This window comes from Acinetobacter sp. G11 (assembly GCF_049808495.1).
In the GTDB taxonomy this organism is placed as follows: Bacteria; Pseudomonadota; Gammaproteobacteria; order Pseudomonadales; family Moraxellaceae; genus Acinetobacter; species Acinetobacter kookii.
Genome location: NZ_JBNCAT010000016.1, coordinates 1 through 57,671, shown reverse-complemented (window position 1 = coordinate 57,671; position 57,671 = coordinate 1). Strand labels below are relative to the sequence as shown.

Sequence of the window (57,671 nt, the reverse complement as noted above, 5' to 3'; positions counted from 1 at the left end):
AGTGCCAGAGCGGTAATTTGAAAAGCGGTTTGATACGGCACCCGCACATAGGCTGAAATTGCCCCTTTCAGGTTTTTGATGAACTTTAAACAGCCCCAGATCATTAAATAGAGGATGGTACACAGCAGCACAATCGCCCCCATCACCCAGGCGGTCAGCACAAGATTTTCAGTCAGCACAATACTGAACAGTGCCAAGCTGGCTGTGCCCATCACCAACATCCAGAGCATTGACTGTACCGATTTTTCCTGCTGGCGAATGACCCGAATCGGTGGGGTATTGAGTAATTGCCACAGACTGGGAACAATGAATCCCAATAGCACCACAGCACTGGTCAGCATGGCAACCGGTAATGGTCCCAGCAGCATTTCCCCGGCAGAAAACTCCATCTGCAAATTTGGAATCAGTTGCAGCATCAGTTGCAGCAAACCATAGCCCAGTGCGATTCCAGCCAGACTGCCAATCGCTATGGCAATCATTAAGACCACAGCCAACAAGCTGAGATAGGCATTGAGAATCTGCCCTCGTGTCGCACCAATGCAAAGCATCAATGCAATATTGTCCTGATTTTGTTGTACATAACGCTGGCTGGTCAGGGCAATTGCAATCCCGCACAGCAAAATGGTCAAGATATTGCTCAGTTGCAGGAAAGTATCCAGATTGGCAATCGGCTTCATTAAACGGGTATTGCCTTCGCTGGCATTTCTTAACCTGAGGCTATTTTGATTATCAGCAGTTTGTACCTCATCGGCTGTTTTAGATGGATTACCTTGCTGAGACTTCTTGAAATTTTGCTCAAACTGTCTGGTCTGCTGAGGGTCTCCTGCCATCAACAACCGGTACTCGGCACGGCTGCCCACCTGAATGGCATTGGTTTTGGCTACGTCGCTACGGGAAATCATCACCGTTGGCGAAAAGCCGGAAAAGCCCAGTTCCTGATTGGAATCATGCTCAATTTTTGCCGTAATCTTAAACTGTGCATCGGCAATATTGACTGTATCTCCCACTTTAACCTGCAATAAATCCATGGCACGCGGACTCATCCAGACCTCGCCGGGCTGGATGGTTTGTGCCTGTGGCAGGACCCGAAGCTCCCCGCGCAAGGGAAATGCCTGATCGATGGCTTTCACATTCACCATAACAAACTGGTCCTGGGTATGTGCCATTGAACTGAATGCGGTGACTTGGGATTGTTGCAGTTTTAATTGCCTGGCCTGATTCTGCCACTTTTGTTCCAGCGGCTGATTGTCGGTCAGCACCAGGTCTGCTGCCAGCATTTCTGCGGCCTGGAGCGCCACGGCATTTTGAATCTGTTCATTGCTAAATTTCAGCGCAGTTGTGGCACTAATCGCCAGGGTCAAGGCAATGATCAGCAGATAAACACCGCTGCTTTTAAAGCTTTGCGTCAGCAGTGGCCGAAATAATCGATTCATTTCAGTCCTCTCCCGAGCCATGTTCGATCAAATGGCCATCACGCAACTCAAAATGCCGCTGGCATTGCTGGGCCAATGTTGAATCATGGGTCACCAGCACCAGCGTGGTGCCAAACTCACGATTCAGCTGAAACAGCAGCTGTTCAATTTCCTTGGCCGTTTGTGCATCCAGATTACCGGTCGGTTCATCGGCAAAAATAATTTGCGGGTCGCTAATTAAGGCACGGGCAATCGCCACCCGTTGCTGCTCGCCCCCCGACAAGACTTTCGGCGTTTGCTGGGCCTGGCGTTCTAGGCCGACTTTTTTCAGCAAGGCCAAAGCCTTTTTTTCCGCTGCAGCAAAGTTAAAATTCTGCTGTAAGCGTAGCGGCAACATCACATTTTCCACCGCCGTTAAGTGCGGTAACAGCTGAAAGGACTGAAATACAAAACCGATATTTTTTAAGCGCACCAGTGCTCGCTGTTCTTCATTCAATTGGGTAATCGATTGTCCACAGACCTGCAATTTTCCTGAACTGGCCTGATCCAGCGTCGCCAGAATACCCAGCAGGGTCGATTTACCGGAACCGGATCGTCCGGTAATTGCTACCTGTTCACCACGGTGAATATCAAAGCTTAGATTTTCAAAAATGCTGAGTTCTTTTTGGGCAAATTTGATCTTTTGGCTAAGCTGCTGTGCAGAGATAATCACTTGTGGCATGATGGAATGGTCGCTATTAACGTGGGTCATAAAATCCCTATATGCAAAATCGCAATCTGAAAACTCTTGTATTGCCTTACTTGGCCATGCTCAGTCTGGGGCTTACTCCAGTCATGGCATCTGCTAAAACCATTATGATTGTGGGTGACAGTATTAGTGCGGGTTATGGCATACAGGCACAGCAAGGCTGGGTAGCATTATTACAGAAACGTCTAGACCAACAGTATCCGAAACAGCATAAAGTGGTCAATGCCAGTGTCAGTGGTGAAACCACCAGTGGCGCCGTGGCACGCCTGCCCAAATTGCTGCAAACCTATAAGCCGCATATTGTGGTGATTGAACTGGGCGGGAATGATGGTTTACGCGGTCAGCCACCGCTCTTGATTCAAAAAAACCTGGCGACTTTAGTGCAGCACAGTCAAAAGGCAAAAGCCAAAGTCATTATATTTGGAATGAAAATTCCGCCCAATTACGGCACTGCTTATAGCAAGGCTTTTGAAAAAAATTACAAGATTGTCAGTCAGCAGCATAATGTGAAATTGCTGCCATTCTTTTTAGAAGGTGTGGCTGGCAAGAAAAACCTGATGCAAGCCGATCTGGTTCATCCCAATGCCTCTGCCCAAAGCATCTTGCTGAACAATGCTTATCCCTATATAAAAGGCGCTTTATAAAGCGCCTTTTATAAATCCTGACTTTTGACTTTTAACTTAAAAATCAAAGAAAGTGACTTCACCCGTTTCAAGCGAGTACTCTGCGCCCACTACTTTTAACTTGCCTTGGGCAATCAAATTTTCCAATACCGCAGAACCGTGACGCAACTGGTTTACGGATGCAAAAACGTTGGAACGTACGGCATGTTTGGACAGTTTATCCAAGTCATCTTTGAGTTCGGTTTGCATTAAAATTTCAACTGAAGGACGTACCCGGTTAACAATCGACATCAAGTTGGCTGATGGCGGAGCTGCTGGATTGGTCAATGCCTCAATGGTGGAATGAATGGCGCCACAATGGGTATGCCCCAAAACAATCACTACAGGACAGCCAAAACTGTCCGCCGCAAATTCAACACTACCGACTTGTGATGGCGCAACAATATTGCCGGCTACACGAATCACAAATAAGTCACCTAGCCCCTGGTCAAAAACCATTTCAGCCGGTACACGTGAGTCTGAACAGCCTAATACAATTGCAAACGGTTCCTGGCTTTCTGCCATTTCTGCACGTTGCTGGTGAGACAAAAGTTTAGAATGCGTCGTTTCACCATTTACAAAACGCTGGTTCCCTTTTTTTAAACGATCTAAAGCTTCTTCTGCTGTTAGCATGCTGGTCTTCCAATGTTTTAAGTTGGAACATTTTAATGCCATGAAAACCGAAAGTCACTTGCAAAAAATCATAGCTGTTCAGTTTCTGACTGCGTTACAAAATATTTTTATTGGGTCCAAAAAAAGACACAGTTCACATTTTAAAACTTTCCAGTTACCGGGTTCAAAAAACAATTCAGTGACATTTCTTTAATAATATTTACAATAAACTACAGACATTTAAAAAAATTAGATGCTGTCTGAAATTAGATAATTTTTATTCTTGACCTATAAATATTATCGGCATGAGTCTTCAAGGATGATCATCAATGACACAGCCCGGTTCAAATTTTTCTCGATTTGTACGCAACCTCTGTCTTGTTACAGCCTGCTGTTTTACAAGCATGGCTATGGCTCAAAGCACCAAACCGAATACAGAAAAAATAAATTTGCACAACTATCTGGTTCAGGAACGCAATGAAGCCGGGTTAAAAGCCAGAACCATTCAAGTCGGTGAGATTAGCTGGACTTACAATGAAGGAGGATCACGGCAAAAACCGACCATTCTGCTGATTCATGGTTTAGCCGGGAATCGGGACAACTGGAATCGGGTGGCTCATTTTTTAACGCCTTACTATCATGTCATCATTCCCGACTTACCCAATAATGGTGAAACCAGAACGTCTGAAAACTTTGATGCTTCTGTACCCAATGTGACAGAAAGCCTGCGCCGTTTTGTTGAAGCCATTGATGTAGAAGATAAACTGAATGTGGCCGGCCATTCCCTGGGCGGATCGATTGCCACCGTCTATGCATCACAATATCCATTTGATACGCAAAGCCTGTTTCTGCTCAATAGCGCAGGTATTTATACCCAGGCCAAGACCCGCTATTCCAAAGACCCGGTGACCCTGAAACAGCTGATTGTGTCTAAACCTGGCGATCTGGAACAGGTGATGCATCGGGTCATGCAAAATCCGCCCAGCTTATCCAACGCCTTGAAATCTGCACAAGAGAATTACCTGATCACGCAAGCAGCCAAGAATGGCAAACTGATTGATCAGCTGGTGGCGCTGAACCGTATTTATACCCCAGAATCCTTTGCCCGTCTTACCCGAACGGTAGAAGCCCCTACCCTGATTCTTTGGGGCAAGCAGGACAAAATTATTAATGTTGAAGTGGCAAATGAATTAAAATCGTTATTGAAACGCGCTGAGGCTCCTGTCATCCTTAATAATGTGGGACACATGCCGATTTTGGAAGCAGAGCAGGAAGTGGCAGCCTACTATTTACCTTTTCTTGCCAAAACCCAAAAAATGAAAAACCCGCTAGCGGATAAACTTATTCCATTAAATTAATTTTTTCGAGAAAGTATGCAAAAACATCCGATGATTGAGCAGTTGATTGAAGCTCATCTTGACTTTTTAGACCAAGAGTTTTCACATACTGCAACGATTCAAACTGAATTCCTGAATTTTTATCAGTGGTTTAGAAAACAGCCGCTGCAACAGATCTGGTCCTTTGAGCAAATCAATGCACTGTTGCAAAAGCAGGTTTTAGCCACCCCAGCGAGCAGCTTTTTAATTGAGCAGATTACGGAGCATCTGCGTTTTGCCCTGGTTCATCCGCTCAACGAGAGCACTAAAATAGCCGATGTCATTCCAGTTTTAACCATCGACAAAATTGCCCAATATGTCGCGAGCAAAAGTGCTCACCGCCAGCGCTTGATTAAAACGGTGGTCAATAATCCTGCCTTTTCCGCCATGATTAGCCAACTTATTCAGCATTCCATTCAGGACTATGTCGATAATTCAGTCATGGCGAAACGGGTGCCTGGCGTGTCCCGTTTTATGAAAATGGGCAAATCGGTTTTGGAAACCGTGACCGATTCAAATCTGGATGAAACCGTTGCACATTATTTGCAGAAGAATATTTTAAAACTGAGCCAAATGAGTGAGCATGTTTTAAATCAGCATTTTGATGACGAAAAGCTCTATCATTTTCAGGCCAACCTCTGGCATAAAATCAAGGATATGCCTTTAACGGTACTGAAAAATTATATTGAAGTTCAGGATCTCGGTAACACGGTGAATTTAGGCCATGAAATCTGGGATCATATCCGTCAGACGGATTACTTGCAACAGCAAGTCCATGATGGTGTTTATGGCTGGTACATCCGCAATCAGGAACGCCCTTTTGATCTGTTGCTACGTGACCTGAATATTGATGAAGCCTTGATTCAACATGAATTGCAGCAATTATTGGCACCTATTGTGCAAAAACTGGTCTCATCTGCATATCTGCGTGAACGTGCCATAGCCTATTTAGAGAAATTCTATTATGCTGAAACGGCACAGAAAATTTTAAACCTTGATGCCTCATAAGACCGATATATAAAAAGCCACATCATGCGTCTTTCTTGCCTCTTATAAAAAAACCTCCGTAATGGAGGTTTTTTTTATAAATCATTTGCGCTTATTTAAAATAAGCACCTTCGGTGTTACTGTGGTCAGTTTGGTCAACTACACGCATCAATTCAGGTACATGCTGTTTCAAGGTAGTTTCTACGCCCTGTTTCAAGGTCAGGTCGATAGACGAACAGCCTTGGCAACCGCCACCAAATTTCAGTACCGCAGTTAAACCGTGTTCTTCATCTTCCACCACTTCAACCAGTGCACAGTTACCACCATGGCCTGCAAGTCCCGGGTTAATTTCAGACTGAAGCACATAGGTAATGCGCTCTTCTACCGAGGCATCCGGACCTACACGCGGCACTTTAGAATTGGGTGCACGGAATGTCAGTTGACCGCCAAAACGATCTTTATTGTAGTCAATCACGGCATCCAGCAAATACGGAATAGATGGAGTATCAATAAATGCCGGAAAATCCGGGTAATCCTGTTTATAGTCAGTTGGAACAACTTCGTCAGGTGCACTATATGCCATACAACATTCAGCACGTGGCGTACCAGGATTTTCCACAAAAACACGCACCCCAATACCTGGCGTATTTTGCTTTTCTAACAAATCCTTTAAATACTCTTGAGCAGTCGGAGTAATCAATAAGTTTGGAATCTCTTCTGCAACTGCAGTGCTGGTGTTCTCAGTCGACATAACAATTTTTCCTCAAGCTGAAGTGTCCATTTTAACTGAAGATGTGGGGTAATTTCATAAATTCAACTAAAATTGTCGGATTTATTGTGAAAGTTCCACTTAAGCTGCCATTTAATGGCATTATGAACAATAGATTTTGAAATGTAGAACTTGCTTTTATGTTGGATTTACCTTTTAACCATACTGTTACCCTGATTCTTATTACCGTTATTATCTCGCTGGTTGCCTTTTCCAACCAGAAAGTCATGAGCCGACTCATTTTCTGGCCGCCAGCAATGCAGCGTGGACAATATGATCGTTTTATTACCCATGGTTTTGTGCATGCAGACGGGACTCATCTGCTGTTCAACATGATTACCCTGTTCTTTTTTGGCAGCGTGATTGAAAGTTTTTATCGGCAATATATGTACGATTTGGGCTTTGTGCTGTTTTATTTGGGTGGCCTGATTTTTGCCATTTTGCCAAGCTATCTAAAGCATCGTAATGATCATCGTTGGGCCAGTTTAGGGGCTTCCGGTGCGGTATCTGCCGTGCTGTTTGCCTATATTCTGTTTGAACCGTGGAAATTGATCTTTGTGTTCTTTATTCCTGTGCCTGCGATTATTTTTGCCATACTGTATGTGGCTTATAGCGTCTGGTCAGGCAAACGCGGCAACTCCAACATCAATCATAGTGCGCATTTATGGGGAGCGGCGTATGGGGTAATAATGACGATTATTATTGAACCCCGCCTTATTGGCCACTTTTTGAATAAACTGATGCAAGTGCCTTTTTAAAGCTATTTTTCAAAATAGAATCACCCGATATTTAGGCATTAAAACACTTCACTGGTTTTTTTCAATAAAGAACATTCGAATATTTAAAAAATTAAGGAGCTTAATGCTCCTTTTTTGCTGCGTATATTCAATAAAGATTTACATAATTTTGTCATTAAATGCTACCCCACAAATCATTTTGGCATAGATAATGTAGACATCTGTATATAAATGCGCAAAAAAAAGAGATCTTTTGCATGTCCACTTCATTAAATGGTCTTCAATTCCCCATCAATCCCCACAGCAAAAAAGCCAGTACCACCCAAACAGGCAAAGAAATTATTGCTGAAGCCCTGTCTATTGTTGATAACAAGTCATCCATGGATGCACTTGCCGAAAAAAATTGGCGCAAGCACTACCCGATTTATTTCAAGGCCTTGGTAGAACACGGTATTCGCACCATCAACAATTCCATTACCATTGCCAAACAAGGCTTGCATAAAGCCCATCATAGCTTTGACTTTTATCGTGATGGTCAACGCTATTTATTGAAAGACATCATGAAAGATGTCGATACCGCCACCTTGTATACCATTCAGCTCAAAGGCGAAAGTGATATTGCACCAGAATGGTATGTTCCCTATAAAGGACAAAAGCTAAAAGGTCAGGCTTTACTGGATCAAATCCAGATCTGGCAAGATGCGGGCATTATCGAATGCAGCCATGCAGATGCCTTGCGAACGGCACAGGCCCATCCGGAATGGTTTGATCTTTCAGACCGTACCATGGTGCTATTTGGTGCAGGGTCTGAAGCCGGTCCGCTCACCTGGCTGGCACGCTGGAAAGCCAATATTATTGCCGTAGACTTACCCAATACCCGGGTGTGGGACAGAATCCTCAACACCATTCAGCAAGGCAACGCCACACTGTATGCCCCTTGCACGGAAAAACTGGCAGAAGATACCTCAAGCAAGGTACTGAAAGAAAAATTAGGCGCAGATTTACTCACCCAAACGCCTGAAATTGCCCACTGGTTAAGCCAAAGTGAACATCAGCTTGATTTGGCGGCTATTGCCTATCTCGATGGTGAAAAACATGTTCGTGTTGCCATGGCCATGGATAGCATCATGGAATATGTCAGTGAGCAAAAATCGGACACCAGTTTAATGTTCATGTGCACGCCAACCGATGTCTATGCCATTCCAAAGGAAGTGGTCGAAGCGTCTTATGACAAGTTCCAGTGCCGTTCCAAAGTCCGTCAGCTTCTGAGTAAAGGCATTTCAACCGTTACCGCCCAGCGTTTTTTCCAGCAGAATCTACACACGCTCATTCCTTCCGACAATGGTCAGGAATATGGGATTGCGGACTGTCTGGTGGTCGAGCAAGGTCCAAACTATGCTTTGGCCAAACGAATCCAGCAGTGGCGTGCAACACTGGCGCGTCATTATGGACAACGGGTCAGTATTAATATTGCGCCGTCTACCACAACCCATTCAGTGACCAAAAATCCGTTATTAAAAGCCGCCTTCAGTGGTGCCAGCCTGTTCGACGTGGAATCGTTTAGCCCTGAAACCACCAATGCCTTAATGGCTGCTTTGTGGATTTATGACCTGCGTCATCCGGAATCGGTTGCCAATCCGGAAACCCATCTGGATCATCCGCTGGAACTGATGATGAAAGGTGCCAACCATGGCGGATTATGGCGGGTGCCGTATTTGGCCCGCACCGCTTTGCCTTTTGCCGCACTGTATGGCTTTGCCAATGAAAAGTTGCCGATTAAGAAAGTGCTACGCAAGATAAAGAAATAAGGTAAATTTATTCTCTGTTGATGAATATTTTTATCATTTTCTTTTAAGATCCCCTCTCCTTGCAGAAGATGAACATCCTCAGAATATATTCTGAGACGCCAGGGAGAGGTCATTTTTTACTGTACTAAAAGGTACATATATTAATAAAATCCTCCACCTCTTACGGAATATATTCCTTATTCCAAATGGAGGAGGAATTTCTCCCTTTTAAAAAAGATGATTAGTTTTGCTAATCCAGGAAGAGTTTATTTTTAAAACCATGTATTTCTTAAAAACAAAAAAACGCTGCAATTGCAGCGTTTTTTTGTTTCCAACAGAAGTCTTAAACGAACTGTAAGAATAACCAGTACAAACCACCAGATAAACAGATGGTCGCCGGCAAAGTGAAGATCCATGCCGATAAGATCGTACGCACCATTTGTAAATTCAAGCCTGATTTATTGGCTACCATGGTACCTGCAACGGCACTGTTCAAAACGTGTGTTGTCGATACAGGCATACCCAAACCATCAGCAGCAGCAATCGTTGTCATTGCAACAAGTTCGGCTGACATACCTTGACCATAAGTCATATGGTTTTTACCAATACGCTCACCTACAGTGACCACAATACGCTTCCAACCCACCATGGTACCCAGACCTAATGCCAGGGCAACAGCCACTTTCACCCAGGTAGGAATATACTGAAGGAATGAATCCAGGTTTTTACGATATTCTTTAACCAACTTGCTTTGATCTTTTGACATCTCAGGAAGCTGCTCAGCTTTATCTAAACGCTTAAACGCAGTCGTGCTGAGATACATATCATTGCGGATCGCAGAAACTTCAGCCTCTGAAATATTGTGAATATCACCATATTTGGCAACACGGTCACCCAAATGATCGGTCAGGCTCGCTAAAGCTGGAACCACTTCAGGGGTCACTTCTTTAGTTTGAATATATTTGGTAATGACAGCACGTGCCTGAGCATCCGCAATATTTTCATGCTGCGGATAAATAGCTGTAGCCGTTTGCTGAGACAATTGCTCAAAAGACTGAATATGTGCATTGTCTAAATTCTTGTTTAAAGAATAAGCCAATGGTACACAACCAATCAAAATCAGCATAATCAAGCCCATGCCCTTTTGACCGTCATTTGAACCATGCGCGAAACTCACACCGGTACACGTGAAAATCAAAATTGCACGGATTAAAGGTGGCGGCGGCTTGTTACCTTCAGGCGGATGAAAAAGTTCCAACTGTTTACGGAAGATTTTTTTCACCAGTAAAAACAGGACAGCAGCAAAAGCAAAACCGATCAGTGGAGAAAACAGCAGTGCTTTACCCACTTTCATCACCTGCTCCATATCTACGCCGCTTGCACCAGCGCCTGAGTGCAGGATGTAGTTCATAATACCCACACCTAAAATCGAACCGATTAAGGTATGTGAGCTTGATGCCGGAATACCCAAAAACCAGGTACCCAAATTCCAGAGAATCGCAGCGATCAGCATGGCAAAAACCATGGCAAAGCCTGCGCCTGAACCGACATTCATAATCAGTTCTACAGGTAATAAAGCAATAATGCCGTAAGCAACAGCACCACTTGCCACCATCACCCCAAGGAAATTACAAAAACCTGCCCACATTACGGCAACAGGGGCAGATAAGGCATTGGTATAAATAACAGTTGCGACTGCATTGGCCGTGTCATGAAAACCATTAACAAATTCAAAGCCTAAAGCAATTAATAAAGCAGTCGCCAAAAGAATAACGGAATATAAACTTAATGCTGGCACATGCGCCAAATCGGTCGAAAGCTGAAAACCGATATACACCAAAGTTGAAATAATAACCGTGAGAAACACCGGCATAAAAAATTTCGGTGTAGCAACATGCACATTCGTCGATTTCGCTGGTGCTGATGGCACCTGATCTTGGACGGGAGGAATACTAGAATTCATGCAGACGGTTCAAAGGGATAATAAAATCCCACATATTGTTCAATTTAATTATGACAATTATATGACAAAGCGGTGTCATATAAAGCAATTTTTCATACTTTATTTGGCACCTTCCTCGCTAAAAACCCGAGAATAACAGTCAACTTAAACAATTAAAATCATATACTTATAGTAAAACCTCAGTCATTTCTCAGGCTACTTTAGCCCTTTCCCATAATGTTACAAAGCATGAAATATAAGACCGCCGGACATGCGAATACGGCAAGCTAAGTCAGCTTGAAGCATATTCATTACAACTTGATGAAGGATTTATTACAGAACAATCAACAGGCTAGTTTAAATTTAACTCGACTATTTATTCGGCAAGCCCATCATGGCGCTTAGTAAATAAACTGAATATCAGAAAAAATGAACTGATTTCTGCTAACATATATGCCGATTTTATATTCCATCGGATTGGGGTTATTTATGTCCACGCTTGCCACCCTAAAAGAGCTGCTCGCTCAACGGATTCTGATTATCGACGGTGCGATGGGCACCATGATTCAGCGTCACAAACTCGAAGAAGCTGACTACCGTGGTGAGCGTTTTGCTGACTGGGCATCTGACCTGAAAGGCAACAATGACCTTTTGGTACTGACACAGCCGCACATTATTCAGGGTATTCACGAAGCCTATCTGGATGCGGGTGCGGACATTATTGAAACCAACAGTTTCAACGGCACCCGTGTTTCCATGTCGGACTACCATATGGAAGATCTGGTTCCCGAGATTAACCGTGAAGCGGCACGTATTGCCAAAGAAGCTTGTGTAAAATACTCAACTCCAGACAAGCCACGTTTTGTAGCCGGTGTACTTGGCCCCACATCACGTACCTGCTCAATCTCGCCGAACGTCAATGACCCGGCTTTCCGTAACATCACCTTTGATGAACTCAAAGAAAACTATATTGAAGCTGCGCATGCGCTGATTGAAGGCGGTGCAGACATTCTGCTGATTGAAACCGTATTTGATACCTTAAACTGTAAAGCGGCTATTTTTGCGGTAAAAGAGGTCTTTAACCAGATTGGTTATGAACTGCCATTGATGATTTCAGGGACCATTACCGATGCTTCAGGCCGTACTTTGACCGGTCAAACCGCAGAAGCGTTCTGGAACTCGGTGCGTCACGGTGATTTATTATCAATTGGCTTTAACTGTGCTCTTGGTGCAGATGCCATGCGTCCACACGTAAAAACCGTGTCTGACGTTGCCGATGTATTCGTGTCTGCCCATCCTAATGCCGGCTTGCCAAATGCCTTTGGCGGTTATGATGAGACTCCGGAAGAAACGGCTGCCTTCCTGAAAGAATTTGCAGAAAGCGGTTTAATCAACATTACTGGCGGTTGCTGTGGTACCACACCGGATCATATCCGTGCCATTGCCAATGCCGTTAAAGACATCAAACCACGTCAATTGCCTGAAACCAAACCGGCATGCCGCTTAAGCGGTTTAGAACCATTTAATATTACAGCCGATTCGCTGTTCGTGAACGTGGGTGAACGGACCAACGTCACCGGTTCGAAAAAATTCCTGCGTTTGATTCGTGAAGAAAACTTTGCTGAAGCACTAGAAGTCGCACAGCAACAGGTTGAAGCCGGTGCGCAAATCATCGACATCAACATGGATGAAGGCATGCTCGATTCAGAAGGCGCAATGGTGCACTTCCTGAATCTGGTCGCCTCAGAACCGGAAATTTCCCGCGTGCCGATCATGATTGACTCATCTAAATGGGAAATCATTGAAGCGGGTTTGAAATGCGTACAAGGCAAACCGGTTGTCAACTCGATATCCCTGAAAGAAGGCTATGACGAGTTCGTCCATAAAGCACGTCTATGCCGTCAGTATGGCGCTGCCGTGATTGTGATGGCCTTTGACGAAAATGGTCAGGCAGATACCGCTGAGCGTAAGAAAGAAATCTGTAAGCGTTCATACGATGTTTTGGTGAATGAAGTCGGCTTCCCGGCTGAAGATATCATTTTTGACCCGAACGTGTTTGCAGTCGCAACAGGTATTGAAGAACATAACAACTACGCGGTGGACTTCATTGAGGCGACAGGCTGGATCAAGCAGAACCTGCCGCATGCCATGATTTCAGGCGGTGTGTCCAACGTATCGTTCTCATTCCGCGGCAACGAACCTGTACGTGAAGCCATTCACTCGGTATTCCTTTACCATGCCATCAAGCAAGGCATGACTATGGGTATCGTCAACGCAGGTCAAATGGCGATTTATGATGACATCCCAGCAGAACTGAAAGCTGCGGTTGAAGATGTGATCCTGAACCAGAACCAGGGTGAAAGCGGTCAGGAAGCGACTGAAAAGCTGCTTGAAGTGGCTGAACAATATCGCGGTCAGGCAGGCGCTCAAAAAGCCGTTGAAAACCTTGAATGGCGTAACGAGTCAGTTGAAAAACGCCTTGAATATGCATTAGTGAAAGGCATCACCACATATATTGATGAAGATACTGAAGAAGCACGCTTAAAAGCCAAACGTCCGCTGGACGTGATTGAAGGTCCTTTAATGGACGGCATGAACGTGGTCGGTGACCTGTTCGGTTCAGGCAAAATGTTCCTGCCGCAAGTGGTGAAATCTGCACGTGTGATGAAACAGGCCGTGGCCTGGCTGAACCCGTATATCGAAGCAGAAAAATCGGGCGGTGAGTCTAAAGGTAAAGTGTTGATGGCGACCGTAAAAGGCGACGTACACGATATCGGCAAGAACATTGTTGGCGTGGTATTGGGCTGTAACGGCTATGACATTATCGACCTGGGTGTGATGGTGCCTGCGGAAAAAATTCTACAAACGGCAATTGACGAGAAAGTTGATATCATCGGTTTGTCAGGTCTGATTACCCCATCTTTGGATGAAATGGTATTTGTTGCCAAGGAAATGCAGCGTAAAGGCTTTAAGGTGCCGCTGATGATTGGCGGTGCAACCACGTCTAAAGCGCATACTGCGGTAAAAATTGATCCGCAATATTCAAATGATGCTGTCATCTACGTGGCCGATGCATCTCGTGCGGTCGGTGTAGCAACCACCCTGCTGTCTAAAGAGATGAAACCTGCCTTTGTGGCAGAAACCCGTGCTGAATATGAAAAAGTGCGTGAACGTATTGCCAACAAACAGCCGAAAGCTGCCAAACTGTCTTATGCAGAATCGGTTGAAAATGGCTTGAAAATTGACTTTGCAGCCAACAAGCCTGTGAAGCCAAACTTCATTGGTACGCAAACGCTGACCAATTATCCCTTGGAAACTTTGGTTGAGTATTTTGACTGGACACCATTCTTTATTTCATGGAGTCTGGCAGGCAAATTCCCAGCCATTCTGAAAGATGAAATCGTGGGTGAAGCAGCGACTGATTTGTATAACCAGGCGCAGGCAATGCTGAAAGACATCATCGAAAATAAACGTTTCGATGCACGCGCGGTATTTGGCATTTACCCTGCCAACCGTTCAGGTGCCGATACAGTTCAAGTATTTGATGAAACTGGCACGACAGTTACGCATACTTTTGAGCATATCCGTCAGCAGTCGGATAAAGTAACAGGCAAGCCAAACTTGTCATTGGCTGATTTTGTAGCCCCTAAAAGCGTGACTGAAGATTACTTAGGCGGTTTCACCGTTTCGATCTTTGGTGCAGAAGAACTGGCAAATGAGTACAAAGCCAAAGGTGATGACTACTCAGCAATTCTGGTTCAGTCGTTGGGTGACCGTTTTGCCGAAGCCTTTGCAGAGCACTTGCATGAACGTATCCGTAAAGAGTTCTGGGGCAACCAGGCATCTGAACAGTTGTCGAATGAAGAGTTGATTAAAGAGAAGTATGTCGGTATTCGTCCTGCACCGGGCTATCCGGCTTGTCCTGAGCACTCTGAAAAAGCACCATTGTTTGACTGGTTAGGTTCGACTGACAAGATTGGTACGCAATTGACTTCAAGCTTTGCAATGTGGCCGCCTTCATCAGTGAGCGGTTTCTACTATGCTAACCCTGAATCGCAGTATTTTAATGTAGGTAAAATTGCAGGCGACCAGCTGGAAGATTATGCGAAGCGAAAAGGCTGGACACTGGATGAGGCGAAACGCTGGTTAGCGCCTAATTTGGATGATTCTATTGTTTAAGTAATCGGTTCATGTAATACTAAGTTTAGATTCTCTTTAGCCTTTTTTATAAAACTGACTATCTTCAATGATGTGTTTTATAAAAGTTTAGCGATTCGCTAAACTAATGTTATTGTGAGAAATTTAGGCTTGCGTTAGATTAATTTCCGCGCACCTAAAGGAGCTTAGAAATTAATCTAACGCTATCCTGTGTAAAGAGATCCGAAAGGTGAGTTTTAACTCACCTTTCTTTATTAGAAAAAATTTATGTCTTTTGAATACTTTATACTTGAACACATTGATAATTGGGGTGCTGACAGATTTAAAATCAGTATCGATAAACCTATTATTTTTGTTTGTGGTGGGCAACTCGAATATATAGATCAATATAAAACTGAATCTGATGCATTTCCTAAAAAATTTCAAAGCTTACGTAAGTTTTTCTGCGATAATATTGTTTACGTAAATCACCCTAAAAAAGATCTTATTAGTTATAATCTTCATTTAGCTGAAGATTTTTATAATTACATTCAGGTCGGTAAATACACAAATTTATTAGACTTTGAACATGATATCGCACAGATTTCATCTCAAGTTTTAATTTTTCTTGAAAGTGAGGGTGCCTTAGTCGAACTCGGAATGTTTATTAGTAATGAACATCTTAAAAATAAGCTTATAGTTGTAGTGCCACAAGAGCATCGTCAAAGTGAATCTTTTATTAATTATGGCCCTTTAGAATACTTAAGATCTATAAATACCGAGTCTATTTTAACTTTTGATTGGTGTAATAAAAAGAAAAATTATACACAAGATATAGTCCAATCTATCACAGAGGACTTAATTTCTATGTTGCCAAAAAATAAATCCGTTACATTTAATAGTAATAATACTTCTCATCAGATTTTTCTTATATATGAACTTATTAAAATTTTTTATCCAATTACAATCATAGAGTTAATTGAAGCCCAAAAGATCTTATTAGATTTTGATAATTTTTCTAAAAATATATGTGAAAATTACATATATCTATTAAAAAGCTTAGATTACATTGACTCTTATGATTATTCTTCAAAAACTTATTTTTATCCAAAAGACCCAAATTTAATTAAAGTATTTTTAAAACGAAAAAATACTAACTCACCACCCTTTGATTATATGAAATTAAGTCTAAGTAAGATTTCTCAACTTAATAATGATCGAAAACGAAAACAAGTTTTTGAAAAAATCAAACTCAAATTAGAAGGTGAAAGTAAGTGATTGAGTTAAATTTACTAAAATCGTTAAATACTGACTTCCCCTTAGGTGAAGATAATATCTTATCTTTCGCTCGTACAGCACCCCATAGATATAAAACATATGAAATTCTGAAAAAAGATGGGATCAATAAGAGAAAAATTGCTCAACCATCTAAAGAAGTTAAATTATTACAACGTTCTGCAATTAAAGCGCTTGAGCATATTCTACCTATTCATGATGCAGCTTTTGCTTATGTAAAAAATCGGAGTATTAAGCATAATGCAGTTGTTCATCAGAACTCAAATTTTATTCTAAAAACTGATTTATCGAATTTTTTTAATTCAATAACACCTCAAATTCTTTTAGAAAAAATTACTCAAGCAAATATAAAGCTTTCAGAAAAAAATAGAGAATTAATTACTCATTTATTTTTTTGGAAAGAACAACGAAATGGTACTTTAAAATTAAGCGTTGGTGCTCCATCTTCACCTTTTTTATCAAATTTTATTATGTTTAACTTCGATGAAAAAATTTTAGAAATATGTAAACAATACAACTGCTCATATAGTCGCTATGCTGATGATATTACAATATCTTCGTTTGAAAATTTTTTTGAATTAAACTTTCCCTTAATAATTACAAAGTTATTAAAAGATGAATTTAATGAGAATATCAAATTAAATATTAAAAAAACAAAATATATTAGTAAGGCTTATCATCGTCATGTAACAGGTATTACTCTTACAAACGATCAAAATATTTCTATTGGGCAAAAACAAAAACGCCTACTTTCTGCAAAAGTACATCACTTCAAAAATAACAAAATGGATAATTTAAATGACATCCTAAAGTTAAAAGGACAGCTTTCCTTTGCATTCTATATTAATCCTAATTTAAGAACAAAATTTGAAACTAAATATGGACAGGGTACAATTATTCAAATTCTTAAGTACAAAAATAGTTAAGCAATATGAAGAATTTGTCCCCAAATTTAAGTTGGTAGCTCTTGTAGCTCAAAAATCCCTCCCCTCTTTCTTGCACTTCGTTTTAAAGCAGTGCTTTAAGTTGCAGAGTAAGAAAGGGAGATTTAGCGGGATTCATTTCAAGAATATATACGTTAAAAATCATCCCTTTGACGATTTCAAATGACTATCCATTCATCTCTAATTGGAAAATATCTGTACCTAAAGAGAATTAAAACATGTTTCATAAACTTATATCGCACAAGTACAACTTAAACAGCAGGCTTTAAGTTGAGCTCCAGATAATGCCGTACCTGATTACGTCCCTTCTGTTTAGCCAGATATAAAGCCCGGTCAGCCATACGAATGGTCTGTTCTTTTTTGGTATTTTCTTCAGAAAGTGCGACCCCAAAACTGGCACTGGTTTTTAGAATCTCCCCGGTTTCCAGTTCAAATTCTTCCTGTTCAATAATTTTTCGGCAGCGTTCTGCAATCTCGATGGCTTGCTGCAAATTTTGATCCTTTAAAATCAAGATAAATTCTTCCCCACCAAAACGCCCCACCACATCCTGTATCCTTGTTGTGGTACATAAAATGGTTGCCACACGCTGCAAAACCACATCTCCAGTTTCATGACCATAATCATCATTAATTTTTTTAAAATAGTCCAAATCCAGCAACACCACGGCATAAGTCACTTTTTTCTTATTTTCCAAAGTACTCAGCTGTTCACCAATATAACGACGATTAAAGACATTGGTCAGCGCATCGGTCTGGCTCATTTTTTTAATTTTCATTTCACGCCGGCGCCACTGCGACAGCAAAATTTCAAAAAACAAAATCGAAGTGAGCAAGATGGGAAGATAGACCTCAGCCATACTTTTGATCCAGAACGGATTAAGGTAAAACTCGCTATGCGTCAGGTTATCACTGAACACAGGCGCATAACGGATAAATCCATTAAAAGTTAAATAGCTGATAATCACGGTAAAAATAGAAGCAAACATGGCAATGCCATAGATTATTTTACGTGAATAAAATACCAGGCCAATCAGCACAATATTGACGAAACCGGCAATGGTTGCAGGGCTATACATTCCCACGGTATAGCCTGCATAAATCATCACCGTCCCAAAAAAAATCGGTGAAAAATAAGCAATAAATTGACGGAATTTTGCATTGTGTTTATATCTGTGGCTGAGCACAATCATGCCGATAAAAATGATTAAGGTGACAACGACCGTAGTAAATCGGACGAAAAAAAAGTCGTGATTAATCCAGACCCGATTGTCTTCTGAATAGTAACTCAACAGATACCATTTAATCGCGCTGACCTGGCAAAATGCTCCAAAAAAGCAGAGCAATATGCCCTTGTCAAAATTGGACCAGTTAATAATTAAATTATCGGATTCAAATAGATGAAATTTGAATCTGCCCCAATAATGAAAAATCAGCCTGGATATTTTTCTAAAAAATTTCATGTTTTTTATGAATATCTTTATAATTTATAAGTTTTTTTATTACTTTAATATTATATCCATAGTATAAAAATTAAACAATGCGTTCTTATATCCTCTCGACAAACAGTATCCCATCAAGGTGGTCCACTTCATGCTGTACAATTCGGGCAGGAAAACCGCTCAAGCTCATTTCTACCGCTACACCCTCCAAAGTAAAATAACGCAGCTGAATGGTTTGGGCGCGAGCGACTTGTCCCCGTTCATCCGGCACACTTAAACAGCCCTCTTCCCCCAAAACCGTCAGTTCAGATTTTTCTAGAATTTCAGGATTGACCATCACCAGTGCATCCATTTCAGGTGCATCGGGATAACGCGGGTTTGGACAGGAGGCCACGATAATCACCCGCTTTGACACATAAACCTGAGGTGCCGCAATTCCCACCCCGTTACGTTCCAGCATGGTGGCATGCATGGCGGCTGCTAGTTCCTTTAACCATGGGCTATTCAGCTCAGCTTGTGCAACTTCTGACGCTGTTACGGTCAAAATGCGTTCACCACGCTGTGCTACAGGTAAAATGCTGCTCATCTATTCATTCCTCACTGGGCAATCACACTCGGCTTAATTTCTTTTTTATTAAAGCATGTGTATAAATTTTAACGCTAAGCAAGCATCTTCTATATTTAGTTTTTTAGACTTGCATTGCACATTTTAGAATATGCTGCATGAGGCTCGTTCACTATATCTTTTAAGGCCATTTTAATTTGACTTGCATATCATTCACTAAATTTCTTGACCAATAAAAAATATGACAACTGCCCAACTTCTGCTCGGTGTGCTTTTTAGTTCTATAGGCTTAGGCTATTTTTTATATGGAAAAAAGCAAAAAGCCCTTGTGCCTTGGATTTGTGGCTTGGTTCTGATGATTTTCCCTTATTTTATAGAAAGTACCGGCCTATTGACCACTATCGGTATCTTGCTCTCTATTGCACCTTACTTTATCCGGCTTTAATTGAGGGACAGATCAGGTTTATGTATAAAATGAAAATGCCTTGGGTTTTGAACGTCCCGATGCATTTAATTTATAAAGCCAGCTATTCTCATGCAAAGGCCTGATTCATATGATTACAAGTTGACAGGCAAACTGTATAAGAACAGGCAATATAATTTTATAGCGTTATTTGGCTATAGATGAAGTACAAAAAAGCCTTTCGTTTGAAGTAATGCCAGTCAGTTAAGAAATTGACTGGCATTTTCTTTTTTAAATTCATGCCTGTATTTGATATGGGGGAAAGTCATCCGCAACTGTTTGAGGCAGGACTACATTAAAAAATGATTGTTTCTGCGATAAATTTGCTGGTTGATAGTAGCTGACGAGTTTTGCGGATGACAAATGCCTTTGGTTACTTTGGGCGAAACCAAAGTAACAAACGAGCTGCAAGCATTTGATTTAAAAAGGTAAGACTCCGCCATGAATTACCAAAAAATTAAAGAGTTTATTTCAAAACTCCTTAACTGATCAGCATTACTTCGTTTGAAGGGGCTTTTTATGGATTAAGCTGCTAAATTTTTCTTTAATTCATCTTCAACAATCTGGATTTCCAGCTGACTGAATTTACGAATTTCAGTTTCAGCATGTTTTTCCAGCATACCTGAAATTAAAGGAATTTTTATCTTGACCTGCCAATTCAGACTGATGTGAATTTGCTGTTCATCCCCCGTGACCAAACGTTCACAGTTTGCTTCTAAAGGCACATTTGCCCCTAATTTTATGCTTGAAGTTAAAGCGGCCAAATCTGTGATATCGGTACGCTTGACTCGAAATGCATCTTTAAAGAATTTTTTTGCTATATCCGGAATATTGATATCCAGATTATAAGCACGGCGTAAAGTGTAAATATCTCCACTCATTTTAGATTCAATAATTTCCAGTTTTTCACCCGGTATACGTCTGCATACTGCTTCATGCAAGGCCGTATTTGCCACAAGTTGCTTGAACTGATCAAGTGAAACGCCCTGAATTGTAGAATTCACAGTAAAATGATGTGCCATCTTTTATAATCCCTTATTTTTCTAGTGGTTATTTTGAATAATTTTAAACCATTCGATCATCACTGATCTAGCCTATTTTGTATAGCTGTTTATTTAATTTAATTTTCAATAGGCTGTCATTGACCATCTATACCACACTATTCCGCATAGATGCCAGAGTGAACCGTCGTTTTCTCGCCACAGGAAATACGGAGAAAATGCCCCCGATATTCAATGATGACATCAAACTGTTCGGCCCCATCATCCAGCCCTGTCGCGGTCCAGCTTGTACCTTGCGGAAAATCCTGCAACCAAGCCGCCTTATAAAAGTCAGAAACAGAATCAAAATTGATATATTTTTCCGGTTCGGCTTGAATTCGGCCCGCCAGTTCATCAAACCTGTGCAGCTGGTATTCAGCAAAGTCGATCAGCATCCCTCTCTCCTTGGTGCTTAAACCCCTTTGAACTGAGTCAAGGCCTGTTTCTTTTTCACCTGTTCCCACTGCCACCAGCCAAATGCAGCGAGTCCCACAAAAGCAGCATACAAACCGGCAGTTAAGAACAGGTCTTTATAAATGAACATGCCGACATAAACAATATCGACAAAAATCCACAGCACCCAGGTTGCAATATGTTTACGACTGGTCCAATAGGTGGCCAACAGACTGAATGCAGCCAATTGTGAATCCAGCATGGGCACAGCAGCATCGGTAAAATGCTTCAGCGTTAAACCGAAAATTAAACCGCCAGTTGCGGCCAGCAGCATCTGGAAAATCACTGTTTTTGTGGCGATCGGCTCAATCCGAATTTCATGATCTTGCTGCTTGCCTTGCAGCCAGTGATAGAAACCGTAGAAGTTCACCACGATGAAAAAGAACTGCAATACGGTTTCGCCATAGAGCTTAAATTGATAAAAAAGATAGGCATACAAAACAAAAGCAGCAAAGTTAAACCACCAGCACCACATATTGCGTTTGATGGTGAGGGTCACCCCAATCAGGCTAATAATAACCGCAACAATTTCTAAAGGTGACATGGCAATCATCAACCAGCTAAAAGGTGTTGCTATTATGAAAAAAATGGCCTTGAACGCAAGATAAATTATCCCTATTTTTCTACAGGCTTGCCCATCCCCACGGTACTTTTAGCTTTGTATTGTGCAATTGCAACAGAATTTAAAATTAGGCTGCACAGGTTTGACTGTTGTCTAACAAACACTTAAAACTTAGAAAACAGTCTATCTGGAAAAATAAGCATGTCACAACAACAAGGAAAAGTCAGCCGGGAAATCCGCGGGGCTCTGTTCCTGATTGGCCTGGACCGGGCTGCCAAAAGAAATGCCTTTGATAGCCATATGATTCATGACCTGTCACTGGCCTTGACTGAATATGAAGATAACCCGGAGTTGCGTTGTGCGGTCATTTTTGCCCACGGTGACCATTTTACTGCCGGGCTGGATTTGGTTGAATTACAACCCAAACTGCAAACAGGCATATTTGATTTTGATCATGCGCAAATTAACCCCTGGGGCACCAGTTCAAGAGCACGAAAAAAACCGGTGATTGTTGCCGTACAAGGGATTTGTTATACCGCAGGCATAGAGCTGATGCTGAATGCCGATATGACTATTGCGCAGGACAATTGCCAGTTCGCGCAAATGGAAGTGCAGCGTGGCATTTTACCCTTTGGCGGTGCAACTGTTCGTTTTGTACAGGCCGCAGGCTGGTCCAAAGCCATGCGCTATTTACTGACCGGCGATAGTTTTGATGCAGTAACAGCACTGGATTTAAACTTGATTACTGAAATTACCCCTGAACCGCCACTGCAACGTGCCATTGAACTGGCGGAACATATTGCCCGGGCTGCTCCGCTGGCAGTTCAGGCAACCCTGGCTTCTGCCAAAGAAGCTGCTGAACAGGGAGCAGAAACTGCATTTGCCCATTTACCTCAGCATCTGGCTGCATTGCTTAAAACCCAGGATGTACAAGAAGGTGTCATGGCGATGCTGCAACGTCGCGCGCCTGAATTTAAAGGTCGATAATTCAAGTCGATAATTCAACCGCCAACAGTCTAAATGCAATAACAACACGAGTTTGCCATGCTACTGCTACACCACAAGCAGAAGTTATGAAGTTATAAAGCAGCGATTTTAGTCTCAGTTCAGCTGCCTTTTCAGCGATATCAGCAGCAGTATAAAAAGCATATAACGTACTTGAGTTTTCACTCGGGCATACTCAATTCAAGGACAGCCGCTTCAATCAGGCACGACTATGCTGTTCCTTGAATTCACATTTATGCTCACAACCGAAACGGTCAATATGGGTATAAAACACCCCATAACGTCCAACATAATATTCTAAGGACTGGTCATAAAAGGTCCAGTAAATCGACCATTCACCCAAGTCCAGCTTATGAATCCGGGTTTGGGCTTTGGCAGGCAATTTTCTTAAGATACCTTCTTGCAGCACAATGGCCTGACTTAAATTACGTTCGGTCAGATGACGTTCAAAAAACATCTGGCAGACATCATCAAACAGCTGTTGTTCATATTCTTCTACTTCATCGACCCTGGCTTCGGTTTTGGACAGGGGCTGTGCGGAGGTCGCTTCAAATTTGATTAAATCAGCGAGTTGCTTAATTCTGAATTGCTGAGCTTGTTGATTAATCTGAATTTTAAAAAATATTTTCCAAAGGACAATCAGTCCAATGCAAACACATAACCCCAAGAGTATTTTCACCATAGCGTCACTCTCATGAATAAATAATTATTATTTTTATATTATATAAACAATTTGAATAAAAATTATACGATTTTTAAAATTTTATGGTATAAAAAAGAATGCCAAGGAATTTTGCTCATGTTCCCTCTCTCATCTGCTCCACATACGCTTGTCACTTGCCTCGCTTTGGACCTTCAGGTCAACAAGGCCAGTTCACGACGTGCAGTATTTTTACATGAGGTGCCTTGGAATCTGTACCCTGATGATGATTTAGAATAAATCACTAATCCCCAAATACCCCAAGGTCGCCTCAACAGCGGCCTTTTTTATTGCCTAAAAACAAGGAAAAAGCCAATGAATCATCCGATCAATAAAAATGGATTCCCCTCGCCACTGTCCGAACCGGTTGTAGCCCCTTTTAGCCGAACCTCACGCTTCGCTACAGCCGGTCAATTTGCTACTGTTGTGCTGATCTGGTCACTGACACCGCTTGCAGCCGTCTGGACAGTACATGAAATTCATTGAGCGTGGGGTTTATTTATCCGGTTTAGTCTGGCCATTCCTATTGCCCTGGCCTGTCAGGCCTACTTCAAGGTCAAAGTCCCCTTGCACCCGCAAGCCTTGCTAAGTTATGCCGCGGGTGCACTCGGCCTGTTTGCCTCCCTGGCCTTCTGCTATATGGGCGCGTCCAGGGTGCCTTCCACGGTAATTTCAATCATCTATGGCAGCGCTCCCTTCGTTTCTGGTTTAGTGGCGATTTATATTTTTCGCAGTGAAAAGTTGAGTGCCTATCAATGGCTGGGCTTGCTATTCGGCATGCTGGGCCTATATTTCGCACTGGGCTTGAACGCGCCAAACCTGTTATTGGATAGATTTAGCATAGGTTTGGAAATTATAGCCATGCTTTTGTATGTAGTTTCTGCATTTGCTGTGCGCGCGGTTGCTGCACCTATCCATCCGATCAGTCAGATGACTGGTGCCACCATCATGTCATGGCTGGGTTATTGTAGCTTGCTGCCCTTTTTCTGGTCAGAAATGCCTGACCAGCTGCCTTCATTACAAGCCCATATAGCTCTGATTTATAGTGCGGTTTTTTCTTCTGTACTGGCGATGGTTTTTTATTATCAGCTGCTGAATAAGGTCAATCCCACTACCCTGATGCTGATTACCATCATGACTCCAGTACTGGCCACGCTGTGGGGCAGATGGCTCAATCATGAAATGCTCAGTTCGCATTTTATCTGGGGGCTGCTGTTACTGTGTACGGGTTTAGCCTGCTATGCTTTGCGCGTGCCGGGCAAATAGCCGATAAAAATAAAACAGCAAATCCCGGGCCAGATGCCGACCCGGGATTTGCTTGATTCTGGATACAGATAAAAAATCTTTTATTCGATATGAATGATTTTGCCGTGCTCGTCATGATGCACCACACTGACCTTTTGCTGACGCCCCTGTTCAATTGCTTCAACAGCCAAACCAAAATGCTGTCCATAATCGGAAATGTTTTTGGCAGAACTTGTCTGCACTGTTTTTGAAGGTACAAAATTCGACCATAACCACAAGGCCACAGCACAGGCCAATAACGCACTCACCCCATGTTCAATACCCAAGCCAAAAGCCGAAAAAAGCTGATGAAACAGGTGCTGCTTTTGCAGGCTGACAATTCCCAGCACAATCAATAACGGTCGCCATAGCAACAGCCACACCGCCCACATCATGGCGGTAGAGGTATGCGATGCATAACGCTTATGCCACGGCAAGCAATGACGTAAATCAATAATTAAAGGATTATTTTTCATGGATCACTTGCTCATTATTGGAGGTTGAATGGCGTATACCCCGGTCTGGACTGACCCAGCGTGCGCGTTGGCCGTCGCCGCGCAACAATACTTTAGGAAATGCCACAATACTGGCCGTCAAGGTGATCAGCCAGAACACAAAGGGATACCAAATCATCCAGAAGTAATTTTTGCCCAGCGAGGGTTCATAACGGCTGTCCATCCATTTGCTGATTGCAAACTGCAGCAGGCAAGTCACCCCCAACAGCATGCCGGTGCCATAAGGTAAAAATGGTGAACTGATACCCGATATACCCAGCGGAATAACAAAATGCACTAACCAGAGCATGGCCATAAACAGCATTAAATAAGACCACACCAAGGTCAGAACCAGTTCACACAGCAATGGCCATAAAAAATTCAGTTTCGGTTGAGACAGCACATCTATATTTTTAAGCAGCACCTGTGCCCCACCCATGGCCCAGCGCAAGCGCTGTTTCCATAAGCCCTTAAAGGTTTCCGGCATTAAAATCCAGACCAGGGCATTCGGTTCGAAGTGAATATTCCAGCCTGCACGTTGCAGCTTCCAGGTAATGTCGATATCTTCAGTCAGCATGTCAGGTGACCAGTAGCCGACTTCATGCACGGCACTTTTACGAAAGGCAGTAATCACGCCAGAAACGGTAAACAGCCGACCAAAGCTGCGTTGTGCCCGTTTAATCATGCCGACAATGGAAGAAAATTCTCCCACCTGAATACGTCCAATCAACGTCGAACGGGTACGAATCCGTGGATTACCGGTGACCGCGGCTACGGTCTTATCTTGCAGAAAATGCCGTAGCATCCAGGTGGCGGCGTGCCGATCAAGCAAGGCATCGCCATCAATACCGAGCAAATATTCTGCATCGGTGAGCAGGCTTCCCGCCTGCAGTGCCATGGCCTTACCCTGATTATGCGCCAGATGCACCACACGCAATTTTGCATAACGATCTGCCAGATGGTTTAACACGGCCGCGGTGTTATCGGAACTGCCATCATTGATCGCAATGACTTCAAAGTTTGGATAATCCAGTGCCAGCGCATGGCTGAGTGTTTCTTCCGCATTATCCCCCTCGTTAAAACAAGGCACCAGCACCGCCACCTTGGGATATTCAGGCAAAGCTTCAGGCTGTTGATACGGCGGATCCTGTCGCTCTTTCCAGTAGAAAATCAGTGCACCGATCATCCATAAATACGACATAAACAATGGATAATAAAAAACAAAGTGCAATGCAGAATGCCAAAAATGCTGCAGCGTTGACATATGGAATTCCTTTAAGGAATAAGTTTGCTGGATTTCATATCAAAGGCTTTGCGTAACACGCCTGTATCTGGATAGTCCTGAATCGGATCATCTGGATAATACGCTTCATGCATCACCCCCTGGGTATATAAAGACTCAATGGTTCTGGCCATTTCATCGGAAGGGACGCGTTGATTGGTTCGCCAGTTCACCGACTGCAATTCAAACACGGTTTTCTTCATGCCATTCGGATATTGCTTCACGCGATTGACAATGTCCCGGTAAAAAGCATCCTGATCTGTGGCTTGCTCCATATACGGCATCGCCATGATCGCAGTGAAGTCATAACGGTTAATCGACTGTTCCAGGGACTGTGAATACCAGTTTTCTGCATAGGGTTTCAGGGCAACCTGTGCATACAAGTTGCGTGCAGTCAGCAAGAAGGGATGATACTGACGGACTTCCTGTGCCAGTTGCATGGCAAAGTCATCGATGTATCTGGTTTTAAAAGCCGTCCACTTTTCCAGGTCGGCATCATTATTGCGAATTTTCGCCAGATCTGTAGGCAGACCGATAGAAGCATAAGCTTTTAAAGCCTCAGGGCTGGCATCTTCATAGTCAGACAAGGTGGTGTCGTCATGGAATAAAATGCCGTTAAATGGCACTGACTTGGCCAGGTCCTGATAAATACCGGCAATGGTTTTACGCGCATCGGCAGAAAAAGGACTGAGACGGTGATAGCCCATATTCAGATGTTCTGAATCATTGGCTTGCTGGGTCAGCACCACATCTTTGGATACTGGATTATTTTTAGGGAGTTCCCAGGCCAGTAACGGCATCCAGGCATACACCCGCCCCACTTGAGTCCGGGTTTGAATTTGCCAGGCAGCACGGTTAAACAGGTCGGCACGCATCGGCAAATAACGGTTCGGGAAATACACCATATCTGCCGAACCATTGGCATCCGGGTCGGAAAAGGCCTGTAAATACACGGTATTGACTTTCATCGCCACAATCCGGTCAAGCAAGTGATCCAGATTGCGTTCCTGCTGAATCGGATCCTTGTCGTATATATAATCCAGATCGATATGCATGATTTTTTGCGGACGGTTATTGTCGCCTAAATGTTGCTGGCGATTTTGAATTTCCTGAGCCAAATCTGCCGTGGTCATATTGCCTTCAATCAGAATACGGTTAAGCTGCCCCAATGAATCTTTAGCCGAATCTGCACCATCGTCCAGACTAATGGCTACCGGCATGCCTAACTGTTTGGCAATGTTCACAGTTTGCATGCTGTAATGACCATAAGGCCACACCATCACGCGTGGTGCTTTTAAGCCATGTGCGCTCAATAACTGGTTATTCTGCTTTAAATCATCCCTGATCCGTTGCTGATAATGACGATCCGTTTCATAGCTTGCAGTTTTTGGATCATACAGGCGGGTGACTGCCGCCGGTTCCATATTGCCCTGCGGATTGCCCAAGATGCCGCGATGCAGGTTATAGCTATGACTGGCAATTTCGACCAGACCGCTGTCCTGCATTTCTTTCAGCTCGGCCCAGGACAACATTTGACTGCGCTGAATTTTCTCGCCTGAAAAGTCAACGCTTTGCCCTGCTTTAGGCTCTAGCCATGAACCCACGACCGCCAGCACCACTGGAATTTTATTGGCCTTGGTCACCGGATAGGCATTTTTATAAAACGACGCATAACCATCATCCACGGTTAATAAAACCGGTTTGCTCGGCAAGCGGTATTTGCCTTCGTGCGCTTTAATCAGCTGATCGACATTAATAAAATGAAAGCCATTATTTTTAAGCCAGCTGATATGTTGCTGAAACTGCTGGGTCGTTACCGAATAGTCAGGAATCAGTGCCGATTGTCTATCGGTAATTTCATGGTAGCCAATCACCGTGAGGGTGGGATTGTTCGCAGGCAGTGTTTTACTCCAGGCTAAATGAGGCATCTGACATAAAACGGCGGAAAGAGAAGCAGAAAGCAAGGTGGACAGCAAGCGAGTCTTCATTGAATGGTGCTCAAAAATCATTTTATGCTCTGAATACGTAGCATCACTGATCAATAGAAAACGACCCTTTTCATGATTTACGGCATTCAGAACTTTGAATCTGTCTTTTTATCCAATCAAGCTGAAATGAAGCTTAAAAAATATTAGTTTTTTGAAAATTAAGTATTTAGAAATATAGAATCGGACCACAAGATAGCCATGCTTGAAGTGACATGCCTGCTTTTGATGTTGGTCAAAAGAGCTAAAAAAAAGGCTAAATATCCACAAAAATTAAATTAAGTCGTAGAGGGCTGACATTGATCGCGTCCGGCACCCTTGGCCGCATAAAGCTGGACATCGGCAGCTTTCATCAGTTCATGAATGTCGGCATAGAGATGATTTCGATCCATCCAGGCAACCCCCATACTTAAAGTCACATACTGCTTCTGATCCGGCCGGTTCAAATGTTCAAAACGACATTGTCTAACGGCATTCAAAACCTGCTGCAACACATTTAAAACCACTTCACTTGGCACATTATGCAGTACAATGGCAAACTCTTCCCCACCATAACGAGCCACATAAGCGGAAGGTGGCAAGGCATGCTGAATGACTTTCACCAAATTCTGCAAAATGACGTCACCCTTCAAGTGTCCATAGTAATCATTATAATTTTTAAAATAATCCACATCTAACATGGCAAATGCCAAGCTGGCATTGGCTTGATTCTTGGTCAGGCTAAATAAACGCTGTATCTCGGCATTTAAAGCACGGCGGTTAAATGCGCCGGTTAATGCATCAATTTGAATTTGCCGCTCTAACTGTTTATTTAACTCATGCAATTGCAATGTCCGTTCTTGTACTTTCTCATCGAGAGAATTATTCAGTTCAATTAAATTATTATTCAGTTGCTCGATATAATGATTATGCCTCGCATAATTTTTTGCCTGCTGGAACATAATCAGCAAGGCGTAAAAACTGGTTGAAATAAAGGACAGGTTAAATGAATCAATTAAATTGAGACTCAGCAAAAAGTCATGTAAGAAAGTTGTACATAATAAAATGATGGCCCAGACATTGATGCGGGAATAGGGCTTTTTAAATTTCAGGGTTAAATAAAAACCATAGATAAAATTTAAGATCACCACCGGGCTAAACAGAAAACTATAAAATCCTAAACGCTCAAAGACTTCAGGTTGAGTAAATACGGTAACCACAGTATTTACTATAAATATCAACATCGAAATATAATAAACTACCGGGTGTAAATAACGCCGATTAAGCAAATACATATAAGTTAGAAAAAATGCAATTGCAGAATAGGTAAACAGATATTCTAGACGTGTCCCCCATATCCAGCTCAGATCTGTAAATACGGTATAGGCATAAGGCGCGGAAAATAAATTATGCAGAGCCAAAAACAGGATAAAAATACCAAATATAAATACACGGATACTGCTACGCCCGATTTTTTCTTGAAAAATTGAAAACATTAAGGTGAATATGCCTAAGCCCAATACTGCACCACAGATCAGGCTGATACTCATCATGAGTTGCTGGAACTGGCGGCTCACTGTTTTTGCAACACCAATTCGCATTGGATTTTCCAGGCCGCCATGCACATGATCAAAATTTGAGGCCTGAATGGTGAGCGCGAAATATTCTTTTTTCGCGACAAAGAAGGCAATTCGGGGGACTTTTTCAGTTCGATGGCTTTGTTTATTTTTTCCCACCTCTCCCATACGCAGCATGAAGTCGCCATCCAGATACATGGCATAAGCACCATATTGATTAGGAATAAAAATGGCGATCCTGCGTCCAATATATTGCTTCGGAATTTTAAAATAACCAATGAATGTGCCGTAAGTCTGATTGCTTCCCGTGAGTTCTTTAAAAGAAATAGGCAAAGTTGCAATGTCAGATTTTAAAACTGCACTGGGTTTAACGATAAGCTGCTCAGGATAATACTGCCATGACCCTTTTAAGGGGATGGTACTGGTTTCAGTAAACTGAACTTCATTAATTAATTTTTGTTGTAAATCATTATGTTCAAAGGCAGCAGTAGAGTGTGCCCATGCAGGTTTTTGCCATGCGAGTACGCATAAGCATGTTAAAAGCAAAAATTTAAAAAAATATATAAAATTATGGCTCTTATCCAAAAAGCGAATCATCCTTAAATACGCTTGGCTATTTATTAATGTAGCGATAAAAAAATAAAACTCAAACTATTTTTCATCTATCTGCAAGATTCATCCTTGTCTCTTGCAGAATATTTTTTAACCGACAATCAAGGCGCACTTAGTCACGTGTTTTTACGTCAAATAGCTCAATTTCAAAAATAAGGTTTGAGTTGGCCGGAATGATCTTGCCCATTTTGCGTTCACCATACGCCAGATGTGCAGGCACCAGTAATTTACGTTTACCGCCGACTTTCATGCCCATGATGCCCTGATCCCAGCCTTTAATCACGCGGCCAGTACCAATCACGGTTTCAAAGTAGTTGCCACGGTCGATTGAAGAATCAAACTTGGTGCCATCTTCCAGCCAACCTGTGTAATGGGTGGTAATCAGCGCACCTTTCACCGCCTCTTTACCTTCGCCTACGTTTAAATCAATAATTTCTAATTCATTTATCATGATCATCTACCTAAACTGAACAGCAATTTTTCAATGCCTAGTATAACCGGATTTAGCTGGATGCTTTAGAATTTAAGGGTCTCTGACTTGATCTGTATTTAAAAGCCGAGCTCCTGGATATTTGAATCATTCAGTAAATATGCAGTCAATTTTTTATGATTTTCAGCCGAGCCAATTAAAATCCAGCGTCCACTCATACGGTGTTCGGTTTTATGTTGCACACTGCGTACCACCTTCATGTTATAGGTCTTAAATAGTGCTTCATATTGATCTAAAATCTTGCGCTGGTAAGGACAAATAATCCGATAGGTCCGAGCCTGGCTCAGGGCTTCTATCTTCTCCTGGACATAGATCAAAAAAATCAGCACGATTAAAACAATGAAAGTCGCAAACAGGCTTAACATTTCATAGCCTGCGCCTGCTGCCATGCCCAAGGCAGCCGTCATCCAGATGGTCGTGGCGGTGGTGATTCCGGAAATACGGTTTTCATCTTTAAAAATCACCCCCGCCCCGACAAAGCCCAGCCCGGTCAGAATATTGGCTGCAATCCGGTCATGGCTATCCACCCCAATCTTTAAAGACATAATGGTAAACAGGCAGGAACTCAGACTGACCATAATCATGGTTCGAAGGCCGGCCGATTTGCTGCGATACTCTCGCTCTGCGCCAATAATTGCCCCAATGCCTAGGGCAATCAGCAAACGATACAGATCCGGATGCATATATTTTCCCTTTATTCATTTTTATTGTTTTCAGGTATACGCAATTTTTTAGTGAGGATACAAGCCTAGACTTGCATCCTTAGTTTTCCTTATTGTAACTGTTCCCATTCCACGACAACCTGGGCATGATCGCCAATCAGGGTCCATTCACCATCCATCACGTTTAACTGCAATTGCATGGTGCGCTCGCATAATTGTAGCAAGGCATCAGTAGTCGCAGTCGAGAGTTTCCAAACCTCTACATTGCTTAAAGTTTTTAATTTGCTGTTGCGTTTATACCATTCATCTACTGAGGAACCATAAGTAACCACAGCCACTTGTTTACAACGCGCGCTGGCTTTTTTGACTTTGTCTTCATCCGGACTGCCCACTTCAATCCATTTAACCAGTTGACCAGTCAGGTCTTTTTGCCATAACGCCGGTTCATCGGTTTCAAATAAATCTTTGGTAAATTCCAAGGCTTCATCGGCAAAACGTGCATAAGCCAAAATACGTACCATCAAACGCTCAATGGTTTCAGAGGGATGCAAAGCCATGGTGAGCTGGTAATCACCGTATTGATGGTCATCCATATTGGCAATATTCAAATCTGCCTTATAAATTGTTGCTTTCAGCGCCATAAAAGAGTCCTCAAATTTGGCGCTTAGCATATAAGATTTGCAGCTATTTTGCTGAAATGTTTTTAATTCTGATCCGGATTGATCTGGCATTGGAAGAGTTGCTGTTCAAATAACTGCCAGTCACGCGGCTGCTGCACAATAATTTCAATACGGTTATCAATGCCTTCTTCAGCAGACTGGTAGTTAAACTGCTCGGGGTTAAAATTGAAGGTTTTCCAGCCCTGGTCGGTATTGAAAATCCCTTTAATCCGCAGCCACCCTTGCTGTTCACAGAGCAGATCCAGCAAGGCATAAAAATCGAATTGCCAGCGCTTGGGCAATTTCCACCCTGCTACGCTATAGCCCTGTGCCGTTTCAACATAGTGATAAGGCAACTGTTTAATTTCTGGTAGAAACTGTCCAGCTGAAAATGTTTTTTGGATTTTCAGTAAAGGCTGAATTTTACGTCGGGTTCCCACATAAGGCAGGTCAATTTGATGAAGTGAAATGTGTTCCTGCCCGCTCATCAGCCAGGTTTGCTGATAGGCCTGATATTCACCTTGGAGTGCCTCCAAAGCCTGATCATCGGCAAAATCCATAGTATCCGCATGGGACACCACAATGATTTGTGCAGCTTTTAACTGATCGGCATACAGATTCTGCTTGGTCCAGTCTAAATCATGCAAGCGCGAGCCATCCACCACGGTCACCAGCGCCCGCATGGCAATACTGGGCTGCCAGTGCGGTTCGGTCAGCTGTTCCAGCAATTGCGCAGGATGTCCCAGCCCGGTAGGTTCAATAAATAACCGGTCCGGTTTGCTTTCTGATAATAACCGCGACAAGGCGATCTGCATCGGCAACTGGCTGCTACAGCACAGACACCCACCCAACAGCTCTTTCACTTCATAGCCTTGGGTTTGCGGCAACATCTGCTGATCGACCCCAATTTGCCCAAACTCGTTCATCAACACCGCCCAGACCTCATTTTCCGGCTTCTGGCTGAGCAAATGTTGAAGCAAAGTGGTTTTTCCTGCTCCTAAAAAACCGGAAATAATATGCGTAGGTACCGCTTGAGTAGGAGAAATCAGTTTCAAAATTAACTCGCTTTCAGATAGATATCATCAGTTCATCAGTGAGCACAACTCACCCATCATGATCATGATGATGCTCACTTTCGTTTTTCCGTATTGCATAGTAAAGCATCCTGTTTATTTTGAATCCCTCATCATTCAACTTTTATTTTTTTGACGTTTTTAAAAATGCCCTGCAAATCCTTCATTCCATGCTGTTGCATGCAAAAACAGGATGAAATCAAAAAGCGGAATGATGCTAATAATTCAGCTTTTATATCTTTTAGCCAATATTTATCAATGATAGAAAAAAATGATCATTAACCGCTAAAAACATATAGTAAATAATCAATATAATCATTTATTTTCAATAATTTAAACAATAAATACATTTCCTGTTGTTTTGTTATCATTCAATATATCTACTATGGCATAGCTTGTTTGACAGCTCTACTTCACCGTTAATAGCCCCATATGCGAAGTATTGGATGTTTGCACATGAGCGATAAATTAAATTATTCGACCGAAGTGGCGATTTTAGGTGCCGGCCCTGTAGGCTTAACAATTGCTAACTATTTAAGCAAGCAAGGCGTAAAGGTCACTGTCATCGAGCAACTGGACAGCTTGATCGATTACCCGCGTGCGATTGGTATTGATGATGAAGCATTACGTACCATTCAGTCACTTGGCCTAGTGAATCAGGTATTACCTCATACTACACCTAATCATGCCATGCGTTTCTTGACGCCTAAAGGTCGCTGCTTTGCAGACATTCAACCGCTGACCCGCGAATTTGGTTTCTCACGCCGTAATGCGTTTATTCAGCCGCAAGTCGACAATGTTTTACTGCAAGGCTTAAGCCAGTACGATAAGACCCAGGTACTGTTCTCTCGTCACCTGGTGGAATTCAAGCAGGATGCCAAAGGGGTTACCCTGAACATCCAGAACAAAGCCGGTGAACAGGAAACTGTTCAGGCACAGTATTTAATTGCCTGTGATGGTGGTAACTCGATTGTACGCCGTACATTGAATATTGGCTTTGACGGTAAAACCGCACCGAATCAATGGATTGTGATTGATATTGAAAATGATCCGTTGGCAACACCACATATTTACCTGTGCTGTGACCCGGTTCGTCCGTACGTTTCAGCTGCCCTGCCTCACGGTATCCGTCGTTTCGAATTTATGGTGATGCCGGGTGAAACTCAGGAAGAACTGAGCAAACCGGAAAACATCGCCAAATTGCTGTCTAAAGTATTGCCGAATGCCGAAAATATCGAAGTGATCCGCCAGCGTGTCTACACCCACAATGCGCGTATTGCCGATAAGTTCCGTGTTGACCGCATTTTGCTTGCCGGTGATGCTGCACACATTATGCCGGTATGGCAAGGTCAGGGTTATAACAGCGGTATGCGTGATGCCTTTAATCTGGCCTGGAAAATGGCATTGGTTATTCAGGGCAAAGCGACTCCAGACCTGCTGGATTCTTACCAGGTTGAACGTAAAGACCATGCCAAAGCCATGATTGACCTTTCTGTGATGGCAGGTCACGTGCTTGCGCCACCGAAAAAATGGCAAGGTTTCGTGCGTGACGGTATTGCCTACGCATTGAATTATATCAAGCCGATTAAACAGTATTTGCTTGAAATGCGTTTTAAACCGATGCCGAAATATCATGATGGTGCATTGCTTGCAGACGGCAAAAAGGAATCACCAGTCGGCAAGATGTTTATTCAGCCGCATGTAAAACTTGAATCGGGTGAAACAGTTTTACTGGATGATGTGATTGGCAACGATTTCGCCATTATTGCCTGGGGAGTTGATCCTCAATGGGGAATCTCGGATGCCACCATGCAAGTCTGGAAGAAATTAGGCGTCAAATTTATTCAGGTGATTCCCGAAGTTCAGTTTGGTAATGAAAAGCGCAAGCAGTTTGACGGCGTGATTACCATTGGCGATATCGGAACCGATATTCGCAGCTGGTTTGGCAAAACCTCGGAATCGGTGGTGATTTTACGCCCTGACCGTTTTGTGGCAGCGCTTGCGATTCCACAAACTTTGGATCACGTAAGCCAGCAGTTGTTCAAAAAGCTACATGTAAAATAATGGCGATATAACAATACATTCACTGAATCATATTCAGAGGTCTGACCATGCGAAAGCGTGGTCTTTTTTTATTTTGCCTTCTATTTAATATTTCAATCAGATCTCTTTCATAAACCCAAAAAGTTCAATATTAGTTTTTAAATCATCACGGTCTCATTTGATTGATTTAATTTTTTACCTTCTTGTAGACAATCTGTCTACTTTTGAAAGGTCAAAATGAGGATCTCAAAATATATTTTGAGTCCGCAAGAAAAAGCTTTTGTTTCCCGTACACGACACCCTGAGCCAGTTTTAAGCACTGCTTTAAAATGCAGCGCAAAGGATGAGAAACGTGTGACATCCATGCCACACTCATGAACCGAATATGGGCTTAAATCTATTTTTAATTTCGGTATTGCAAACGACATGCAGTCATTGAAAAAATATTTAATGAAAGACGTCTATTAAGCATTTATTTTTTGAAACCACGGTACATCTTGCATGGAATCACGCTGTGCCAAAAGCTGAATAAACGGCTTAAATTCATCCAGATACGGCAATATTTTGAACGAGATGGCAAAGACCATCCAGTAACCCAGAAATAAATCCGCTGCTGAAATTTTCTCGCCCAGCAAATACGGATTTGCCTCTTGCATACCCTTTTTTAGAAATGCAAATACGCTCTCTTCATGACCAAAAGTCAGGCTCCGTTTTCTTTGCTCAATTTGCTCATCCGGGACATTAAGCCCTTTTAAATCCATATATTCAGTCAAAGGTCCATGGGCAAAGAACATCCATTTCAGATAGGCACCACGCTTGGGATCATCCAGTGCCGGAGCCAACCCCTTTTCCATATATTTGTCCGCCAGATAAGTAAATATGGCTGCGATTTCGGAAATCACCACGCCCTGATCGACCAGACAGGGAACTTTCCCCATGGGATTAATACTCGTATATTCTGCCTGATGCATGTTTTCATAGGGCATCTCTATCTGTTCAATCTGGTCTTCTATGCCCAGCTCTTTCAATAAAGGTAGCAGTGTCATGCCACGCGACTGGGCATTGTTATACAGCTTCATCATTTTAATTCGTTCCCTATTGTTATTTTAGTTTTTGAGTATAAAACGGTTTCATCACCTGTTGATGATGATTATGTGACACATTCATCCAGTAACGATGCTTTTCATCGCTTTAAAAGCACCGTGTGACATCAAACATTTATTTTTAAAAGAAACCCATATAAAACTGCTCTTTTAAAATTTTTAAAATCAGTTCAATCAGCTCATTTTTTTGTCCTTTAGGATAACTGGCATACAGGTCAATCATCGGTAAAGGTTCAATGGTATTTTTGACGATAATTTTATCGCCCAGGAGCGGGATCACATAAGCCGGTACCAGACTCCAGCCCACGCCCATGCCGACCAGATTGACATTTAACAGAATGTTGGTGGAATGCTGGACGACGTTGACATCCAGTTTAGATTGTTTAAAGAAATCGGTAATAATTTTATACAACTGCGGTGAGGCACCTTCATCGCTAATCACAAAATCCTGATGATTAAAACTCTTGATACTAACATGACGCTGCTCGGCAATCGGTGAATCCTTCGGCACGATTAAAGCCAGCGGTTCACTAAAAATCTGCACGTGCTCCAGTTCATCCGATGCATCGATATAACGGGTAAAGGCAATATCAATGTCGCCTTTTTTTAAGGCTTTAAACTGATCGGCATCGGTCAGGCTATGAAAGTTGATTTTAATGTCGGGGAAATGCGCCCGGATGTTCGGCATGATATAGGGAAAAATTTTCATTTCCGCTACCGGCACAAAGCCAATATTCAGCTGGTCTTTGCTCAGGTTGGCAATTTTCCGCGCATCCTGAATCGCTTTTTCAGCATGTTCCAGGCTTAACACGGCCTCTTTTAAAAATGCTTTGCCTTCTGCTGTCAGTTCAACTTTACGGTTCGATCGAACCAGCAATTGCACCCCGACTTCTTGTTCCAGGTCTTTAATTTGCTGGCTTAAAGAAGGCTGCACCGTACACATGCGCTGTGCGGCCTTGGTAAAATTCAGTTCTTGTGCAACTGCAACAAAATAACGTAAATGACGTAATTCCACGTGCCGGACCTCTTTATTTAGGTTGCTTCAGTGATGCCGAAACTGTGTATTTATAAACAAATAAAGTCAGCACAGTAATTACAGCACAAAATAAATAACTCATTTGATAACCATAATAGGCAATCATCAATCCTAAAATGACTGAACCGATGGCCATGCCCAAATCGAACAGGGTGAAGAAAGTGGAAATGGCATGCCCCATACGCTGTTTGGCGACAGACTGGATGGCAATAGTTTGAAAACATGGAAAGAGTGAGCCATAACCAATGCCAATAAATATAGCAGATAACCAGAGCAGCCATTGATTGGAGATAAAGCTGACCACGACCAGGCCGATGGCAAAGAAAATAAATGAAGGATAAATGACAGCACTGGCACCTTTACGGTCATAAATTTTGCCCACCCACGGCCGCACCACAATCATGGAAATGGCAAAGACAATAAAAAACAGGCTGGTATACGCCAGCAGATCTTTAGATTCACTATAAGCGGCAATGAAACTCATAATGCTGGAATAAGCAAATGCGGTCAGCAAGGCAACAAAGCCAATAGGTATGGCACGTGTTTCAATAATGTCATGCCACCCCAGACGCGTTTTTTCTTTAGTCTCAGCCGTGAAAGCAACCTTGTCTTGCTGTTGTACCGGAATCATTAAACAAAAGATAAAACCCAAACCGATCACCGCAGTTAACAGCGAAAATAGCATTTTAAAATCAGTAAATTGCAGTACAGTTAACGCAATTAAAGGCCCAAATACCACAGCAAGATTGGTCGACATGACGAAATACCCCATGCCCTCACCCTTACGGTGATCTGGAATAAAATCATTCGCTATGGGCACGGTTACCGTGGTCAATACACTAAACCAGATGCCGTGAATAAAACGAATCAGCAATAAGGCCCACATGCTGTCGGCAAACAGATAACTCAAGGCAAAAACAACAAACAGCAATTCTGAACCGCGAAAGGCGATTTTTTTACCTAATTTTTCCACAATCAGTCCGGAAAATGGCCGGACTGCAATGGAAGATGCCAGAAACAAGGTCAGTGCCAAGCCTGCTTCCTTCACCGTCCCGCCTAAATCCTTCATGATGTAAATTGGCAGAATGGTCAATAAGGCATAATAATAGGTAAATAAAAACAGGTTATTGCATAGACACAGGATAAACGAGCGATTCCATAAACGCCCAGGGTTTGTCGCAGACATAATGACCAACTTAGCGGTAGCTTATTGCTACTTTCGAACCAGAACAGGCTGCATCACCAGACTTACAAGATTATGTATGTAAGTTTCATCCGGCATGCAGTTAAAGAAAATAATCTGATAATGAATCGGCCCATACAGCGTATCCAGCATCAATTCAAACGGGTAATTTGCAATAATTTCATTACGCTCTATGGCGAGTTGAATCAGCTTGCGTGTCTGCTCACGACGCGGTAATAAATACAGCCTAAAAAACTCACCGGCTGCTTCACGATGCTCGGCCATGACCACCAGCAAGGCCCGTCCCAAAGGATGATTTAGCGCGAGGGACAATTTTAAAAGCTGCTGGTTCAGATTGAATTCCAGACTCTGCTCGAAGTCCAGATCAAACACCGAAGCGGTATGCTCCTTAAAGGCATCAAAGACCAGATCAGATTTATGCTTCCACCAGCGATAAATGGTCGACTTACCTACCCCGGCTCGTGCGGCAATGTCTTCTACGGTTAAACGACTGTAATCATCTTGTTCCAATGCAGCAGTCACCGCATTCAAAATACATTGCTTACGACGCGAAGTTTTTTCTAGCTCAGTCATTCGCCACCAAAAACGAAACGATACGTATCGTTTTATATTAGGCTAATTTTTGCTTCCTGTATAGGGCTGATGTTTTCTTTAAAATCAAAAAAAGGACCGCTTCAAAGCGGCCCCTTTCATTCAATACCTATTAGCATTGCGAGGTTTTTTTATAAATACTGCATGAAGGATGATGGCTTTCTTGCAAGCGCGCCACTTTACGATGTTCAGCCGCCTCAAAACGGCAACGTTTCCAGTCATTGTCCAGATTTAATGGCGGAATCTGTTTCGGTTTACCATTTTCATCTACGGCGACCATAGTGAAATAACAACTATTGGTATGACGTACGGTACGTTTTTGAATGTTCTGCGCTTCAACACGAATCCCGATTTCCATTGAGGTACGACCGACATGGTTGACACTGGCAAGAAAAGTCACGAGTTCACCAACATGAATCGGTTCTTTAAAATTTACTTTATCCACCGATAAAGTCACCACATAACTGCCTGAATAACGGCTAGCACATGCGTATGCAACCTGATCCAGTAATTTTAAAATTGTTCCACCATGCACATTTCCTGAAAAATTTGCCATATCAGGAGTCATTAAAACTGTCATGGTTAGTTCAGACTGATCATCTAATGCTGGAGCAATTTGATCTAATGGGGACATCGCGTTCTCTAGATTCTTTTACAGACAATAGTATAAGGAAAGATTATATCGTTTTTCTGGGCAATAAAATGTCGAAATTGCCAATAAACCCATCATTATTATTTATAGTAATTTTGCCATCATTCAAAAAAATATATATCAAAATGATCAACTCACTGACATATAAGCATTTTTCTTATAGACTGATTTTAATAGAATATTTGTTCTAAAAATTAGATTACAAAAATATGGCCAGGTATTTTAAATACATATATTGTGGTCATGGCTTGAATAGACAAGGATAAAACAAAAGTTTAATCCATTTGAGCATAGCTGCCATTGTTAACCTGTCATCTCAGACAGATTCAATCGATGCCTTCAGATAAAATCAAGCGGTGACATCACGCAGCATTTCTTTAGAGATATTGCCGTAGCTCAACACATTTTGCTGGTCGATTTGAGTCTCAATACAATAGGTACCATCGGTATTTTCTGCAATGACGGTAAATACCAGATTTCCCATACTTGCCATTTTGACTTTTTGGCCTAGGGTAAACTTTTCTATTTTCATACTGTTGCTATGCATTTAATCATCCTTACAAAAATATGTTTTTATGAGTATTTCGACAACATTCAGTGTAGAGCGTTTTTATTTACCGGTAAACTTAAATCATTGAACAAAAAAACATTAATATAAAAATTATATCGTATGAAAGCTTTAGTCACTTAGTTTGTTTTATTGAATAATTTCAATTAATTAGTTTATCTTTATATTAGAATTTCATGAGTTTTAAGTAAGAATTCATCAAAACCCATGTGAAAACAGACTAAAACATTACAGCAGTGCAATGATAAATCTGAGCCCTTTAGAAATTCAGTGTCATCATTGCCATTGATTGAAGTGCCTAATCCTGTGCACTTAATTGTTGAATGCTATGGCCGAATGGATAATGCTTCTGTTTCAACAAGGTGGTAATGGTATTTAATTGATTTTGTGCTGCATCCACACCGGCTTGCATGGTCATTGCTCGGCCTTTCACATCAAATATATGCCCTTTTTCCCTTAAATCCGGCTGAATCACAATATCTGCATGCTTTAACTCTTCTTCAGCTAAACGGCTCTGCATGATATTGATATTCTGATTGAACATTCCCCACACATTCGTGGTTTCGGTATGCATGGGTTGTGCAAGAATATCCACAGCAATAATAATATCCGCACCCAAATCACGTGCCACGCCTACAGGCACCGGACTCACCAGACCGCCATCCACATATTCATCCGTCCCAATTCGGGTGGGAATAAACATGCTTGGAATAGACACGGAAGCACGTACCGCCTGCCCGGTATTGCCATAATTAAAGACGACTTTTTTGCCTTCTTTCAATTCCGTTGCGACCACGTACATCGGGATTCTTAGCGACTCCAGGGGCGTATTGTTGACTTGCTGATTGACGTAATTTTCAACCTTCTGACCGTCAAAAAAGCCTTTCATATCCAGCTTGATATCACGCACATCGTTGGCTTTCATGCTTAAAGCAATATCACGCAGTTCTTCTGCCGTTTTGCCACTGGCATAAATGGAACCCACAATACTGCCCGCACTGGTGCCTACAATCAGATCCGGGTGTATACCCTGCTTTTCCAGTACCTGAATGACCCCGATATGAGCATAGCCACGGGCACCACCACTGCCCAGTACCAAGGCAACAATAGGACGGTTTTCCTGCTGTTTGATTTTTTTAAAATTAATACGCTCTGCCCGGACTTGAGCATCTGCAGCAGGTGGCTCAGATAGTCCTGTCGAACCAACAGTAAGCTTAGGTTGGGCAACCGTTTGACATCCGCCCAATCCCAATACTGCCAAAACAATAAAACTAAATTTGATATTGCGCATGAACCACCTAAAGATAAATAAAGCTGTTCGCAAAAAGCAGATAGTTTAAGAACTGAATCTTTGAAAAACTGTAGTAATTCGTAATGTGATGATCACGCTATTTCAGCTTTTTAAAAACCTTATTCATACATTTGCCATCTCATCTTTATATTATCTCATCTTTTGAGCTTTTTTTTTCATAGCCAGATTTTACCTGTAGGGTCAGGACGGACGACGATCATATAAATTAGATTACCTGAATATAAACTGGAGATTAAAAATAATTTTTCAAATAAAAAAAGAGGCGAACCAGTCGCCTCTTTTTAAATTTCCAGTTTTGAATTAGAAATTATATCTAGCCATCAAACCGACACGGTTATCTTTATATGACTCTCCAGCAAAAGTTTCACGCTTACCATTGATATATTCCACACCTAAATCAATTGGAGCTGCTGGTGAATAGATAAAGTTAATCCACGCTTGTTGCACTTTTTCATTTGCAGTACCGTTATTTTTAGCAAAGTCAGTACCATCATCAGCAAACAGTGCACCATAAGCTAGTGTTGAACGCAAGTTAGGTAAAATCTTATAGGTTGCTCCAACTTGAACCGCATCAAATTTATTCTGTTCGATATTACCATTGACTACAGAATAAGCAGCATTACTACCATAGAGGTAGTTACTGTTACCCTCAACATGCGAAACATCGGCAGACACTTTTAATGGAGCGGCAACTTGATAGTTAACCCCTGCAGCAATACCCCAGCCGGTTTCGTCATCATCAGCTGCTGTTGATTTATAATTTTCAACCAAAGCACGTGCAGATACTGAACCTTTACCCTCTGCGAAACCTTGAGTTAACTTAGCAGTTAAATTCGGTAAACGATATTTGATGTCTGCCGTTGGGCCTGCGCTGTCCCCTTCTTCAGCAGAAACCAGCAACTGAGTTTGTGGTGCCAGTTTAAGACCATAACGTACTTGTGGAACACGCGCTGTACCGCCACCAATATTTGTATTAAAGTCAATCATTTCTGGCGCATGACTTGACAGGAAGTTCGAAGTCGTTTGACCGAATAACCAGTCGTTATAGGTTAAATAAGCATGACGGATACGCAAGTTTTCAGTTGCACTGGCAAAGTCAACTTCTACCTTACCGCCGACTTTTGCATCACCCACAGGTGTATTAAAATCTAAGCCTAAACGAGTTGTTTTTGCTGTCGCACGTAATTTATCCTGTGTAGTACCCGTACTAGTATGCGTATTATTGAAGTCGTTATCTGCACCTTCAATAATATAGTTGGCGTCACCACGGACAAAACCGTACAGGTTTACACTGGCACCAGCTTTGGATTTAAAGCCTGTGATTGATTCAGGTTTTGCTGCAGGTGCAGCAGCAAGTTGTACAGGCTGGGCTTTTACCTGCTCAATTTGGGTTTGTTGCTGTTGTTGTACTTGCTGTTGTTGTTGAATTAAAGATTTTAATGCTTCTACTTCTTTACGTAAGTCCTGAATCTGTTTCTGTTCAGCTGTGCCTGCATAGGTAGTGCTTGCCATTACCGCTGTAACTGCCAATGCCAAACCTTTAGCCATAAATTTACCGTTACGTAATTGACTCATTCTTAAAATCTCCGATTTGTTAAATATTCGCATCCATGCATTTTGTGATTTTTAAAAACCCAATAAATCTATGAAAAATTTTCCTTCAAAAAATTAACAAGCTTAAAAAACCATCGCATTTTCAGCTTATGAGTACAGTAAAAAAACTTAAAAATACTATAAAATTGCAACATGTAAAAACTTACCTGTCATGGCAAATCTAGCAATTTTCAGCTTTTATTAAAATCAGTTTTCCCGAACATTGACTGAAAAATAATCTTATTTTTAGATGTAATAAAAAAATAATGTGAATATTCTTAGACTTAGAAAAATTCCACCTCAAGCTGAACAAGCAGACATTCGACTAATGTATAAACTAAAACCGCACTAAAAAACTCATTTCAAAAGAATTTTTTATGAATTTGCAACTTGCTCAGCATGTGAATGATGCCATTACTTCTCGCCATTCAGTACGGGCTTTTTTGAGCCGGACGGTTGATCCGCAAATCATTAGAGATATTTTAACCGTAGCAAGCCGGGCACCTTCAGGAAAACCTTTTCCTGAAGGTGCCCAGAAAAATGGATATCGCCGCGTTTATGGACAAATAAACAGTTTTAATTCAAACAGACCTTTAGCACGAATAAGCTTAAAGGTCTCTTTTTATATATTGGTTTTTAGGTATTTAAACTTCTATTCTGCAATTGTCTGCTGAGTTGCAGAATACAAAGCAAAGTAACGCCCACGAAGATCAGCATCAGCACTCCCATATTGAGCAGAGAATTCCAAACCAAGAAATTCAAAATCACGCCGCCGAGCAAACCACAGGCAAACTGCATACTCCCCATAATGGCACTGGCTGTTCCCGCTTGCGCACCCTGTTCCGCCATAGCCAAAGCCATCGCATTCGGTCCGGTAAAACCAATTCCTGCCACTGCCCAGAACATGCCAATCAATACCACCCATAATGGGCTATGCCCAATTAAGCCTGCGCTGAATAAAATCGAGGCTCCAAGCAACTGAATGACGCTCCCTATTTTCAGTCGGTTCAGAACTGAAAATTGATGGCCAAGCTTTTTATTCAGAGTGGATAGCAACATGATACCAAAAGCATTCAAGCCAAAGGCATAAGCAAATTGCTGTTGCGTTAATCCATAATCATCCATCAATACAGCAGCAGATGAACTGATATAACAGAATAAAATGCCGCCAGAAAAACAGCCGGCCAGCATTGGCCATTTAAAACTCGGGTCTTTAAAAATACTGCCGTACAGCTGGATAATCTGGGCGACGTTCAGCTTTAAACGGCGTTCAGCCGGCAGACTTTCTTTAAAGAAAAAGTGTACACAGACTAAACAGATCACCCCGATCAGCATCAGAAACCCAAAGACTGCCTGCCAGGCAAAGAACTTCAATACCACTGCTCCTAAACTGGGTGCGATAACCGGTGCAATCCCCATCACAATCATCATGCTGGCAAAGGCCTGCGCAGATGCCTGCATATCCAGACGGTCACGAATGGCAGCCCGGGCAATGACGACCCCTACACAGCCTCCGACCGCCTGTAAAATCCGTGCAGCAATTAAGCTCCATTCGTTGACCGCAAAAATACACAGCAGGCTTGCAACCACATACAGGGTTAAACCAAAATACAGTGGCGTTTTGCGCCCAATCCGGTCGCTTAAAGGACCATAGATCAGCTGTCCTAAAGCCAGTCCCAGAAAATAAGCCGGCAAAGTATTGGCCACCATTTGCGTACTGACGCCAAAATCCTGTGCCATTTGCGGCAAGGCTGGCAGGTACATATCAATAGAAAGTGGACCTAGTGAGGTCAATAATGCCAGCAGCATAATCCATGTTGTGGAATACTGCCGTGTAGATTGCTGTACAGACATATCTATATTCAATTTTTAAATGGGCACTTTAAAGACAAGCTTACACTGTACATAGTATTATTTTAAGGATTGAGAGTGAAATTTCACATAATTTCACTTCCTGAGGCATACATCCTTTAGTGATTAGGACATAACTTGAAATCTTGGCTTACGCGTCTTAAACAAGCGACTTACAACACTACATTTATGTATAACCTGCGCATGATTATTGCCTTTGCAGGTACTGCCTTTGTGCCTTATGTTATGGGACAGCAGTTAGCCACTATTCCGCTGACCTTAGGCGTGGTGGCTGCCGGTTTAAGTGATATTGATGACCGCTTTTCAGTGCGGATCATGAACCTGATTTATACTTACATCGGCTTCTTTATTACTGCCGCCTCGATTTATTTTTTATTTCCTTATCCGGTTTTGTTTGCCATAGGGCTGATTGTGTCCTGCATTGGCTGGATTCTGCTCGGCTCATTAGGACGCCGTTATGCGACCATTTCCTATGGCTGTCTGGTGATCTCGGTCTATTCGATGCTCGGCGTTGGACTGTTTGATCAATGGTATATGCAGGCTGGACTGCTGGTTGCCGGTGCGATGTGGTATGGCCTGCTTTCCACCATCAGTTTTCTGTTATTTCCGGTTCGCCAGGTTCAGGACAAACTGTCCCAATGCTATTCATCACTGGGTGACTTCCTGTTTGCCAAATCGAACCTGTTTGATGTCGACATGACGCCAGACAGTTATCAGCAAAGCATGATTGAGCTGTCTTTGGAAAATGGCAAGCTGGTCGGTATTTTCAACGAGATGAAAACGGCCCTGTTAACTCGTTTAAAAGGCGACCGTGGACAGAAAGATACCCGTCGCAGCCTGCAATACTATTTTGTGGCTCAGGATATTCATGAACGTGCAGATTCAGCGCATATTGATTATCAAAAACTGGTCAAGATTTTTGAACATAGTGACATTTTATTTCGCTTTCAACGCATTCTCTCGATTCAGGGCAAAGCCTGTAAAGACTTGAGTTCCAGTATTTTAAATCGTGAAACCTATCAGCATAACAAACGCTTTAAACATGCCTTTGCCAATTTAAAGCTGTCTCTTGAGAAATTGCGCGCCGAACAGCAATACGATCAGGTTTGGGTCAATGCCTTATTTTCCCTGTATCAAAACTTAAAGTCGATTGATGCCCAACTTCGCAACGTAGAAACAGAACGGCATATCAAGTTCGATAAAAGCAAGCATATTGAAAACCAGTTGAAAGATGATGACTTAAAAGGCTGGGATGATATTGTGATTCGGATCAAGCAGCATTTAACCCCAGAGTCGGTGCTGTTTAGACACGCAATTCGTGTGTCCATCGTCTTGCTTATTGGCTATATTTTTGTTCAAGTGACCAATATTGAATATGGCTACTGGATTTTACTGACAGCTCTTTTTGTCAGCCAGCCCAACTTTAACGCCACCAAACGCCGCCTGCGCCTACGGATTGTCGGTACCTTGGTCGGTATTATTCTCGGCTATGCCATTTTGTATTTTATTCCTTCGATCGAAGGTCAATTATTGCTGCTGATTTTAAGCGGGGTACTGTTCTTTGAATTACGCAGTAAGCAATATGCCCAGGCCACCGCTTTTATCACCATTTTGGCGTTAATCAATTTTAACCTTGATGGAATGGGTTTTGCCGCAGCCCTTCCGCGCATGATTGATACCTTGATTGGCTGTGCCTTGGCCTGGTTTGGGGTGAGTTTTATCTTTCCGGACTGGAAATTCCGTCGTTTACCCCGCACAATCCGACGCTCACTCACCGCTCAATGTGAATATTTGGCCGAAGTCATTGAACAGTACAAAAATGGGCGTAATAACGGTTTGAAATATCGTGTGGTGCGTCGTGCTGCACATAATAACGATGCAGATGTGGCCTCACTGATTTCCACCCTGGCCACAGAACCTGATTTTGATCCGACGCAAAAAAGCCAGGCCTTTGAATTCTTGTGCTTGAATCACACCCTGCTCAGCTATATTGCTGCACTGGGCGCACATCGTGAAAAAATTGCAGATCAGGAAGTTCTACAGTTATTGAACAAGGCTTTAGAGGATATTCGTGGGGCACTGTTAAATGATGAAGTACCTGACCTGACGGCACAGAATATGCTGAATACCATACGCCAACGCTTAAGCCAAAATAATGAAGATGATCAAAAATCGCTGATTGTTTTGCAGCAATTATCGTTAATGCTCAGTATTCTGAATCAACTCAGTCGTTTAAAGCAAAGCTTGAGCCATGACCGTGATGAAAAAGCCACCGAACTCGCCTCATTATAAATAGGATGATTTTGGAACAATATACTCACTGAATTGGTATAAATAATGCTAAACTTTTTACAGTTCTAAATTTGTTATTTTTATTATGACCGCGAAAAATTTATACGCTTATACCCTGCAGCCTGTGAACTATGAAATTTCCGAGGCTGAACAACGTCAAGCTCAACTTGCCATCTGGCGTAGCACCAATAAAATCGGCACCAAAGCCTGGATCATCATGGCAGCTGTGACCCTGCTTTCCATTGTCGGGATCATCTTGCTGAAAAACTATTCCACCATTTTCTGCTGGGTGGCTTTGGTCTGTGTACTTGCATATTTTCTCATCCGTAAATTCGGCCTGGAATGGTATGTAAAACGCAAGATGAATGAATTTCCGGTGCAGGAAATTAAAGGCATCCGTTTGGGCGTACAGCCTCACGGTATCGTGATGCGTCAGCAAATGGGCGCACAGGAAGGTGTCGGTGCGATTGGCTGGAAAGATATTTATGAGTGGTACAATACCCCGGACTTCATGTTGATTAACTTCAAGGTCAAAGGTCAGCAAGGTGCCTATATCTTGCCAAAGCGTATGGATTCCAAGAATTTTTCTTTCAATACCATTCGCAAGCACCTGACTGAAAGTGTGGGCGAAGCAAAACAGATTTAACGCGAACTCTAGCTAGACCCTTAAATAAAAACCTCCAGACTGGGGGTTTTTAATTCCGACAAAATTAAATGATAATGAGAATAAATATTACCTACAAAATCGATATCATTTTGGCAAAGTTCAGTTATAATTCAGTTTAATTCCGTTTCTCACCCTCTTTTTTCGGCTATGTTAAAAAAAATCTTTTTCCAGATTCACTGGTTTCTTGGTATTACTGCCGGGTTAATCCTCTCCCTTATGGGAGTGACCGGTGCCATTTATTCATATGAACAGCCCATCCAGAAATGGCTCAATCCGGCTAGCTATAGCGTCCAGGTTGAAAAACAAGATAAATTAACCCCTGCCGAACTGTATCAGCATTTTCAAAAAACTGATCCGGACATGAAAATTAACAGCATCACCGTGGCCAAAGACCCGACCGCATCTTCAAGCATTAATATTGTCAAGGAAGGTGCACGCAAGGGCTATACCATGATGATTAATCCTTATACAGCCGAAGTGTTACCGGAGATTAAAGGACGAGAATTTTTCAAGTTTATCGAGCAGTTGCATCGCAATTTAACCATCGGGCCGGTCGGCAAGCAGATCACCGGGGCCTGTACCCTCATGCTGATCTTTTTTGTACTCAGTGGTTTATATCTGCGCTGGCCGAAAAAGCATTCTTTTAAACAGTGGTTCATGCTCAAGCCACAATTGAAAGGTCGTAATTTCCTTTGGGACTTACATGCTGTGGTGGGTACCTGGGTGGTGATTTTCTTCCTGATTATCGCATGTACCGGCCTAACCTGGTCTTATGGCTGGTGGCGTAGCGGCTTGTATACCGTGATGGGTGTTGAACAGCCGCAAGCCAAGGGTGAAGCTGAAGCGCCAAAAGGTGGTGAAGCTCGCGGCAACCGTGAGGGTCCAAATGAAGCAATGCGTAATGCAGCTACAGGCAACCCTGAAAAAGCCGGTGAACCTCAGCGCGGTGAAAAACGCGAGAAAAAAGGCTTAAGCCCGGAACAGATCAATCTGGCTCTTAGCCAAAGCTGGAACGGCTTTAATGCTCAAGTAGGCCGCGATTATTCAAGCATTACCCTGAATATCCCGAAAAAAGCCAATGGTGAACTTGAAATTAGCTTTGTCGATGCCATTCCCCAGCATGAACGTGCACGCAACAAAGCCACATTTGACTATCAAGCATCCACCATCAAAGAGATGGAACTTTACGAAGACAAAAAACTCAACGAAAAAATCATGAGCAGCATGCTGCCGGTGCACCGTGGTAGCTTCTTTGGTCCGGTTTACCAGTTCCTGGCCATGCTGGCTGCTCTTAGCATGCCATTGTTCTTTGTCACTGGCTGGATGCTTTATCTTAAACGTCGTAAACAGAAGAAACAGACTCAAGCTGCACGTCAGGGCTTAACCGCAGTCAATATTGATGCCAATGCAAAACCCTGGCTGATTGTCTATGCCTCACAAACCGGCATGGCAGAACAGCTGGCATGGCGTACAGCCACCAGCCTGCAACAGGCGCATCAGCCTGCCAGTGTTAAATCTGTACAACATTTAAGTCTGGATGATTTAAAAAATACTGAACAGGTTTTATTTGTAGCCAGTACTTACGGTACCGGTGAAGCACCTGACTTAGCCTCGGGCTTTGTCAAAAAAATACTGAGCAAGCAAACGGATTTAAGCCATCTGCAATATGCAGTATTGGCCTTGGGTTCCCGTGAATATGCCGACACTTTCTGTCATTTCGGCCATGCAATTGATGACTGGTTAAAGCAGAATGGTGCCCAGCAGCTGTTTAATATCATTGAAGTGGATAATGCCAATCAAGAGCAGATTCAGGCATGGAATAGCGCTTTAGCCAACGTGACTCAACTTGAGTTACAAGCCATGAATATCGAAAAAACTTTCGATCGCTGGACTTTAACCCAACGTGATCTGCTCAACCCGAACAGCCTCGGTGCACCGGCCTTTAATATCGAGTTAAAACCGGATCATGAAGTAAACTGGCAAGCCGGTGATATCGCCGAGATTCAACCCGGTAACAGTGCTGAACGTATTGCCCTGTTTATGCAGCAGCATCAAATTCAGCCGAATACCCGTGTAGATTCGTTAAAGATCAATATTGAACAGGCCTTATGGAATAAAGATTTATCCGTTGAAGTTGAACCTTTTGCCAATTTGGATCATTTACTGGGGCAACTTCCAACGCTGCCTTCACGCGAATATTCCATTGCCAGCATTCCTTCACAGCAAGTTCTGCGTTTAGTGGTGCGCCAACAGTCCAATGCTCAGGGTCAATTGGGTCTGGGTTCAGGCTGGCTGACTCAGCATGCCCCATTAAATAGCGAGATTGCGCTGCGTATCCGAAACAATGAAGCTTTCCACCTGATTGATGACAACCGCCCTATCATTTGTATTGGTAACGGTACCGGTCTTGCCGGATTGATGAGTCTGCTACATGCACGTACCCGTCAGGACTATACGCAAAACTGGCTGATTTTTGGTGAACGCCAGCGTGAACATGACTTCTTCTATCAAAGCACGATTGAAGCCTGGCAAACGACCGGCATGCTGCAACGCCTGGATTTGGCCTTCTCGCGTGATCAGGCTGAAAAAGTCTATGTGCATCATAAATTGCGTGAACAGGCACAAGAGCTAAAAGCATGGCTTGACAAGGGTGCAGTGATTTACGTTTGCGGTAGCATCAACGGTATGGCCAGCGATGTCGATCAGGCCTTAACCGACATTCTGGGTGAAGCTGTAATTGATCAGCTACGTCAGGATGGACGTTATCGCCGTGATGTTTATTGATTTATCATTCAATCTCATGACTTAAATCAAGTAAAAAACCGAGCACTCAAGCTCGGTTTTTTATTTTTAAAGCCTATAATCCGTTTAAACTAAGCCCAATCTTTCATCCTGAGTCATTCTATGTCCAGCAGTGCTAAACGCAGTCTCAGCTTCATCATCGGCAGCTTACTGGTACTGGACAGTTTATGGTTACTCGCTTTGGATAAAATTGATTTAGGTATTATTTTTCCATTGATCATCGGTATAGGACTGATGCTCTATGCCCTGTTTTTTAACCGGATCCAAAACTTTATTCAGCTCACCTCGTTAAGACAGACCTTATGGCGCTGCGCATGGGCGGGATTTTTTCTCTGGATCAGCACATTAGTGATATTTTTCAGTTACCTGCAATATAGCATTCAGCAGTCCAATACTGTTCCGCCCGCTTCTGCCGTGATTATACTGGGCAGCGGCATTGAAAATGGCCGACCCTCTCCCACCTTAAAACAGCGTTTAGATGTTGGGGCTGCTTATGCCAAACGTTACCCGGAAGCCCTGCTGGTCGTGACCGGAGGTTTAGGATTTAAAGAACAGATTTCTGAAGCAGCCGTGATGTCTGAATATCTGCAACAACAGCATCATATTGACCCATCACGTATTTTATTAGAAGCTAAAAGTACCAGTACTGCAGAAAATCTGCGTAATGTGCAGCCTTTGCTGGCACAGCAACATATTTCCCTAAAGCAGCCTGTTGTCATTGTCAGCAGTGACTTTCATATTTTACGTGCCAAAGTCATCGCAAAACATCAAGGTTACCAACAGATTATTACCCTCAATGCCCCAACACCGCTCTATATTCGCTATAACTCCTGGTTACGCGAATATTTTGCCTTTATCAGTGGCTGGTTTTTACAAGAATACTAAAATCAGTTCAAACGAATGCTACGGGGTAAAGGCAGTTTTTCATCTTTAAACAATTCAGGTTTTTGCAGGTAAATCTGATACAGATAATTTTTAATATCCAATAATAATTTTTCTGGCGCCACCAGCACATTTTGCCCTTCCGGCGTTAAATCCATCGATACACAGGTACTTTCCTGACGTAAAAAAGGAATGACTTTTTCAACAAAATCTTTAAGTGAAATATCCTCAACGTGATAATTTGCCCAATTGTCTTTCACCAGCAATTTTGCCAGACCTTTGCTTTGCCAGATGGCAAATGCACGCTGACCGGTAGGCGTTGCACATAATGCCCAGCCATCTTCATACAGGGCATGAACATAACCTTGGCCTACAATCGTTTCAACAAATTGTTTGTAAATCTCTTGCGCGTTATAGCTATTATTTTGGTTTTTGGACGCAGCCTTGCGTTGATATGGATTTCTCATGATTTTTCAATAGTTAAAATTATTATTAACTAAAGATTTTAGGAGAAAAATAGAATTTGATCAAGGAGAATATATGGTGGGCGCTGACGGGATCGAACCGCCGACATTCTGCTTGTAAGGCAGACGCTCTACCAACTGAGCTAAGCGCCCTTGAGGAATAAAAATAGCACTGCTATTTTTATGACGCAAGAAGAAATCTTGCTTGAATTACATTTCCCAGTCAAGGAATCCAGAAAATGGCGCAGCGGACGGGACTCGAACCCGCGACCCCCGGCGTGACAGGCCGGTATTCTAACCAACTGAACTACCGCTGCATCACGATACTTATTTCTAAGTAGTTATATCTGAAAAAGAAAATATCTTTAAAAGATATGGTGGGCGCTGACGGGATCGAACCGCCGACATTCTGCTTGTAAGGCAGACGCTCTACCAACTGAGCTAAGCGCCCTTAAAGGGTCTTGCAATTTTGATTCTAAGGATGGCGCAGCGGACGGGACTCGAACCCGCGACCCCCGGCGTGACAGGCCGGTATTCTAACCAACTGAACTACCGCTGCATCGCAAAAAATCTGGTGGGCGCTGACGGGATCGAACCGCCGACATTCTGCTTGTAAGGCAGACGCTCTACCAACTGAGCTAAGCGCCCTCAAAAGGTCATCATGTAAATGGCGCAGCGGACGGGGCTCGAACCCGCGACCCCCGGCGTGACAGGCCGGTATTCTAACCAACTGAACTACCGCTGCACTTACACAATGTCGCTATTGTGGCAAACGAATATTAAGAACTTAAGTGGCGCAGCGGACGGGGCTCGAACCCGCGACCCCCGGCGTGACAGGCCGGTATTCTAACCAACTGAACTACCGCTGCACGAAAGTGTCTTAACGTTAAAGAGCTTGGTGGGCGCTGACGGGATCGAACCGCCGACATTCTGCTTGTAAGGCAGACGCTCTACCAACTGAGCTAAGCGCCCTTTAAAACGTCTTCATCGTTTGATGAGGTGCATTATAGAGAATCCTGACGGACTGTCAAACGCTTTTCTGACTGTTTTTGGTTTTTTACGTTTGAGTGATTAAAAAATAGGTTATTCGCTATAAAAACAAACAATTTCGACAACTTATTTACTATTTTTTGTAGAAACCTGAAAAATCACAGCATCATTTCTAGACAAGATTTTCCATAGTTTTGGAACTGATAGCGAATTCTGTTCTTTTTAAAACCCTCAATACATCCGAATTTTAAACTTTGCACTGCTTTGTCATTTTATTGATAAACGTATTTACAAGCGAATGCCTCTTTTACACTCTCTCAAATTCAAACGCTGTTCTGAAATAAAGACTAATGCATCTTCAGCGACCAGTTCGAATAATTCCACCACATCTTCATTACGCATCCGGATGCAGCCATGGGACATCGGAATGCCCATAGGTTCTGTATCGGGTGTGCCATGAATATAGATATAACGCTGAAAGGTGTCACAGCCCTCGCCCTGATTAAAATTTTCTTCCAGGCCGCTTAACCAGAGAATACGCGATAAAATCCAGTCGCGTTCAGGATATTGTGCAGCCAATGCAGCATCGTAGACCTCACCGGTTTGCTGCCGTGCTTTAAACACTGCATTTAGGGGAGCAGCATGTCCGAATTTGAGTGCTACTTTATGCCAGCCCCGAGGCGTCTTGCCGGAATTTTCCTGCTCACCGATCCCGTTTTTTCCTGTAGAGATGACATAAGACTTGTCACGTTTCGGCAAGATCAAGCTTTGTTCGGCCAAATCAATCCAGACATCTGCCTGTTCTAAAGAATATGTCATAAGAAAATTACTCGATGTCTTTAATCGGTTCAGCTGCGGGTTCAGGGCGTAGCCATAGCCAGATGGCAACGCTGAGCATGGTCAGGTCAGTGAAGATTTTCACCAATAGCGGCGCATTGGTAAATAACATGATCATTCCACTGATCAGCATCATGATACTGGCGAACCATTTTGCCTTGCGCGGTACAGTGCCATTCTCACGCCAGGCCCTTAAAGTCGCCCCATATTTAGGATGATTCAGTAACCAGGCATCCACTTGCGGCCAGCCTTTAGAGGCTGCCCAGGCAGCTAAAATCAGAAATACTGTTGTTGGCATACCCGGTAAAAGTGCCCCGATAAAGCCCAGGATGACAAAAATCATCACCAAACTTCGCCAAAACAACATTTTCATAGCACTGCCCTATACAACTAATTGCGGTAGTATAAAGTGTTTTTGCATATTATCCGTTGTCATTCTGCACTTTTTAATTTAACGCCCGGGGTTGCTATGTTTGCTTTAAATCAGGTCTCTCATCTTGATGAACCCTGGCTGCAATTTAAAAATCTACTGGTTCGGCAATTGGCCTTTTGCGTATGCAGTCCAAATATTTTATCGGACACTCCAGCCGAGCTGGTGTTAAAACATGCTTTTCAGTTTCATCCTGATGCCGTATGGCATGGCCATTTTCAAAATTATTATTCCAGACTGCTTTATTTAGATCAGCATCCGCAGGAATTAGAAAGATTTTTACACCAGCTTAAAAGCACGCGCCTAGGTCTGCGTTTTGAAATGTTTATCTGGTTTTGGCTGCTGGACCAGGATTATCATCCCTATCAATTGCTCGGGCACAGTATTCAAAAAATAGCGGGACTCCGAACCCTGGGTGAACTGGATTTTCTGTTATTGAATACCGAAACCAGAGCGGTTGAACACTGGGAAGTGGCTTTAAAATACTATCTGGCAGAACGGGATTGTTCTTTGCCCTTCTGGTACGGCTTGAACCGCAGTGATACTTTATTACGCAAATTGAATCACTTTAGCCAAAAGCAATTTCAGTTTGAGGATGCCCTGGAACACAAAATTGAACAGCGTTTTGCAGTACTTAAAGGACAACTCTATCTCCCTGTTGAAAGCACATTCAGCGCCCTTCCCCATTGGGTCAATCGACAACGACGTTTGGGCTATTGGGGAAGCCATATTCCTCCACAAAATGCTCACTTTTACCGTTTAGAGCGACTGGAATGGATTTGTCCAAAGCAGCATGTCAGTAGCGATACGGCACAGTGGTGGAGTAATGGCTTATATCGACAAAAAGATCAAAACAATTTCTATATGTACCGAAATGCCCCCTTACTTTCTCAGGGAATACACCGCCAATTTTATGAGAATTGTCTATTTTTATAACAAATGCTTACTTTTCTACCATCAAAAAACCCTATTGTTTACGCCGGGCATTAATTAACCTGAATTCACATCAAAATAATGAATGACTTGGAGATGATGATGAAAAAAATTCTTGCAGCTTCCCTCATTATTGCTTTTGCTTTAACTGGCTGTAATACGTTTAAAGGTGTGGGTAAAGATGTATCTAAAGCTGGAGAGGCCGTAACCGATACAGCAGAAAAAACGTCTGAGGAAATCCGCAAAAACTAGTTTATCTTCAGTTCACACAGAACCCTATCCAGGATAGGGTTTTTTTATGCCAATTTTATGGCAAACATTCACATTCAAGGGCATATTCGCCTATTATAGGGCGGACAAATTTATCGACTGATGAAAATCGCATGACATCTTCCGCTACCCTTGATTTAAGCCTGCAACTGTTACGTCAGCCTTCCGTGACCCCAATCGATCATAGCTGCCAAAATATCATGGCGGAACGTCTGGAAAAAATTGGCTTCACTATTGAACCGATGCGTTTTGAAGATGTGGATAATTTGTGGGCACGTAAAGGGACTGAAGAACCGGTACTTTGTTTTGCAGGTCATACCGATGTGGTCCCTACGGGCAATTTAGACGCCTGGAACTCGAATCCTTTCGTACCGGAAATTCGTGATGGCAAACTGTATGGCCGTGGCAGTGCCGACATGAAAACAGCACTGGCAGCCATGGTGGTGGCTTCTGAGCGTTTCGTGGCAAAACATCCAGACCATAAAGGTTCTATTGCATTTCTCATTACTTCCGATGAAGAAGGTCCATCCATTAACGGCACCGTGAAAGTTGTTGAAGCTTTGGAAGCACGCAATGAAAAAATGACCTGGTGTCTGGTGGGTGAGCCATCCAGTACCAATCAGTTGGGTGATGTGGTTAAAAATGGTCGTCGTGGTTCATTGAATGCCAAATTGACCGTAAAAGGCAAACAGGGACATGTGGCTTATCCTCACCTTGCCATCAACCCGATTCATACTGCATCTAAAGCCCTGGCTGAACTGTGCGACACGGTGTGGGACAATGGCAATGAATATTTCCCGGCAACGTCTTTCCAAATTTCCAATATCAATGCCGGTACCGGTGCAACCAACGTGGTTCCAGGCAGCATGAATCTTTTATTTAACTTCCGCTATTCAACCGAAGTTACTGCTGAACAGTTAAAAGCACGTACTTTAGAGATTCTTGACCGTCATCATGTGGATTACGATATTGAATGGACATTGTCCGGTCTGCCCTTCCTGACTCCAGTCGGTGAACTGGTCAATGCGGCTAAAAATGCCATTCGTAATGTCACCGGTATTGAAACTGAACTGTCTACCAGTGGCGGTACATCAGATGGCCGTTTCATTGCGCCTACAGGTGCACAGGTACTGGAACTCGGTGTATTGAATGCCAGCATTCACCAAATTAACGAACATGTAAATGTTGCCGATCTGGAACCCCTTGCTGAAATTTATGAACAAATTCTAGAAGGCTTATTGGCTCGCTAAAACAGTAACCTCATAAAATAAAAAAGGAACTTAACAGTCACTGCTGTCCCATAGTTTACTTTAAATAAAAAAACCTGAGTCCGAATAGTTAAAATATAAGTGCGAACAAACACTTTAACGACCAAGGACTCAGGTTTTGTCACATCA

Annotated in this window: 50 protein-coding genes, 8 tRNA genes and 2 pseudogenes (1 of these 60 running past the window's edge); 21 read left to right on the top strand and 39 right to left on the bottom strand. The window is 42.7% G+C overall.

Translation table 11 applies throughout. The features are described from left to right. Together ACPUEY_RS08005 and ACPUEY_RS08000 are read right to left on the bottom strand one after the other, a co-directional pair. On the bottom strand, window positions 1-1,433 hold the 5' portion of the coding sequence (locus tag ACPUEY_RS08005; RefSeq protein ID WP_425121734.1) for an ABC transporter permease. The gene continues 1,048 nt to the left of window position 1, outside the view; 1,433 of the gene's 2,481 nt are visible here — the first part of the coding sequence; it begins with the start codon at window positions 1,431-1,433; its stop codon lies off the left edge, out of view. A 1-nt stretch (window position 1,434) separates the two neighbouring features. Beyond that, window positions 1,435-2,163: an ABC transporter ATP-binding protein gene (locus ACPUEY_RS08000; protein WP_425121733.1), complete on the bottom strand. Its 729-nt coding sequence runs from the start codon at window positions 2,161-2,163 to the stop codon at window positions 1,435-1,437. Between the two features lie 56 nt (window positions 2,164-2,219). Between ACPUEY_RS08000 and ACPUEY_RS07995 the strand changes: the two genes are divergently transcribed. Then, on the top strand, window positions 2,220-2,804 hold the full coding sequence (locus ACPUEY_RS07995; RefSeq protein WP_425121737.1) for an arylesterase: 585 nt from the start codon (window positions 2,220-2,222) through the stop codon (window positions 2,802-2,804). A 36-nt stretch (window positions 2,805-2,840) separates the two neighbouring features. Here ACPUEY_RS07995 and ACPUEY_RS07990 read toward each other — a convergent pair whose 3' ends face one another. Continuing rightward, window positions 2,841-3,455, bottom strand: coding sequence for a carbonic anhydrase (locus ACPUEY_RS07990; RefSeq protein ID WP_092818738.1), 615 nt, complete (start codon window positions 3,453-3,455; stop codon window positions 2,841-2,843). 383 nt (window positions 3,456-3,838) lie between these two features. Between ACPUEY_RS07990 and ACPUEY_RS07985 the strand changes: the two genes are divergently transcribed. Then, entirely contained in the window at window positions 3,839-4,792 is a 954-nt protein-coding gene (locus ACPUEY_RS07985; RefSeq protein ID WP_425121732.1) for an alpha/beta fold hydrolase, read from the top strand. 15 nt (window positions 4,793-4,807) lie between these two features. Next, window positions 4,808-5,818 carry a hypothetical protein gene (locus tag ACPUEY_RS07980; RefSeq protein WP_425121731.1) on the top strand — a complete coding sequence of 337 codons (1,011 nt, stop codon included), beginning with the start codon at window positions 4,808-4,810 and terminating at the stop codon, window positions 5,816-5,818. Between the two features lie 91 nt (window positions 5,819-5,909). On the opposite strand, the gene nfuA is transcribed toward ACPUEY_RS07980, so the two are convergent. Next, on the bottom strand, window positions 5,910-6,548 hold the full coding sequence (gene nfuA, locus ACPUEY_RS07975; RefSeq protein WP_092818742.1) for a Fe-S biogenesis protein NfuA: 639 nt from the start codon (window positions 6,546-6,548) through the stop codon (window positions 5,910-5,912). 158 nt (window positions 6,549-6,706) lie between these two features. On the opposite strand from nfuA, the gene ACPUEY_RS07970 reads away from it, so the two are divergent. Then, window positions 6,707-7,324: a rhomboid family intramembrane serine protease gene (locus ACPUEY_RS07970; protein ID WP_425121730.1), complete on the top strand. Its 618-nt coding sequence runs from the start codon at window positions 6,707-6,709 to the stop codon at window positions 7,322-7,324. A gap of 236 nt (window positions 7,325-7,560) precedes the next feature. Next, complete coding sequence (locus tag ACPUEY_RS07965; protein WP_261183448.1) at window positions 7,561-9,111, top strand: hypothetical protein; 1,551 nt, start codon at window positions 7,561-7,563, stop codon at window positions 9,109-9,111. Window positions 9,112-9,433: 322 nt separating this feature from the next. Here ACPUEY_RS07965 and ACPUEY_RS07960 read toward each other — a convergent pair whose 3' ends face one another. Further along, entirely contained in the window at window positions 9,434-11,053 is a 1,620-nt protein-coding gene (locus ACPUEY_RS07960) for an inorganic phosphate transporter (protein WP_425121729.1), read from the bottom strand. Between the two features lie 468 nt (window positions 11,054-11,521). Here ACPUEY_RS07960 and metH point away from each other — a divergent pair, with 468 nt between their 5' ends. The 3 genes from metH (at window position 11,522) to ACPUEY_RS07945 (ending at window position 17,391) form a co-directional block, all read left to right on the top strand. Continuing rightward, a complete protein-coding gene (gene metH, locus ACPUEY_RS07955; RefSeq protein WP_425121728.1) occupies window positions 11,522-15,211 on the top strand; it encodes a methionine synthase in 3,690 nt (1,229 codons plus the stop codon). 246 nt (window positions 15,212-15,457) lie between these two features. Then, window positions 15,458-16,447 carry a retron St85 family effector protein gene (locus tag ACPUEY_RS07950; protein ID WP_425121727.1) on the top strand — a complete coding sequence of 330 codons (990 nt, stop codon included), beginning with the start codon at window positions 15,458-15,460 and terminating at the stop codon, window positions 16,445-16,447. Further along, the gene (locus ACPUEY_RS07945; RefSeq protein WP_425121726.1) at window positions 16,444-17,391 is read left to right on the top strand and encodes a retron St85 family RNA-directed DNA polymerase; all 948 of its coding nucleotides are present in this window, start codon (window positions 16,444-16,446) and stop codon (window positions 17,389-17,391) included. The genes ACPUEY_RS07950 and ACPUEY_RS07945 overlap by 4 nt, the downstream gene beginning before the upstream one ends. A gap of 269 nt (window positions 17,392-17,660) precedes the next feature. Here the strand turns inward: ACPUEY_RS07945 and ACPUEY_RS07940 are convergent, their stop codons facing one another. Together ACPUEY_RS07940 and def are read right to left on the bottom strand one after the other, a co-directional pair. Next, window positions 17,661-18,698: a GGDEF domain-containing protein gene (locus tag ACPUEY_RS07940; protein WP_425121725.1), complete on the bottom strand. Its 1,038-nt coding sequence runs from the start codon at window positions 18,696-18,698 to the stop codon at window positions 17,661-17,663. A 256-nt stretch (window positions 18,699-18,954) separates the two neighbouring features. Continuing rightward, window positions 18,955-19,434 (bottom strand): peptide deformylase, encoded by a 480-nt coding sequence (gene def / locus ACPUEY_RS07935; protein ID WP_425121724.1) that lies wholly within the window; start codon window positions 19,432-19,434, stop codon window positions 18,955-18,957. A gap of 220 nt (window positions 19,435-19,654) precedes the next feature. On the opposite strand from def, the gene ACPUEY_RS07930 reads away from it, so the two are divergent. Further along, entirely contained in the window at window positions 19,655-19,858 is a 204-nt protein-coding gene (locus ACPUEY_RS07930; RefSeq protein WP_092818751.1) for an amino acid transport protein, read from the top strand. A gap of 542 nt (window positions 19,859-20,400) precedes the next feature. On the opposite strand, the gene ACPUEY_RS07925 is transcribed toward ACPUEY_RS07930, so the two are convergent. From ACPUEY_RS07925 to pnuC, 3 genes are all read right to left on the bottom strand, one after another. Beyond that, entirely contained in the window at window positions 20,401-20,898 is a 498-nt protein-coding gene (locus ACPUEY_RS07925; RefSeq protein ID WP_425121723.1) for a DUF2505 family protein, read from the bottom strand. Between the two features lie 137 nt (window positions 20,899-21,035). After that, window positions 21,036-21,311, bottom strand: a complete 276-nt coding sequence (locus ACPUEY_RS07920) for a hypothetical protein (protein WP_425121722.1) — start codon at window positions 21,309-21,311, stop codon at window positions 21,036-21,038. 17 nt (window positions 21,312-21,328) lie between these two features. After that, window positions 21,329-21,913 (bottom strand): nicotinamide riboside transporter PnuC, encoded by a 585-nt coding sequence (gene pnuC, locus ACPUEY_RS07915; protein ID WP_425121721.1) that lies wholly within the window; start codon window positions 21,911-21,913, stop codon window positions 21,329-21,331. A gap of 219 nt (window positions 21,914-22,132) precedes the next feature. Between pnuC and ACPUEY_RS07910 the strand changes: the two genes are divergently transcribed. Continuing rightward, the gene (locus tag ACPUEY_RS07910) at window positions 22,133-22,918 is read left to right on the top strand and encodes a crotonase/enoyl-CoA hydratase family protein (protein WP_261182813.1); all 786 of its coding nucleotides are present in this window, start codon (window positions 22,133-22,135) and stop codon (window positions 22,916-22,918) included. A gap of 217 nt (window positions 22,919-23,135) precedes the next feature. Here the strand turns inward: ACPUEY_RS07910 and ACPUEY_RS07905 are convergent, their stop codons facing one another. Next, window positions 23,136-23,618, bottom strand: coding sequence for a hypothetical protein (locus ACPUEY_RS07905; RefSeq protein ID WP_425121720.1), 483 nt, complete (start codon window positions 23,616-23,618; stop codon window positions 23,136-23,138). A gap of 117 nt (window positions 23,619-23,735) precedes the next feature. Here ACPUEY_RS07905 and ACPUEY_RS07900 point away from each other — a divergent pair, with 117 nt between their 5' ends. Next, the gene (locus tag ACPUEY_RS07900; protein ID WP_171259626.1) at window positions 23,736-23,876 is read left to right on the top strand and encodes a hypothetical protein; all 141 of its coding nucleotides are present in this window, start codon (window positions 23,736-23,738) and stop codon (window positions 23,874-23,876) included. Window positions 23,877-23,951: 75 nt separating this feature from the next. Then, a pseudogene (locus tag ACPUEY_RS07895) lies at window positions 23,952-24,902 on the top strand (DMT family transporter). A gap of 80 nt (window positions 24,903-24,982) precedes the next feature. Here ACPUEY_RS07895 and pgaD read toward each other — a convergent pair. The 8 genes from pgaD to ACPUEY_RS07855 form a co-directional block, all read right to left on the bottom strand. Then, window positions 24,983-25,396 carry a poly-beta-1,6-N-acetyl-D-glucosamine biosynthesis protein PgaD gene (gene pgaD / locus ACPUEY_RS07890; RefSeq protein ID WP_261182817.1) on the bottom strand — a complete coding sequence of 138 codons (414 nt, stop codon included), beginning with the start codon at window positions 25,394-25,396 and terminating at the stop codon, window positions 24,983-24,985. Then, window positions 25,386-26,678, bottom strand: coding sequence for a poly-beta-1,6-N-acetyl-D-glucosamine synthase (pgaC, locus tag ACPUEY_RS07885; RefSeq protein ID WP_425121719.1), 1,293 nt, complete (start codon window positions 26,676-26,678; stop codon window positions 25,386-25,388). The genes pgaD and pgaC overlap by 11 nt, the downstream gene beginning before the upstream one ends. A gap of 11 nt (window positions 26,679-26,689) precedes the next feature. Continuing rightward, window positions 26,690-28,624 carry a poly-beta-1,6-N-acetyl-D-glucosamine N-deacetylase PgaB gene (pgaB, locus tag ACPUEY_RS07880; RefSeq protein ID WP_425121736.1) on the bottom strand — a complete coding sequence of 645 codons (1,935 nt, stop codon included), beginning with the start codon at window positions 28,622-28,624 and terminating at the stop codon, window positions 26,690-26,692. Between the two features lie 335 nt (window positions 28,625-28,959). Beyond that, on the bottom strand, window positions 28,960-30,834 hold the full coding sequence (locus ACPUEY_RS07875; RefSeq protein WP_425121718.1) for a sensor domain-containing diguanylate cyclase: 1,875 nt from the start codon (window positions 30,832-30,834) through the stop codon (window positions 28,960-28,962). 127 nt (window positions 30,835-30,961) lie between these two features. Continuing rightward, the gene (locus ACPUEY_RS07870; protein ID WP_425121717.1) at window positions 30,962-31,300 is read right to left on the bottom strand and encodes an FKBP-type peptidyl-prolyl cis-trans isomerase; all 339 of its coding nucleotides are present in this window, start codon (window positions 31,298-31,300) and stop codon (window positions 30,962-30,964) included. A gap of 98 nt (window positions 31,301-31,398) precedes the next feature. Next, on the bottom strand, window positions 31,399-32,022 hold the full coding sequence (locus ACPUEY_RS07865; RefSeq protein ID WP_261182820.1) for an MgtC/SapB family protein: 624 nt from the start codon (window positions 32,020-32,022) through the stop codon (window positions 31,399-31,401). 89 nt (window positions 32,023-32,111) lie between these two features. Beyond that, window positions 32,112-32,642: a YaeQ family protein gene (locus ACPUEY_RS07860; RefSeq protein ID WP_425121716.1), complete on the bottom strand. Its 531-nt coding sequence runs from the start codon at window positions 32,640-32,642 to the stop codon at window positions 32,112-32,114. Between the two features lie 62 nt (window positions 32,643-32,704). Next, entirely contained in the window at window positions 32,705-33,715 is a 1,011-nt protein-coding gene (locus ACPUEY_RS07855) for a CobW family GTP-binding protein (RefSeq protein WP_425121715.1), read from the bottom strand. Window positions 33,716-34,189: 474 nt separating this feature from the next. Here ACPUEY_RS07855 and ACPUEY_RS07850 point away from each other — a divergent pair, with 474 nt between their 5' ends. Next, complete coding sequence (locus tag ACPUEY_RS07850) at window positions 34,190-35,797, top strand: bifunctional 3-(3-hydroxy-phenyl)propionate/3-hydroxycinnamic acid hydroxylase (protein ID WP_425121714.1); 1,608 nt, start codon at window positions 34,190-34,192, stop codon at window positions 35,795-35,797. Window positions 35,798-36,240: 443 nt separating this feature from the next. Here ACPUEY_RS07850 and ACPUEY_RS07845 read toward each other — a convergent pair whose 3' ends face one another. The 8 genes from ACPUEY_RS07845 to ACPUEY_RS07810 form a co-directional block, all read right to left on the bottom strand. Beyond that, entirely contained in the window at window positions 36,241-36,855 is a 615-nt protein-coding gene (locus ACPUEY_RS07845; RefSeq protein WP_425121735.1) for a glutathione S-transferase family protein, read from the bottom strand. A 145-nt stretch (window positions 36,856-37,000) separates the two neighbouring features. Continuing rightward, window positions 37,001-37,894 carry a LysR substrate-binding domain-containing protein gene (locus ACPUEY_RS07840; RefSeq protein WP_131274849.1) on the bottom strand — a complete coding sequence of 298 codons (894 nt, stop codon included), beginning with the start codon at window positions 37,892-37,894 and terminating at the stop codon, window positions 37,001-37,003. Between the two features lie 13 nt (window positions 37,895-37,907). Then, window positions 37,908-39,101, bottom strand: coding sequence for an MFS transporter (locus ACPUEY_RS07835; RefSeq protein WP_425121713.1), 1,194 nt, complete (start codon window positions 39,099-39,101; stop codon window positions 37,908-37,910). 27 nt (window positions 39,102-39,128) lie between these two features. Next, window positions 39,129-39,692: a TetR/AcrR family transcriptional regulator gene (locus ACPUEY_RS07830; RefSeq protein ID WP_131274845.1), complete on the bottom strand. Its 564-nt coding sequence runs from the start codon at window positions 39,690-39,692 to the stop codon at window positions 39,129-39,131. 130 nt (window positions 39,693-39,822) lie between these two features. Next, window positions 39,823-40,344, bottom strand: coding sequence for an acyl-CoA thioesterase (locus ACPUEY_RS07825; RefSeq protein WP_092818769.1), 522 nt, complete (start codon window positions 40,342-40,344; stop codon window positions 39,823-39,825). Window positions 40,345-40,711: 367 nt separating this feature from the next. Beyond that, a complete protein-coding gene (locus ACPUEY_RS07820) occupies window positions 40,712-40,909 on the bottom strand; it encodes a hypothetical protein (protein ID WP_425121712.1) in 198 nt (65 codons plus the stop codon). 319 nt (window positions 40,910-41,228) lie between these two features. Next, the gene (locus ACPUEY_RS07815; protein WP_425121711.1) at window positions 41,229-42,221 is read right to left on the bottom strand and encodes a patatin-like phospholipase family protein; all 993 of its coding nucleotides are present in this window, start codon (window positions 42,219-42,221) and stop codon (window positions 41,229-41,231) included. Between the two features lie 321 nt (window positions 42,222-42,542). Continuing rightward, the gene (locus ACPUEY_RS07810; protein WP_425121710.1) at window positions 42,543-43,817 is read right to left on the bottom strand and encodes a DcaP family trimeric outer membrane transporter; all 1,275 of its coding nucleotides are present in this window, start codon (window positions 43,815-43,817) and stop codon (window positions 42,543-42,545) included. Between the two features lie 395 nt (window positions 43,818-44,212). Here ACPUEY_RS07810 and ACPUEY_RS07805 point away from each other — a divergent pair. Continuing rightward, window positions 44,213-44,347: pseudogene (locus ACPUEY_RS07805) on the top strand (nitroreductase family protein); the annotation flags it as partial. A gap of 124 nt (window positions 44,348-44,471) precedes the next feature. Here the strand turns inward: ACPUEY_RS07805 and ACPUEY_RS07800 are convergent. Then, window positions 44,472-45,689, bottom strand: a complete 1,218-nt coding sequence (locus ACPUEY_RS07800; RefSeq protein WP_425121709.1) for a multidrug effflux MFS transporter — start codon at window positions 45,687-45,689, stop codon at window positions 44,472-44,474. Between the two features lie 135 nt (window positions 45,690-45,824). Between ACPUEY_RS07800 and yccS the strand changes: the two genes are divergently transcribed. The 4 genes from yccS to ACPUEY_RS07780 all read left to right on the top strand — a co-directional run bounded on the left by yccS (window position 45,825) and on the right by ACPUEY_RS07780 (window position 52,353). Next, the gene (gene yccS, locus ACPUEY_RS07795) at window positions 45,825-47,999 is read left to right on the top strand and encodes a YccS family putative transporter (RefSeq protein WP_092818774.1); all 2,175 of its coding nucleotides are present in this window, start codon (window positions 45,825-45,827) and stop codon (window positions 47,997-47,999) included. A gap of 85 nt (window positions 48,000-48,084) precedes the next feature. Next, window positions 48,085-48,645: a YcxB family protein gene (locus ACPUEY_RS07790; protein ID WP_131274834.1), complete on the top strand. Its 561-nt coding sequence runs from the start codon at window positions 48,085-48,087 to the stop codon at window positions 48,643-48,645. Window positions 48,646-48,813: 168 nt separating this feature from the next. Beyond that, window positions 48,814-51,450 (top strand): PepSY domain-containing protein, encoded by a 2,637-nt coding sequence (locus tag ACPUEY_RS07785; protein WP_425121708.1) that lies wholly within the window; start codon window positions 48,814-48,816, stop codon window positions 51,448-51,450. Between the two features lie 120 nt (window positions 51,451-51,570). Then, complete coding sequence (locus ACPUEY_RS07780) at window positions 51,571-52,353, top strand: YdcF family protein (protein ID WP_425121707.1); 783 nt, start codon at window positions 51,571-51,573, stop codon at window positions 52,351-52,353. A gap of 2 nt (window positions 52,354-52,355) precedes the next feature. On the opposite strand, the gene ACPUEY_RS07775 is transcribed toward ACPUEY_RS07780, so the two are convergent. From ACPUEY_RS07775 to ACPUEY_RS07725, 11 genes are all read right to left on the bottom strand, one after another. Further along, window positions 52,356-52,817 carry a DUF2750 domain-containing protein gene (locus ACPUEY_RS07775; RefSeq protein ID WP_092818778.1) on the bottom strand — a complete coding sequence of 154 codons (462 nt, stop codon included), beginning with the start codon at window positions 52,815-52,817 and terminating at the stop codon, window positions 52,356-52,358. Window positions 52,818-52,891: 74 nt separating this feature from the next. After that, window positions 52,892-52,967, bottom strand: a tRNA-Val gene (locus ACPUEY_RS07770). 87 nt (window positions 52,968-53,054) lie between these two features. Beyond that, window positions 53,055-53,131: transfer RNA gene (locus ACPUEY_RS07765), tRNA-Asp, on the bottom strand. A 58-nt stretch (window positions 53,132-53,189) separates the two neighbouring features. Further along, window positions 53,190-53,265: transfer RNA gene (locus ACPUEY_RS07760), tRNA-Val, on the bottom strand. A 31-nt stretch (window positions 53,266-53,296) separates the two neighbouring features. Continuing rightward, window positions 53,297-53,373: transfer RNA gene (locus ACPUEY_RS07755), tRNA-Asp, on the bottom strand. Window positions 53,374-53,386: 13 nt separating this feature from the next. Beyond that, window positions 53,387-53,462: transfer RNA gene (locus tag ACPUEY_RS07750), tRNA-Val, on the bottom strand. 20 nt (window positions 53,463-53,482) lie between these two features. Continuing rightward, window positions 53,483-53,559: transfer RNA gene (locus ACPUEY_RS07745), tRNA-Asp, on the bottom strand. Window positions 53,560-53,606: 47 nt separating this feature from the next. Next, window positions 53,607-53,683: transfer RNA gene (locus tag ACPUEY_RS07740), tRNA-Asp, on the bottom strand. A gap of 27 nt (window positions 53,684-53,710) precedes the next feature. Continuing rightward, window positions 53,711-53,786 (bottom strand) — tRNA-Val (locus ACPUEY_RS07735). 306 nt (window positions 53,787-54,092) lie between these two features. Continuing rightward, on the bottom strand, window positions 54,093-54,623 hold the full coding sequence (elsL, locus tag ACPUEY_RS07730) for a cell wall-recycling L,D-carboxypeptidase ElsL (RefSeq protein WP_425121706.1): 531 nt from the start codon (window positions 54,621-54,623) through the stop codon (window positions 54,093-54,095). 7 nt (window positions 54,624-54,630) lie between these two features. Further along, window positions 54,631-55,014: a YbaN family protein gene (locus ACPUEY_RS07725; RefSeq protein ID WP_092818780.1), complete on the bottom strand. Its 384-nt coding sequence runs from the start codon at window positions 55,012-55,014 to the stop codon at window positions 54,631-54,633. Between the two features lie 96 nt (window positions 55,015-55,110). On the opposite strand from ACPUEY_RS07725, the gene ACPUEY_RS07720 reads away from it, so the two are divergent. The 3 genes from ACPUEY_RS07720 (at window position 55,111) to dapE (ending at window position 57,524) form a co-directional block, all read left to right on the top strand. Continuing rightward, the gene (locus ACPUEY_RS07720; protein ID WP_425121705.1) at window positions 55,111-56,007 is read left to right on the top strand and encodes a DUF1853 family protein; all 897 of its coding nucleotides are present in this window, start codon (window positions 55,111-55,113) and stop codon (window positions 56,005-56,007) included. A 99-nt stretch (window positions 56,008-56,106) separates the two neighbouring features. After that, on the top strand, window positions 56,107-56,256 hold the full coding sequence (locus ACPUEY_RS07715; protein WP_092818782.1) for an entericidin A/B family lipoprotein: 150 nt from the start codon (window positions 56,107-56,109) through the stop codon (window positions 56,254-56,256). Between the two features lie 131 nt (window positions 56,257-56,387). Beyond that, window positions 56,388-57,524, top strand: coding sequence for a succinyl-diaminopimelate desuccinylase (gene dapE / locus ACPUEY_RS07710; protein ID WP_092818783.1), 1,137 nt, complete (start codon window positions 56,388-56,390; stop codon window positions 57,522-57,524). Window positions 57,525-57,671 lie beyond the last annotated feature (147 nt).

Coding starts and splice junctions, on each gene's coding strand:
- ACPUEY_RS08000 (WP_425121733.1), bottom strand. CDS start 2,163: ATGACCCACGTTAATAGCGACCATTCCATCATGCCACAAGTGATTATC.
- ACPUEY_RS07995 (WP_425121737.1), top strand. CDS start 2,220: ATGCTCAGTCTGGGGCTTACTCCAGTCATGGCATCTGCTAAAACCATT.
- ACPUEY_RS07990 (WP_092818738.1), bottom strand. CDS start 3,455: ATGCTAACAGCAGAAGAAGCTTTAGATCGTTTAAAAAAAGGGAACCAG.
- ACPUEY_RS07985 (WP_425121732.1), top strand. CDS start 3,839: ATGGCTATGGCTCAAAGCACCAAACCGAATACAGAAAAAATAAATTTG.
- ACPUEY_RS07980 (WP_425121731.1), top strand. CDS start 4,808: ATGCAAAAACATCCGATGATTGAGCAGTTGATTGAAGCTCATCTTGAC.
- nfuA (WP_092818742.1), bottom strand. CDS start 6,548: ATGTCGACTGAGAACACCAGCACTGCAGTTGCAGAAGAGATTCCAAAC.
- ACPUEY_RS07970 (WP_425121730.1), top strand. CDS start 6,707: ATGTTGGATTTACCTTTTAACCATACTGTTACCCTGATTCTTATTACC.
- ACPUEY_RS07965 (WP_261183448.1), top strand. CDS start 7,561: ATGTCCACTTCATTAAATGGTCTTCAATTCCCCATCAATCCCCACAGC.
- ACPUEY_RS07960 (WP_425121729.1), bottom strand. CDS start 11,053: ATGAATTCTAGTATTCCTCCCGTCCAAGATCAGGTGCCATCAGCACCA.
- metH (WP_425121728.1), top strand. CDS start 11,522: ATGTCCACGCTTGCCACCCTAAAAGAGCTGCTCGCTCAACGGATTCTG.
- ACPUEY_RS07950 (WP_425121727.1), top strand. CDS start 15,458: ATGTCTTTTGAATACTTTATACTTGAACACATTGATAATTGGGGTGCT.
- def (WP_425121724.1), bottom strand. CDS start 19,434: ATGAGCAGCATTTTACCTGTAGCACAGCGTGGTGAACGCATTTTGACC.
- ACPUEY_RS07930 (WP_092818751.1), top strand. CDS start 19,655: ATGACAACTGCCCAACTTCTGCTCGGTGTGCTTTTTAGTTCTATAGGC.
- ACPUEY_RS07925 (WP_425121723.1), bottom strand. CDS start 20,898: ATGGCACATCATTTTACTGTGAATTCTACAATTCAGGGCGTTTCACTT.
- ACPUEY_RS07920 (WP_425121722.1), bottom strand. CDS start 21,311: ATGCTGATCGACTTTGCTGAATACCAGCTGCACAGGTTTGATGAACTG.
- pnuC (WP_425121721.1), bottom strand. CDS start 21,913: ATGTCACCTTTAGAAATTGTTGCGGTTATTATTAGCCTGATTGGGGTG.
- ACPUEY_RS07910 (WP_261182813.1), top strand. CDS start 22,133: ATGTCACAACAACAAGGAAAAGTCAGCCGGGAAATCCGCGGGGCTCTG.
- ACPUEY_RS07905 (WP_425121720.1), bottom strand. CDS start 23,618: ATGGTGAAAATACTCTTGGGGTTATGTGTTTGCATTGGACTGATTGTC.
- ACPUEY_RS07900 (WP_171259626.1), top strand. CDS start 23,736: ATGTTCCCTCTCTCATCTGCTCCACATACGCTTGTCACTTGCCTCGCT.
- pgaD (WP_261182817.1), bottom strand. CDS start 25,396: ATGAAAAATAATCCTTTAATTATTGATTTACGTCATTGCTTGCCGTGG.
- pgaC (WP_425121719.1), bottom strand. CDS start 26,678: ATGTCAACGCTGCAGCATTTTTGGCATTCTGCATTGCACTTTGTTTTT.
- pgaB (WP_425121736.1), bottom strand. CDS start 28,624: ATGCCTCATTTAGCCTGGAGTAAAACACTGCCTGCGAACAATCCCACC.
- ACPUEY_RS07875 (WP_425121718.1), bottom strand. CDS start 30,834: ATGATTCGCTTTTTGGATAAGAGCCATAATTTTATATATTTTTTTAAA.
- ACPUEY_RS07870 (WP_425121717.1), bottom strand. CDS start 31,300: ATGATAAATGAATTAGAAATTATTGATTTAAACGTAGGCGAAGGTAAA.
- ACPUEY_RS07865 (WP_261182820.1), bottom strand. CDS start 32,022: ATGCATCCGGATCTGTATCGTTTGCTGATTGCCCTAGGCATTGGGGCA.
- ACPUEY_RS07860 (WP_425121716.1), bottom strand. CDS start 32,642: ATGGCGCTGAAAGCAACAATTTATAAGGCAGATTTGAATATTGCCAAT.
- ACPUEY_RS07850 (WP_425121714.1), top strand. CDS start 34,190: ATGAGCGATAAATTAAATTATTCGACCGAAGTGGCGATTTTAGGTGCC.
- ACPUEY_RS07845 (WP_425121735.1), bottom strand. CDS start 36,855: ATGAAGCTGTATAACAATGCCCAGTCGCGTGGCATGACACTGCTACCT.
- ACPUEY_RS07835 (WP_425121713.1), bottom strand. CDS start 39,101: ATGTCTGCGACAAACCCTGGGCGTTTATGGAATCGCTCGTTTATCCTG.
- ACPUEY_RS07830 (WP_131274845.1), bottom strand. CDS start 39,692: ATGACTGAGCTAGAAAAAACTTCGCGTCGTAAGCAATGTATTTTGAAT.
- ACPUEY_RS07825 (WP_092818769.1), bottom strand. CDS start 40,344: ATGTCCCCATTAGATCAAATTGCTCCAGCATTAGATGATCAGTCTGAA.
- ACPUEY_RS07820 (WP_425121712.1), bottom strand. CDS start 40,909: ATGCATAGCAACAGTATGAAAATAGAAAAGTTTACCCTAGGCCAAAAA.
- ACPUEY_RS07815 (WP_425121711.1), bottom strand. CDS start 42,221: ATGCGCAATATCAAATTTAGTTTTATTGTTTTGGCAGTATTGGGATTG.
- ACPUEY_RS07810 (WP_425121710.1), bottom strand. CDS start 43,817: ATGAGTCAATTACGTAACGGTAAATTTATGGCTAAAGGTTTGGCATTG.
- ACPUEY_RS07800 (WP_425121709.1), bottom strand. CDS start 45,689: ATGTCTGTACAGCAATCTACACGGCAGTATTCCACAACATGGATTATG.
- ACPUEY_RS07790 (WP_131274834.1), top strand. CDS start 48,085: ATGACCGCGAAAAATTTATACGCTTATACCCTGCAGCCTGTGAACTAT.
- ACPUEY_RS07785 (WP_425121708.1), top strand. CDS start 48,814: ATGTTAAAAAAAATCTTTTTCCAGATTCACTGGTTTCTTGGTATTACT.
- ACPUEY_RS07780 (WP_425121707.1), top strand. CDS start 51,571: ATGTCCAGCAGTGCTAAACGCAGTCTCAGCTTCATCATCGGCAGCTTA.
- ACPUEY_RS07775 (WP_092818778.1), bottom strand. CDS start 52,817: ATGAGAAATCCATATCAACGCAAGGCTGCGTCCAAAAACCAAAATAAT.
- elsL (WP_425121706.1), bottom strand. CDS start 54,623: ATGACATATTCTTTAGAACAGGCAGATGTCTGGATTGATTTGGCCGAA.
- ACPUEY_RS07725 (WP_092818780.1), bottom strand. CDS start 55,014: ATGAAAATGTTGTTTTGGCGAAGTTTGGTGATGATTTTTGTCATCCTG.
- ACPUEY_RS07720 (WP_425121705.1), top strand. CDS start 55,111: ATGTTTGCTTTAAATCAGGTCTCTCATCTTGATGAACCCTGGCTGCAA.
- ACPUEY_RS07715 (WP_092818782.1), top strand. CDS start 56,107: ATGAAAAAAATTCTTGCAGCTTCCCTCATTATTGCTTTTGCTTTAACT.
- dapE (WP_092818783.1), top strand. CDS start 56,388: ATGACATCTTCCGCTACCCTTGATTTAAGCCTGCAACTGTTACGTCAG.